The organism is Streptomyces sp. RG80, assembly GCF_040446465.1.
In the GTDB taxonomy this organism is placed as follows: Bacteria; Actinomycetota; Actinomycetes; order Streptomycetales; family Streptomycetaceae; genus Streptomyces.
Genome location: NZ_JBEAAJ010000006.1, coordinates 1 through 55,266, shown reverse-complemented (window position 1 = coordinate 55,266; position 55,266 = coordinate 1). Strand labels below are relative to the sequence as shown.

53 protein-coding genes and 1 riboswitch (1 of these 54 only partly in view) are annotated in these 55,266 nt (G+C 71.6%); of the genes, 31 read left to right on the top strand and 22 right to left on the bottom strand.

All coding sequences use genetic code 11. The annotated features are described in order from the left end of the window. Both ABKA17_RS21060 and ABKA17_RS21055 read left to right on the top strand, forming a co-directional pair. Nucleotides 1-178, top strand: the 3' portion of a protein-coding gene (locus tag ABKA17_RS21060) for an SAM-dependent methyltransferase (protein ID WP_353693694.1). It extends 641 nt beyond the left edge of the window; the window shows 178 of its 819 coding nt (coding positions 642-819); the start codon falls outside the window, past its left edge; it ends in the stop codon at nucleotides 176-178. A 97-nt stretch (nucleotides 179-275) separates the two neighbouring features. Continuing rightward, nucleotides 276-1,661: a S1 family peptidase gene (locus ABKA17_RS21055; protein ID WP_353693693.1), complete on the top strand. Its 1,386-nt coding sequence runs from the start codon at nucleotides 276-278 to the stop codon at nucleotides 1,659-1,661. Between the two features lie 90 nt (nucleotides 1,662-1,751). Here the strand turns inward: ABKA17_RS21055 and ABKA17_RS21050 are convergent, their stop codons facing one another. Next, nucleotides 1,752-1,916, bottom strand: a complete 165-nt coding sequence (locus tag ABKA17_RS21050; RefSeq protein WP_353694241.1) for a hypothetical protein — start codon at nucleotides 1,914-1,916, stop codon at nucleotides 1,752-1,754. A gap of 137 nt (nucleotides 1,917-2,053) precedes the next feature. Next, entirely contained in the window at nucleotides 2,054-3,217 is a 1,164-nt protein-coding gene (locus ABKA17_RS21045; protein ID WP_353693692.1) for an ROK family transcriptional regulator, read from the bottom strand. A gap of 170 nt (nucleotides 3,218-3,387) precedes the next feature. Here ABKA17_RS21045 and ABKA17_RS21040 point away from each other — a divergent pair, with 170 nt between their 5' ends. From ABKA17_RS21040 to ABKA17_RS21025, 4 genes are read left to right on the top strand one after another with little or no spacing between them, the layout of a single operon-like run. Further along, a complete protein-coding gene (locus ABKA17_RS21040; protein WP_353693691.1) occupies nucleotides 3,388-4,353 on the top strand; it encodes a carbohydrate ABC transporter permease in 966 nt (321 codons plus the stop codon). 28 nt (nucleotides 4,354-4,381) lie between these two features. Further along, nucleotides 4,382-5,314: a carbohydrate ABC transporter permease gene (locus ABKA17_RS21035; RefSeq protein WP_353694221.1), complete on the top strand. Its 933-nt coding sequence runs from the start codon at nucleotides 4,382-4,384 to the stop codon at nucleotides 5,312-5,314. A 10-nt stretch (nucleotides 5,315-5,324) separates the two neighbouring features. Continuing rightward, a complete protein-coding gene (locus tag ABKA17_RS21030) occupies nucleotides 5,325-6,668 on the top strand; it encodes an ABC transporter substrate-binding protein (protein WP_353693690.1) in 1,344 nt (447 codons plus the stop codon). A 14-nt stretch (nucleotides 6,669-6,682) separates the two neighbouring features. Further along, on the top strand, nucleotides 6,683-7,885 hold the full coding sequence (locus tag ABKA17_RS21025; protein ID WP_353693689.1) for a Gfo/Idh/MocA family protein: 1,203 nt from the start codon (nucleotides 6,683-6,685) through the stop codon (nucleotides 7,883-7,885). Nucleotides 7,886-7,901: 16 nt separating this feature from the next. On the opposite strand, the gene ABKA17_RS21020 is transcribed toward ABKA17_RS21025, so the two are convergent. Beyond that, a complete protein-coding gene (locus ABKA17_RS21020; RefSeq protein WP_353693688.1) occupies nucleotides 7,902-8,570 on the bottom strand; it encodes a response regulator in 669 nt (222 codons plus the stop codon). Between the two features lie 230 nt (nucleotides 8,571-8,800). Between ABKA17_RS21020 and ABKA17_RS21015 the strand changes: the two genes are divergently transcribed. Continuing rightward, nucleotides 8,801-9,487 carry a hypothetical protein gene (locus ABKA17_RS21015; protein ID WP_353693687.1) on the top strand — a complete coding sequence of 229 codons (687 nt, stop codon included), beginning with the start codon at nucleotides 8,801-8,803 and terminating at the stop codon, nucleotides 9,485-9,487. Nucleotides 9,488-9,552: 65 nt separating this feature from the next. Here ABKA17_RS21015 and ABKA17_RS21010 read toward each other — a convergent pair whose 3' ends face one another. Genes ABKA17_RS21010 through ABKA17_RS20995 form a run of 4 tightly spaced genes read right to left on the bottom strand, consistent with a single transcriptional unit; the run spans nucleotide 9,553 to nucleotide 16,170 of the window. After that, nucleotides 9,553-10,989, bottom strand: coding sequence for a S8 family serine peptidase (locus ABKA17_RS21010; protein WP_353693686.1), 1,437 nt, complete (start codon nucleotides 10,987-10,989; stop codon nucleotides 9,553-9,555). A gap of 5 nt (nucleotides 10,990-10,994) precedes the next feature. Continuing rightward, nucleotides 10,995-12,884, bottom strand: a complete 1,890-nt coding sequence (locus ABKA17_RS21005; RefSeq protein ID WP_353693685.1) for a RiPP maturation radical SAM C-methyltransferase — start codon at nucleotides 12,882-12,884, stop codon at nucleotides 10,995-10,997. 12 nt (nucleotides 12,885-12,896) lie between these two features. Beyond that, nucleotides 12,897-13,202, bottom strand: a complete 306-nt coding sequence (locus tag ABKA17_RS21000; protein ID WP_353693684.1) for a hypothetical protein — start codon at nucleotides 13,200-13,202, stop codon at nucleotides 12,897-12,899. 58 nt (nucleotides 13,203-13,260) lie between these two features. After that, entirely contained in the window at nucleotides 13,261-16,170 is a 2,910-nt protein-coding gene (locus ABKA17_RS20995) for an AfsR/SARP family transcriptional regulator (protein ID WP_353693683.1), read from the bottom strand. Between the two features lie 192 nt (nucleotides 16,171-16,362). Here ABKA17_RS20995 and ABKA17_RS20990 point away from each other — a divergent pair, with 192 nt between their 5' ends. The 3 genes from ABKA17_RS20990 (at nucleotide 16,363) to ABKA17_RS20980 (ending at nucleotide 18,109) form a co-directional block, all read left to right on the top strand. Then, nucleotides 16,363-16,734, top strand: a complete 372-nt coding sequence (locus tag ABKA17_RS20990) for a hypothetical protein (RefSeq protein WP_353693682.1) — start codon at nucleotides 16,363-16,365, stop codon at nucleotides 16,732-16,734. Nucleotides 16,735-16,748: 14 nt separating this feature from the next. Further along, nucleotides 16,749-17,519, top strand: a complete 771-nt coding sequence (locus ABKA17_RS20985; protein WP_353693681.1) for a sensor histidine kinase — start codon at nucleotides 16,749-16,751, stop codon at nucleotides 17,517-17,519. A gap of 170 nt (nucleotides 17,520-17,689) precedes the next feature. Then, nucleotides 17,690-18,109 (top strand): hypothetical protein, encoded by a 420-nt coding sequence (locus ABKA17_RS20980; protein ID WP_353693680.1) that lies wholly within the window; start codon nucleotides 17,690-17,692, stop codon nucleotides 18,107-18,109. A gap of 66 nt (nucleotides 18,110-18,175) precedes the next feature. On the opposite strand, the gene ABKA17_RS20975 is transcribed toward ABKA17_RS20980, so the two are convergent. After that, entirely contained in the window at nucleotides 18,176-18,874 is a 699-nt protein-coding gene (locus ABKA17_RS20975; protein ID WP_353693679.1) for a L,D-transpeptidase family protein, read from the bottom strand. Between the two features lie 95 nt (nucleotides 18,875-18,969). Further along, entirely contained in the window at nucleotides 18,970-20,367 is a 1,398-nt protein-coding gene (locus ABKA17_RS20970) for an aminotransferase-like domain-containing protein (RefSeq protein ID WP_353693678.1), read from the bottom strand. Between the two features lie 62 nt (nucleotides 20,368-20,429). Here ABKA17_RS20970 and ABKA17_RS20965 point away from each other — a divergent pair, with 62 nt between their 5' ends. Beyond that, nucleotides 20,430-21,815 carry a pyridoxal phosphate-dependent decarboxylase family protein gene (locus tag ABKA17_RS20965; RefSeq protein WP_353693677.1) on the top strand — a complete coding sequence of 462 codons (1,386 nt, stop codon included), beginning with the start codon at nucleotides 20,430-20,432 and terminating at the stop codon, nucleotides 21,813-21,815. Here ABKA17_RS20965 and ABKA17_RS20960 read toward each other — a convergent pair. Next, nucleotides 21,787-23,049, bottom strand: coding sequence for an MFS transporter (locus ABKA17_RS20960; RefSeq protein WP_502994320.1), 1,263 nt, complete (start codon nucleotides 23,047-23,049; stop codon nucleotides 21,787-21,789). The two genes, ABKA17_RS20965 and ABKA17_RS20960, sit on opposite strands and share 29 nt — an antisense overlap. 58 nt (nucleotides 23,050-23,107) lie before the next feature. Then, the gene (locus ABKA17_RS20955) at nucleotides 23,108-23,899 is read right to left on the bottom strand and encodes an SDR family NAD(P)-dependent oxidoreductase (RefSeq protein WP_353693675.1); all 792 of its coding nucleotides are present in this window, start codon (nucleotides 23,897-23,899) and stop codon (nucleotides 23,108-23,110) included. Between the two features lie 51 nt (nucleotides 23,900-23,950). Between ABKA17_RS20955 and ABKA17_RS20950 the strand changes: the two genes are divergently transcribed. Continuing rightward, on the top strand, nucleotides 23,951-24,487 hold the full coding sequence (locus tag ABKA17_RS20950; RefSeq protein ID WP_353693674.1) for a hypothetical protein: 537 nt from the start codon (nucleotides 23,951-23,953) through the stop codon (nucleotides 24,485-24,487). 2 nt (nucleotides 24,488-24,489) lie between these two features. Here ABKA17_RS20950 and ABKA17_RS20945 read toward each other — a convergent pair whose 3' ends face one another. From ABKA17_RS20945 to ABKA17_RS20925, 5 genes are all read right to left on the bottom strand, one after another. Further along, nucleotides 24,490-25,404 (bottom strand): SDR family oxidoreductase, encoded by a 915-nt coding sequence (locus tag ABKA17_RS20945; RefSeq protein ID WP_353693673.1) that lies wholly within the window; start codon nucleotides 25,402-25,404, stop codon nucleotides 24,490-24,492. Nucleotides 25,405-25,524: 120 nt separating this feature from the next. After that, a complete protein-coding gene (locus ABKA17_RS20940) occupies nucleotides 25,525-25,899 on the bottom strand; it encodes a DUF4180 domain-containing protein (RefSeq protein ID WP_353693672.1) in 375 nt (124 codons plus the stop codon). After that, nucleotides 25,889-26,518: an MBL fold metallo-hydrolase gene (locus ABKA17_RS20935; RefSeq protein ID WP_353693671.1), complete on the bottom strand. Its 630-nt coding sequence runs from the start codon at nucleotides 26,516-26,518 to the stop codon at nucleotides 25,889-25,891. Before ABKA17_RS20935 ends, ABKA17_RS20940 begins: the two co-directional genes overlap by 11 nt. Further along, complete coding sequence (locus ABKA17_RS20930) at nucleotides 26,518-27,606, bottom strand: S-(hydroxymethyl)mycothiol dehydrogenase (protein WP_353693670.1); 1,089 nt, start codon at nucleotides 27,604-27,606, stop codon at nucleotides 26,518-26,520. Before ABKA17_RS20930 ends, ABKA17_RS20935 begins: the two co-directional genes overlap by 1 nt. Before the next feature lie 82 nt (nucleotides 27,607-27,688). Continuing rightward, on the bottom strand, nucleotides 27,689-28,297 hold the full coding sequence (locus ABKA17_RS20925; RefSeq protein WP_353693669.1) for a transketolase: 609 nt from the start codon (nucleotides 28,295-28,297) through the stop codon (nucleotides 27,689-27,691). 258 nt (nucleotides 28,298-28,555) lie between these two features. On the opposite strand from ABKA17_RS20925, the gene ABKA17_RS20920 reads away from it, so the two are divergent. The 6 genes from ABKA17_RS20920 to ABKA17_RS20895 all read left to right on the top strand — a co-directional run bounded on the left by ABKA17_RS20920 (nucleotide 28,556) and on the right by ABKA17_RS20895 (nucleotide 36,195). Then, nucleotides 28,556-29,329, top strand: coding sequence for an isopentenyl transferase family protein (locus ABKA17_RS20920; RefSeq protein WP_353693668.1), 774 nt, complete (start codon nucleotides 28,556-28,558; stop codon nucleotides 29,327-29,329). Continuing rightward, complete coding sequence (locus ABKA17_RS20915) at nucleotides 29,326-30,657, top strand: FAD-binding protein (protein ID WP_353693667.1); 1,332 nt, start codon at nucleotides 29,326-29,328, stop codon at nucleotides 30,655-30,657. The genes ABKA17_RS20920 and ABKA17_RS20915 overlap by 4 nt, the downstream gene beginning before the upstream one ends. After that, on the top strand, nucleotides 30,654-32,156 hold the full coding sequence (locus ABKA17_RS20910; protein ID WP_353693666.1) for a TIGR00730 family Rossman fold protein: 1,503 nt from the start codon (nucleotides 30,654-30,656) through the stop codon (nucleotides 32,154-32,156). The genes ABKA17_RS20915 and ABKA17_RS20910 overlap by 4 nt, the downstream gene beginning before the upstream one ends. A gap of 27 nt (nucleotides 32,157-32,183) precedes the next feature. Continuing rightward, nucleotides 32,184-33,938 (top strand): ABC transporter ATP-binding protein, encoded by a 1,755-nt coding sequence (locus ABKA17_RS20905; protein ID WP_353693665.1) that lies wholly within the window; start codon nucleotides 32,184-32,186, stop codon nucleotides 33,936-33,938. A 30-nt stretch (nucleotides 33,939-33,968) separates the two neighbouring features. Next, a complete protein-coding gene (locus ABKA17_RS20900; RefSeq protein WP_353693664.1) occupies nucleotides 33,969-34,697 on the top strand; it encodes an HAD family hydrolase in 729 nt (242 codons plus the stop codon). 79 nt (nucleotides 34,698-34,776) lie between these two features. Continuing rightward, complete coding sequence (locus ABKA17_RS20895; RefSeq protein WP_353693663.1) at nucleotides 34,777-36,195, top strand: hypothetical protein; 1,419 nt, start codon at nucleotides 34,777-34,779, stop codon at nucleotides 36,193-36,195. Here ABKA17_RS20895 and ABKA17_RS20890 read toward each other — a convergent pair. Further along, entirely contained in the window at nucleotides 36,190-37,026 is an 837-nt protein-coding gene (locus tag ABKA17_RS20890; RefSeq protein WP_353693662.1) for a (2Fe-2S)-binding protein, read from the bottom strand. The genes ABKA17_RS20895 and ABKA17_RS20890 overlap by 6 nt on opposite strands. A 197-nt stretch (nucleotides 37,027-37,223) precedes the next feature. Between ABKA17_RS20890 and ABKA17_RS20885 the strand changes: the two genes are divergently transcribed. From ABKA17_RS20885 to ABKA17_RS20845, 9 genes are all read left to right on the top strand, one after another. Beyond that, nucleotides 37,224-38,219 (top strand): FecCD family ABC transporter permease, encoded by a 996-nt coding sequence (locus tag ABKA17_RS20885; RefSeq protein WP_353694220.1) that lies wholly within the window; start codon nucleotides 37,224-37,226, stop codon nucleotides 38,217-38,219. Continuing rightward, on the top strand, nucleotides 38,216-39,229 hold the full coding sequence (locus ABKA17_RS20880) for a FecCD family ABC transporter permease (RefSeq protein ID WP_353693661.1): 1,014 nt from the start codon (nucleotides 38,216-38,218) through the stop codon (nucleotides 39,227-39,229). The genes ABKA17_RS20885 and ABKA17_RS20880 overlap by 4 nt, the downstream gene beginning before the upstream one ends. After that, complete coding sequence (locus tag ABKA17_RS20875) at nucleotides 39,226-40,086, top strand: ABC transporter ATP-binding protein (RefSeq protein WP_353693660.1); 861 nt, start codon at nucleotides 39,226-39,228, stop codon at nucleotides 40,084-40,086. Before ABKA17_RS20880 ends, ABKA17_RS20875 begins: the two co-directional genes overlap by 4 nt. 128 nt (nucleotides 40,087-40,214) lie before the next feature. Further along, entirely contained in the window at nucleotides 40,215-41,234 is a 1,020-nt protein-coding gene (locus ABKA17_RS20870; protein ID WP_353693659.1) for an ABC transporter substrate-binding protein, read from the top strand. Nucleotides 41,235-41,319: 85 nt separating this feature from the next. Beyond that, nucleotides 41,320-42,492 (top strand): ATP-grasp domain-containing protein, encoded by a 1,173-nt coding sequence (locus ABKA17_RS20865; RefSeq protein ID WP_353693658.1) that lies wholly within the window; start codon nucleotides 41,320-41,322, stop codon nucleotides 42,490-42,492. After that, the gene (locus tag ABKA17_RS20860) at nucleotides 42,489-44,174 is read left to right on the top strand and encodes an IucA/IucC family protein (protein WP_353693657.1); all 1,686 of its coding nucleotides are present in this window, start codon (nucleotides 42,489-42,491) and stop codon (nucleotides 44,172-44,174) included. Before ABKA17_RS20865 ends, ABKA17_RS20860 begins: the two co-directional genes overlap by 4 nt. Then, nucleotides 44,171-45,364 (top strand): MFS transporter, encoded by a 1,194-nt coding sequence (locus ABKA17_RS20855; protein WP_353693656.1) that lies wholly within the window; start codon nucleotides 44,171-44,173, stop codon nucleotides 45,362-45,364. Before ABKA17_RS20860 ends, ABKA17_RS20855 begins: the two co-directional genes overlap by 4 nt. Then, nucleotides 45,364-47,070 carry an IucA/IucC family protein gene (locus tag ABKA17_RS20850; protein WP_353693655.1) on the top strand — a complete coding sequence of 569 codons (1,707 nt, stop codon included), beginning with the start codon at nucleotides 45,364-45,366 and terminating at the stop codon, nucleotides 47,068-47,070. Before ABKA17_RS20855 ends, ABKA17_RS20850 begins: the two co-directional genes overlap by 1 nt. After that, nucleotides 47,067-48,263, top strand: coding sequence for a type III PLP-dependent enzyme (locus tag ABKA17_RS20845; RefSeq protein WP_353693654.1), 1,197 nt, complete (start codon nucleotides 47,067-47,069; stop codon nucleotides 48,261-48,263). The genes ABKA17_RS20850 and ABKA17_RS20845 overlap by 4 nt, the downstream gene beginning before the upstream one ends. A gap of 10 nt (nucleotides 48,264-48,273) precedes the next feature. Here ABKA17_RS20845 and ABKA17_RS20840 read toward each other — a convergent pair whose 3' ends face one another. Further along, entirely contained in the window at nucleotides 48,274-49,734 is a 1,461-nt protein-coding gene (locus tag ABKA17_RS20840) for an aldehyde dehydrogenase family protein (RefSeq protein ID WP_353694219.1), read from the bottom strand. Between the two features lie 144 nt (nucleotides 49,735-49,878). Then, nucleotides 49,879-50,175, bottom strand: coding sequence for a hypothetical protein (locus ABKA17_RS20835; protein ID WP_353693653.1), 297 nt, complete (start codon nucleotides 50,173-50,175; stop codon nucleotides 49,879-49,881). 166 nt (nucleotides 50,176-50,341) lie between these two features. On the opposite strand from ABKA17_RS20835, the gene ABKA17_RS20830 reads away from it, so the two are divergent. Further along, nucleotides 50,342-50,695 carry a nuclear transport factor 2 family protein gene (locus ABKA17_RS20830; protein WP_353693652.1) on the top strand — a complete coding sequence of 118 codons (354 nt, stop codon included), beginning with the start codon at nucleotides 50,342-50,344 and terminating at the stop codon, nucleotides 50,693-50,695. A 24-nt stretch (nucleotides 50,696-50,719) separates the two neighbouring features. Here ABKA17_RS20830 and ABKA17_RS20825 read toward each other — a convergent pair whose 3' ends face one another. After that, complete coding sequence (locus ABKA17_RS20825; protein WP_353693651.1) at nucleotides 50,720-51,253, bottom strand: MarR family winged helix-turn-helix transcriptional regulator; 534 nt, start codon at nucleotides 51,251-51,253, stop codon at nucleotides 50,720-50,722. Between the two features lie 61 nt (nucleotides 51,254-51,314). Between ABKA17_RS20825 and ABKA17_RS20820 the strand changes: the two genes are divergently transcribed. Together ABKA17_RS20820 and ABKA17_RS20815 are read left to right on the top strand one after the other, a co-directional pair. Next, the gene (locus tag ABKA17_RS20820) at nucleotides 51,315-52,139 is read left to right on the top strand and encodes a hypothetical protein (RefSeq protein ID WP_353693650.1); all 825 of its coding nucleotides are present in this window, start codon (nucleotides 51,315-51,317) and stop codon (nucleotides 52,137-52,139) included. Nucleotides 52,140-52,143: 4 nt separating this feature from the next. Beyond that, nucleotides 52,144-52,228: riboswitch (ZMP/ZTP riboswitch) on the top strand. A 21-nt stretch (nucleotides 52,229-52,249) separates the two neighbouring features. Further along, nucleotides 52,250-53,098: a bifunctional 5,10-methylenetetrahydrofolate dehydrogenase/5,10-methenyltetrahydrofolate cyclohydrolase gene (locus ABKA17_RS20815; RefSeq protein ID WP_353693649.1), complete on the top strand. Its 849-nt coding sequence runs from the start codon at nucleotides 52,250-52,252 to the stop codon at nucleotides 53,096-53,098. Nucleotide 53,099: 1 nt separating this feature from the next. Here the strand turns inward: ABKA17_RS20815 and ABKA17_RS20810 are convergent, their stop codons facing one another. Both ABKA17_RS20810 and ABKA17_RS20805 read right to left on the bottom strand, forming a co-directional pair. Then, nucleotides 53,100-53,990 (bottom strand): CU044_5270 family protein, encoded by an 891-nt coding sequence (locus ABKA17_RS20810; protein ID WP_353693648.1) that lies wholly within the window; start codon nucleotides 53,988-53,990, stop codon nucleotides 53,100-53,102. After that, entirely contained in the window at nucleotides 53,983-54,522 is a 540-nt protein-coding gene (locus ABKA17_RS20805) for an RNA polymerase sigma factor (RefSeq protein WP_353693647.1), read from the bottom strand. The genes ABKA17_RS20810 and ABKA17_RS20805 overlap by 8 nt, the downstream gene beginning before the upstream one ends. A gap of 105 nt (nucleotides 54,523-54,627) precedes the next feature. Here ABKA17_RS20805 and ABKA17_RS20800 point away from each other — a divergent pair. After that, on the top strand, nucleotides 54,628-55,266 hold a 639-nt coding region (locus tag ABKA17_RS20800), incomplete at its 3' end, for a cytochrome c oxidase subunit I (protein WP_353693646.1).

Sequence of the window (55,266 nt, the reverse complement as noted above, 5' to 3'; positions counted from 1 at the left end):
CGCGCACGGCACGCCCCGGCTGACCCAGCGCACGCCCGAGGCGGTGGCCCGATTCTTCGACGGACTCGATCTCCTGGAGCCGGGGGTGGTGTCGTGTTCGCGCTGGCGTCCGGAGTGCGGAAGCGGCGCCGAGCCGCAGCAGGTGGCCCTCTACGGCGGTGTGGGGCGCAAGAGGTGAACAAAGGCGCGCCTGGCCCCGTATGACAGGGGGGTGCTCGACTACGGGAGTGCCACGCGGTGTTGACGCCGTGCTGTTCGGGGTTCGGGAGCCATGCATGAGGCACGCACGACGACGGGTGGTCCGGCGAGTGACACGGCTGGCCGCGGTCGGCGGACTCCTTCTGGGCGGGACGATGGTCACGCGTGCCGTGGCGAGCGAACCCGCGACTCCCTCGGCCCTGCCGCGTACGACCGCGCAGTCGACGGCCTCGGACCCCGGCTCCGACCTGGTGTCACAGCTGGGCTCGTCCCGTACGGCGGGCTCCTGGATCGACTCGGCCGGGCGGCCGGTCGTCGCGGTCACGGACGAGAAGGCGGCCGCCGAGGTGCGCCGGGCGGGGGCCACCGCGAAGGTGGTCCAGCACAGCATGAAGGAGCTCAAGTCGGCGGCGGGGACGCTGCGTTCGGCGCCGCGGGTGGCCGGCACGTCCTGGGCCATGGACTACCGGACCAACGAGGTGGTGGTGCGGGCGGACAGCACCGTGTCGGCCGCCGACTGGTCCCGGCTGACCGAACTGGCCGACGGCATCGGCGGTTTCGTCCGCATGGAGCGCACCGAGGGCACCTTCACGACCCGGATCAACGGGGCGGAGCCGATCCTGTCGACGGGCGGGCGCTGCTCGGCGGGGTTCAACGTGACCAACGGGCAGAGCGACTTCATCCTCACCGCCGGGCACTGCGGTCCCACGGGTTCGGTCTGGTTCGCGGACAACCGGGGCCGCACGCAGGTCGGCAAGACGATCGAGCAGAACTTCCCCGGCGCCGACTTCTCCCTCGTCCAGTACGACGGCGGGCGGGCCGGTGACGGGGCCGACGTGGTGGCCATCGGCGACGGCAAGGGTGTACGGATCACGGGCGTCGCCGATCCGACCGTGGGGCAGCGGGTGTTCCGCAGCGGTAGTACGAGCGGGCTGCGCGACGGTACGGTCACGGCGCTCAACGCCACGGTGAACTATCCCGAGGGGACGGTCACCGGGCTGATCGAGACGAATGTGTGCGCGGAGCCGGGGGACAGCGGTGGGCCGATGTTCTCCGAGGGGATCGCGCTCGGAGTGACCTCCGGCGGCAGCGGTGACTGCAAGACGGGCGGGACGACGTTCTTCCAGCCGGTGACGAAGGCGATGACGCAGCTCGGCGTCCAGATGATCGTCTCGCAGCAGCAGGCGGGGGCCGGTCAGCAGGGCGCCTCGGCGGCGCCGTCCGCGTCGGCCACACAGGGCGCCGGCGCCCCGGGCGCGGCCTCGCCGGGCTCCTCCGCTCCGGCGACGAGTGTCGGCACGACCGCGCAGACGCTGCTGACCCGGCTCACGGACACCCGGAACATCGGGCCGGGGCTGCTGGTGATCGGGGGCAGTCTGATCGCGCTGGTGGCGACGCGGTACATCCGTGCGGAGCAGGACCGCAAGGCGTATCAGCGGTACTACTCGGCCACCTGGGGGTGAGGGAGGCCGAGGGAGGCCGAGGGAGGCCGGGGCATGAAAAAGGCACCCGTAGGAGCGGGTGCCGTCGGTGGAGCTTCGAGGTGAGGGGCGTCAGGCTTCCTGCGGGGCCGCGGCGGCCCACTCCAGGACGAGCCGCTGGTACTCCTCGCGCTGCTCGACGCTCAGTGTCCCGCCCGACCGGAACCACAGGGCCCGGATCTCATCGTTGACCTCGTCAGCCGTCCTATCGAAGGCGGTTTCAACAGTGGTGGACATGGTGTGAAGCATATGACGACAGAGGTGAAGGCAGCGTGAGTAAGTACGAGTAATTCGGGCATTTCGGACCGTGTTACTGATCACGTCCATCTGTCAAGGCAGGTCGGGCAGTTCGGGCACCCCGACCGTGGCGTAACTCACGCTTCCGCTGTGCCCAGCACCAGCACCTGGATCGCCAGGACGGCCGCTCCACGGGCCCAGTCGTGAAAGTCGGACACCTTGGTCTCCAGGTCGACGGGGGCGGCCAGCGGGTGCCTCCCGGCCCGGACGGTCTCGGCCACGGTCTCTCCGGCGACGTCCATCAGACCGACGCCTTCACCGGCGAGCAGGATCTTCTGCGGCATCACGAAGTTGGAGATCTGGGCGACCAGGGTGCCCAGAGCGCGCGCGGCCTCGTCGACGACCCGGGCGGACATCGGCTCGCCCGCGGCGGCCAGCGCGAGGATCTCCTCGTAGCCGTGGTCGCGGCCACTGGCGGCGTTCACCTGGTAGCGGATGTTGGGGATGGTCAGGAACGAGACGGCGCTGCCACGTTCTCCCTCGGGGGTGAGCGGGCCGTTGGGATCGACGATCCAGTGCCGGCCGAAGCCGCGGTCCTCCTCGGCGCAGGACACCCGGTGCCCGCCCAGCACCAGGCCGTAGCCCAGGCCCGCGCCGATGGTGAGGACGACGAAGCGGTCGAGTCCGCGACCGGCGCCGAACCAGGTCTCGGCCTCGACGAGTGCGGCCACGTCGTTCTCCAGGACGACCGGCAACCCCGTGCGCTCCTCGACCAGTTCGGCCAGCGGGACGTCCTTCCAGTGCAGGAACGGGGACTCCCCCACCACGGCCCGCCCCCGGACCAGGCCGCCCACCCCGATGCCGATACCGGCCAGCCGTGAGCCGTGGGCCCGGGCGAGTTCGGCCGCCATCTCCGCGAGCAGGTCGGCGACCTCGGCCGGGTCATGGGTGGTCAGAGGGCGGTCGTGGCGGGCGACGATGTCGCTCCTGAGGGTGGTGACGACGCCGTAGACCATGTCGTCGGTGATCTTGAAGCCGATGAAGGAGCGGGACTCGGCGACGACGTCGAGGGGCTGTGAGGGGCGGCCGGTGCGCACCTCGGCGGGGGCGCCCGCCTCGGGGACCTCGATCAGCAGGCCCGACTCGATGAGCGGTTTCGTCAGCCGGGTGAGGCTGCCCGCGGACAGATCCAGCCGGCGGGCGAGTTCGGTGCGCGAGAGCGGTCCGTTGACGAGCACCTCGATCGCCACCGAACGCTCACCGGGGCTCAGTGGGTGCCAGCTGGCGGCTACTGCGGTCATGCAGGTCAGTCTCCCCCATCAGGTTTCTTTCGCGATGAAAGCAACATGACCATCCTAAGGCGGTGGAGGTGGCCTGGAAAAGATGTTTACCCACCCCTTGACGTCTGGATTCTTTCGCCGCAAAAGTAAGTGGCTCGAGGACGAGCCGCCGCAGACGAGGGAGTCTCCCGATGACCATCGCCTCCAGCAGCCCTCCGTCGCGTCTGCCCCTGGGCGGCGCCGCGGGGGCCGCGACGAAACCCAGGACGCGGAAGGCGCGGACCCGCGAGAGCGGCGGCGACGGGAAACTCGCCGCGGTGTTCATCGCACCGGCCCTGCTGGGCTTCCTGGTCTTCCTGCTCTGGCCGACGCTGCGGGGCATCTATCTGAGCTTCACCCGCTTCAATCTGCTGACGCCGGCGGAGTGGGTGGGCCTCGACAACTACACGCGGATGGTCCACGACCCCATCTTCTGGGACTCGCTGAAGGTGACCGTCGAGTACGTGTTCATCAACATCGGCATCCAGACGGTCTCGGCGCTCGCGATAGCCGTCCTGCTGCAACGGCTGACGCAGTCGGCGGTGCTGCGCGGGATCGTGCTCACGCCGTATCTGATGTCCAACGTCGTCGCGGGCATCGTCTGGCTGTGGATCCTGGACACCCAGCTCGGCATCGGCAACGAGATCATCGCGGGGCTCGGTCTCGACCGCATCCCGTTCCTGGCCGACGAGACCTGGGCCATCCCCACGATCGCCCTGATCAATGTGTGGCGGCACGTCGGATACACCGCGCTGCTGCTGTTCGCGGGGCTCCAGGCCATTCCGAACGACATGTACGAGGCCGCGAAGGTGGACGGCGCGAGCGAGTGGCGGATGTTCTGGCGGATCACCATGCCGCTGCTGCGGCCGGTCCTGGCGGTCGTCCTGATCATGACGGTGATCGGTTCGTTCCAGGTGTTCGACACGGTCGCCGTGACGACCAACGGCGGTCCGGCGAACGCGACCAACGTGCTCCAGTTCTACATCTACGGCGCCGCGTTCGGCCGTTTCCAGTTCGGTTACGCCTCCGCGATGTCGGTGGCCCTGCTGATCGTCCTGAGCGCGATCACCTTCCTGCAGTACCGGCTCACCCGGGCCGGCCAGACGGATCTCGGCTGAGGAGAGGGGAGACACCGACATGACTGACATGGCTGTGGTGACCGCGCCCACCGCGCCCGCGGCGCCCCGGGTACGTCCGGTCCGACGCCGCCCGTCCCTCGGGCGGGTCGTGGCCTGGGTGGTGATGGCCGCGATCATGCTCGTCACCCTGTTGCCGTTCTACTGGATCCTGCGCACCGCGCTGTCCTCGAACGCCGCCCTCGCGGCCCATCCGGGCGACCCGCTGCCGGTGGACTTCACCACCGGCGGCTTCGAGCGGGCGCTGGGCCTCCAGTCGGCCGAGGAGGCGATCGCCCAGGGCGGTTCCGGCGGCGGACTGAAGTTCTGGCGCTATCTGATCAACTCGGTCGTCGTCTCGACCCTGATCACCGTCTGCCAGATCTTCTTCTCCGCCATGGCCGCCTACGCCTTCGCCCGGCTGCGGTGGCGCGGACGGGACAAGGTGTTCGGGCTGTTCCTGGCGGGCCTGATGGTCCCGGCCATCTTCACCCTGCTGCCGAACTTCGTGCTCATCAAGCAACTCGGCCTGGTCGACAACCTGTTGGGCATCGCACTGCCGACGATGTTCATGACGCCGTTCGCGGTGTTCTTCCTGCGCCAGTTCTTCATGAACGTGCCCCGGGAGGTCGAGGAGGCCGCCCTGCTCGACGGCGCCGGCAAGATCAGGATCTTCTTCCGGGTGATGCTGCCGATGGCGTCCACCCCGATCCTCACCCTCGGGGTGCTGACGTACATCACCTCCTGGAACGACTACTTCTGGCCGCTGATGGTGTCCTACAGCGACAGCTCACGCGTGCTCACCGTGGCGCTCGCCATCTTCCGGGCGCAGACCCCGCAGACCGGCTACGACTGGTCCGGCCTGATGGCGGCCACGCTCATCGCGGCCCTCCCGATGCTGGTCCTCTTCGGTGCCTTCGCGCGCCGCATCGTCAGCACCATCAGCTTCACCGGCGTCAAGTAAGGGGACCGGAATGCGAATTCGTACCGTAGTGGCGGCGACCGGAGCCCTGGCCCTGTCCCTGGTGTCCGGGTGCGCGCAGGGCGGCGCCGCCGGGTCGGGCGCGAACACGGTGACGTACTGGCTGTGGGACGCCAACCAGCTGCCCGCCTACCAGGCCTGCGCGAAGGGCTTCGAGAAGGAGAACCCGGGCCTGAACGTCAAGATCACGCAGATGGGCTGGGCCGACTACTGGACCAAGCTCACCGCGAGCTTCATCGCCGGCACCGAGCCGGACGTGTTCACCGACCACATCCAGAAGTTCGGCCAGTTCGCCGACCTCAAGGTGCTCGAACCGCTGGACGACCTCGGCATCGACGACTCCGCCTACCAGGCGGGACTGGGCGCCAACTGGAAGGGCCAGGACGGCCATCGCTACGGCGCCCCCAAGGACTGGGACACCGTGGCGCTCTTCTACAACCAGAAGATGGTCGAGGACGCCGGGCTCACGGCCGACGAACTCAACACCCTCGCCTGGAACCCGCGGGACGGCGGCACCTTCGAGAAGACCATCGCGCATCTGACCGTCGACAAGAACGGCAAGCGCGGCGACGAACCCGGCTTCGACAAGAACAACGTCAAGGTGTACGGCCTCGCCACCGGCGGCGCGGGCGACGGCGACGGGCAGACCACCTGGAGCCCGTTCGTGGAGTCGGCGGGCTGGCACTACACCGACAAGGCGCGCTGGGGCAGCAGGTACCAGTACGACAGCAAGACCTTCCAGTCGGTGATCGACTGGTACTTCGGCCTGGCGAAGAAGGGCTACCTCGCCCCCTTCACCGACTACACCGACGGCGCCAACCCGGCCAACGCCCAGGTCGCCTCGGGCAAGGCTGCGGCCTCCTTCGACGGGGCCTGGATGATCTCGACGTACTACGGCACCAAGGGCCTGAAGGTCGGCACCGCCCCCACGCCCACCGGCCCGAGCGGCAAGCGGGCCACGATGATGAACGGCCTCGCCGACTCGGTCACCAAGAACGCCCGCAACAAGGAGGGCGCGATGAAGTGGGTGAAGTACCTGGCCTCCGATGACTGCCAGAAGACCGTCGGCGGCTACGGAATCGTCTTCCCGGCCACTCCGTCGGGCACCGAGGCCGCCGTGGCCGCGTACGCGAAGAAGGGCATCGACGTGTCCGCCTTCACCGAACCGGTCACCGACAAGAAGGACTCCGCGACCTTCTCCTTCCCCATCACCGACTACGCGGCGGACGTCTACGCCCTCATGCGCCCGGCCATGCAGGACGTCTTCGCCAATGGGGCCCCCGTGAGCGGCCTGACCGAAACCAACGACCAGATCAACTACATCCTCGGCCAGTGAAAGGCACTTACTCCATGACGTTCTCCCTCGGCATCGTCGGCGCCGGGCAGTTCTCGGGACAGTTCGCGAAACTGTTCCTGGCCCATCCCGGCGTCAGCGACGTCTACGTCACCGATCTCCTCCCGGAAAGGGCCGAACAACTCTCCGCCGCCGAAGGCCTGTCGGGCACCTTCCCCTCCTACGAGGCGATGCTGGAGTCGAAGGCGGTCGACGCCGTCGCGATCTTCACCCAGCGCTGGACCCACGGCCCGCTCGTGGTCCAGGGCCTGAACGCCGGCAAGCACGTGTACTCCGCCGTCCCCATGGCGATCACCACCGAGGAGATCGCGGCGATCATCGACGCGGTCCGGGCGACCGGACTGACGTACATGATGGGCGAGACCAGCCAGTACAACCCGGCCACCGTGCACGCCCGCAACCAGATCGCGGAGGGGTCCTTCGGGCGGCTCTTCTACGCCGAGGGCGACTACGTCCACGACATGGACCTGGGGTTCTACGAGGCGTACCAGTACAGCGGCGGCGACAACTGGAAGGCGACCGCCAGCTATCCCCCGCTGCTCTACCCGACGCACTCGGTGGGCGGGGTGCTCGGCGCCTGGCAGACGCACGCGGTGAGCGTGTCGGCGATCGGTGTCGTGGACGACCGCGGCGACGGGGTCTTCGACAAGGAGGTCAGCCAGTTCGGCAACGACATCTCCAACGCCACCGCGCTGTTCGAGGTGGCGGGCGGCGGCTCGTTCCGTACCAACGAGTTCCGGCGGGTCGGTTACCCCTCCCACATCCGTGAGTCCCGTTTCCGGTTCTTCGGCACGGAGGGCAGCATGGAGCAGCTCGCCACCTTCGCGCTGTGGCAGGACAAGAACGGCGTGAAGGACATCAGCGAACTGCTGGAGCCCAAGCCCACCCTGTCCCCCGACGACCCGTCGCTCCGGCACATCGCGCCGGACCTGAGGGCCGCGTTCACCTCGGGCTCGGCCCCGGTGCACGACCGCTCGCGTCTGCCGCGGGAGTTCGACAACCTGCACAACGGGCACGAGGGCAGCCACCACTTCCTGGTGGACGACTTCGTCACCGCGGTCAACACGCGGTCGCTGCCCTCGGTGAACGCGTGGGTGGCCGCCCGGTACACCCTGCCGGGCATCGTCGCGCACGACTCCGCGCGGCAGGGCGGGGCGCGGCTGGAGATCCCGGACTTCGGGGACGCGCCGCAGGCGTGATCCGGAAGGGGTTCCGTCAGCCGGGCGGGGACGGTGGTCCGCCGATGCCCGCGTCGCGGGCCCGGGCCACCGCCGCCGCCCGGTCGGAGACATGGAGTTTGTCGAGGATGGCCGACACATGGTTGCGGACCGTCTTCTCGGCGAGGACCAGCCGGCCGGCGATCTGGTGGTTGCCCAGTCCGAGGGCCACCAGGTCCAGCACCTCCCGTTCCCGCGCGGTCAGTTGGGGGAAGACCTGTGCGGCGTAGTCCCGGTGGGCGCCGGTGAAGAAGTCGACGATCCGGCGCGCCACCGCCCCGCCGTACACCGCGTCCCCCGCGGCGACGGTGAGGACGGCGCGGACGATCTCCGTGGCGTCGGCGTCCTTCAGCAGATATCCGCGCGCCCCCGCGCGCAGCGCCCCGAACAGCGCCTGGTCGTCCTCGTGCATGGTCAGCACCAGCACGCCGAGCTCCGGGTGACGGGCCAGCAGGGCGCGGGTGGCCGTGGTGCCGTCGAGGCCGGGCATGGCCAGGTCGGTGACCACGACGTCGGGTGCGGTGCGGTCTACGGCCGCCAGCAGGTCGTCGCCGTTCGCGGCCTCGGCGACCACGTCGACGTGTCCGCTGGAACCCAGCATCGCGGCGAGGCCGTAGCGGTACATGGGGTGGTCGTCGGCGATGACGACCCGGGTGGTGGGGCTCATCGGTCCTCCCCCGGCTCACGCAGTGTCCCGGTCCGGGCGACCGAGCCTCCCGGACTCTTCGGGACCCTCGCCTCAGGACGGCAATTGGGTTCAGGGCGAGCATGGCGCCTACTCCGCACCTGGCCCAGTGCCCGAACCGAGGGAGCACCATGTCGACGAACCCGGCACCAGCCGCGGCCGCCCCAGGCTTCTCGACCGTTCTGCAGGCGGTCCCTCCCGTCCTGTCGGCCTTGATCTCGCTTCTCCTGCACACCGGCAACGCCGATCTGATCGCCCAGGTCGCCGCGTTCGTCGCGACCCTCGTCGCGTTCGGCTGGCCGTTCCTGCAGCGCTCGACCAGCGCCGACTGCCGGCGCGCCGCCGGTCCGCCCGGCCCTCCCGGCCAGGTGACGCGGCTGACAGGTCCCCGGCCCAGGGTCGAACCGAGCACCACCACCGTCGTGCTGACCGTGGCTCTGGGTGTCGCGGTGTTCTGGCTGCTCGACCTGCTCACCACCTGGATGGGCCTGGGCAGCCTGGGCTATTGGAGCGGCGAGTACCCGGACGACCCGTCGGAGATCTACCGGGCCGTGGTGCTGCGCAGCCTTCTGGTCCTGCTGCCCGGCATCCTCGTCGTCGCGGTCGCCATGGCGCACCGTCTGCACTCGGCCGCGGGGTCCGCGCTGTTCGTGACGTGCGTCCTCTACACCGTCGCGGTCCTGGCCACGAACCTGGTCCTGGTGCGGCACTGGGACGCCGAGCCGATGGCCGAGGACGTCTATGTGCCGCTCCTGCTCGGCGGGTCGGCCTGGCTGGTGTGTCTGATCGCCCGCCGGTTCGCGGCGCGTACGCAGGAGGTGTTCGATCTGACGCAGGCGGTGAAGCTGGAGATGCGCAGGGGCGCCCCGAGCGCGCGCTCGGAGGCCGGGACGGTCTGAACGCTGCGGATCGCGAGGGGTCTCCCGCACCGGTGGCGGGTGCGGGAGACCCCTCGCGGCGTGCTTCACGGCTTTCCGGTCCGGTTCCTGGTCCGCCCCACGAAGGCCAGCGCTTCGTCGGCGCGTACCAGGCCGTAGCCGGTGGAGTCGTCCCGTCCCTTCACCGCCAGGCCGCCCGTGACCGGGTTGCTCTTGCCCAGGTCCACGTCCAGAGCGCTGTTCTCCAGGGCGGAACGTACCTCCTGGGGTGTGAGGGAGGGATAGGCCTCCAGCAACAGGGCGCACACGCCGGCCACTTGGGGGGCGGCCGCCGAGGTGCCACTGGCGACGACCCAGCCGTCGTCGGGCCCGGTGCGGTCCATCGGCGCACGCCGCCTGTCGATGGCGGAGCCGGGCGGGGCGGGCAGCACGATGTAGGACGCGTTGGGTCGCATGCCCACCAGGCCGGACACGTCGGGGACGACGCGGTCGGGGTAGATGGCGCTGACGAAGCCACTGGCGTAGTCGGAGGCGCGCGCGTCCCCGTACTTGTCGATGTAGACGCCTCCCACCGAGATCACGTCGGGATGCTGGCCCGGGAACGCGTGGTGGCCGTTGCCCGCGGCGCACACGACCACGATGCCGCGTGCGACCGCGAGGGACACCGACACGGCCAGGACCTTGTCGGCGGCGGCGAGCGGCGGGTACTTGGCCTGATAGCCCAGGCTCATGCTGATGACGTGGGGCGGTTCCGCTCGGGCGACCGCCGCGTCGAAGGCGCCGAGCAGGTTGGTGAGGTTGGCCTTCACCATGGTGAACTCGATGCCGGGCGCCACCACGATCGCGTTCGCCGACTCGCAGGTGCCGTGTCCGTCCTCGTCGAGCTCCGGGTGGGCGGCGTCGGGTCCCAGTACGACGGTGACGTCCCGGTCGCCGAAGTACGGATGCCGTTGCCATCCGGTGTCGATCATGGTGAGCCGGACTCCGGAGCCGGTGAGCCCTTCCGTGTGCACGGCCCGCGCGCCCAGGCGTTCGGCGACCTCGTCGAGGGTCAGGTGCCAGTACTTCGGGTCGGGCGGATCTTCGGGGAGGGCCATCGTGGTGGCGGGCTGTTCGAGCGCCACGCCTTCCAGGTACGCGGCCGCCTCGCTGTCCTGGGTCGGAACGAGCCCGGGGAGGTCGGTGTCGACGCTGTCCAGGAAGGTCCGGGTGGTCCGCAGGTCCACCGCGCCCGGTTGGATGACCTCCCGTTCCTCCGTGACCAGGGTGGTCCGGAAGTACTCCTCGTAGAGTGCGGGCGGGCCGGCGATGTTGATGGTCGACGGCGAGCGTCCGAGGACGGTGAACCCGGCTTGCCGCAGCAGTTCTTCCGCCTGCTCGGCCGCCGTCTCCTGGGACACGAACTGTGCGGCGTTCTCCACCGTGATCCTGTCCGCCTCGAACAGGGACACGGATCCCACCGAGCGGGGTGACGCGTGGGCGTACACCAGGCCGGGCAGGCGATCGTCGATTGAGTAGGCCATGGGCTTCAACCCCCGATGAGTCGAGGCCGGACCGCGGGCACGGCCAGTGCCACGGTCAGCGGACCGTCCCGGAACACGAGACCGGCCTCAGCGAATTCCTTCAGGACACGCTCCACCTCTTCGACCGAGCCGCCGAGACCCGTTCGCTCGCTGAGGGCGGCCGTCGTGACGGGACGCTCGCAGCAGGCGAGATAGAGGTCGGCCGCCAGATCCTCCAAGAGGTAGGTGCCTTCTCTCCCCTTCCGTCGGCTGTCGTGGATCTGCACGTAGTGCGGCGCCTGCCAGTACTCGAGTACGGGCGGGCCCGCCGCGTCCCGCCAGGCGCCCTGCCAGTCCGCGACCGCCGCGCGCAGGGACGTGTACGCACTGTCCGGGAGCGCCCCTTCGATGTCGCAGCGGAAGAAGTAGGCGACGCGGTCGAGGTCCATGGCGGCGGGATAGATCTGCGCGTAACTGGGGTCGGGGCGCAGATCGCGCAGGATCCGCTCCCGGTCGTCGAAGAGCGGGCTGAAGCGTTCCATGGTGATCCGGCTCGCGCTGCCAGGTGGCTGGAGGTGCTCCAACTGCCACAGAATGCCCGCCTGGTCGGCGCAGTCCGCAGGAATCTCACCGGGAAATCCCCACAGGAGATTCCAGGACACCCGTATTCCGTAGTGCTGGGCCCAGCGCAGCAGGTTGACGTTCTGTGCGGCGGTGACGCCTTTCCGCATGAGCCGCAGCACGCGGGAGTTCAGGCTCTCTATTCCGGGCTGGATCTGCTGGACCCCGGCGTCGGCGAGAAGGCGGATCTGCTGCCTGGTGAGGTTCGCCTTGACCTCGTAGAAGATTTCGTAGCGTGCGCCGCTGTCCACCAGGGCCGGGAACAGGGTCTTGAAATAGCGCATGTCGAGGATGTTGTCGACCGCCTCGAAGCGGAAGCTGCGGTATCGGCGGGCCTGGTGGGCCAACTCGTCCAGGACCCGCCGCGCGGACTTGGAACGGAAGGACATCGTCTCGCCGTTGAGACCGCAGAAGGTGCAGTGGTGTTTCGTTCCCCACCAGCAGCCGCGGGCCGTCTCCAGGGGGATGTCCACCTGGCGGGGTGCGGTGCCGGGCAGCAGGCCGAGGCTCTCGGCACGGTGGAAGTACTCGTCGTAGTCCGGCATCGGGAGGTCGTCCAGGTCCTGGACGAGCGGTGTCCCGGGCCCGGTCACCACGCGTCCGTCCACCCTGCGCGCCAGCCCTGGGACGGTGCCGAGGTCACGGCCGTCGGCCAGGGCCGCCAGCAGCAGCGGGAACGCCGTGTCCGCCTCCCCGATGACCGCCGCGTCGACGCACTCGACGGTACGCACGAGTTCGGTACCCATGACGGAGTCGAAGTTGGCGCCGCCGAACAGGGTGAAGAGGTCCGGGTGCCGAGCCTTCAGCCGCCGTGCCAGGGCGATGGACGCCGTGTTCTGCTGGAACGTGGAGGTGAATCCGACGAGCCCGAACCGGTGCCACGGGTACGCCTCGACGAGCGCGTCCAGATAGGCGGGCACCTCGTGATGCCTGAGCTGAAGCAGGCTGTCCCGCAACGGCCCCGGGGCGGTGTCCTGAGCCCGCGCGATCTCCTCCAGGTACAGGTCGAGGAAGCGGTCGTCCGGGTCGGGCGCGGCGGCACCGAACGCCTCCAGGGAGAACAGCCAGTCACCGATCTGCCGGCCGCATCCGTCGGCCAGGAGGCGGTAGCGGTCCACGCCGATGCCCGCGGCGAAGTCCAGGTTGGCGTGGAGCGTCCGTGCCGGGAATCCTTGCGCCTCCGCGATCGCCCGCAGGAGCCCGATCTGGAGAGAGGGCCGACTGTCGTCCATGAACGGCATGCACACCAGGACGACGGGCCGGACGTCGCGCCGCGGTTCGCGTGCGCTCGGCATGGCGGGTCCCGGTCACTCCTTGGAGGACTTGAGATCGGGTGGCTCCGACTTCTTCGGCTCGCCCTTTTCAGGAAGCTCTGGATCCACTGGGAAAAGGCCCTCGATCTTGAAGGCTTCGCGATCCCTCTTTTTGCTCTTCCCCGGGACGAATTTCGCGTCGAACGGCAGGACGCCACTGTGAGGGGCGAGTTGATTCCCAGCCGCGTCGAACACCAGCGCCAACGCCGTCTTTTCCTCGTCGGTGAAGCTGGGACCCATCTTTCCCAGCTTCTTCCCGAGTCCCACGATCACTTGCCAGCGAACTTCACTCCCGCTCACGACGCCCCCCGACGCTCGATTGGAATGCGGCGGAGTCTGACGACACCCCCCGCTCTCGTCAAGTCGCCCCGTTTTCCTGAGGATTGGACTCCGCATCGGTGTCGAGCCGAGCCCGTACCTCGGCTGCCTTGCGGTGACCCAGGCCCTCGAGCAACACCACCGCACGCCGCCACGCCTCGCGTGCCGAACCGGCGTCGCCCGCGGCCAGGTGCAGGTCGCCCAGGGAGGAGAGGGTGTCGGCCTCGTTGTAGCGGTCGCCGATCTCCCGGTAGATCGACAAGGCCCGCCGGTAGCAGGCCATCGCCTGTTCGTGCTGGTCCAGACGGTGGTGCACCTGGCCCAGGCTGTCCCAGGTGTCGGCCTGGGCGAATCGGTCCTCCGCCTCCTGGTGCATCCGCAGGGCCCGCTCGCAGTGGACGAGAGCCTCCTGGTGGCGGCCCAGTCGGAAACAGAACCACCCGACCGCGTTGAGCGCCCGGGCCTGCCCGGTCCGGTGTCCCGCCTCCTCGAAGAAGGCGAGCGCCGCACGGGAGTGGTCAAGAGCCTCGCCGTACCGCTCTTTCTGGTCCCCCAGCCACGCCAACGTCCGATGGGCATGCGCCTGGCCGAGCGGGTCGTCGAGCGCCTTGTACAGGTCGAGTGCCTGCCGCATGTGGGTGTCGACGTCCTCATACCTGCTGAGCCGCATGTACGCATAGGCCAGGCAGCCGTGGCTCACCGCCTGGCCGTGGGTACTGGACTCGCGCCGAGCGGACTCCAGTGCCCGCCGGTACACGGTCACGGCGCTCCGCCAGTGGCCGCCACGGTCCAGGTAGGGGCGCAGGGCCCAGGCCAACTGCCAGGTGTGGGTGTCCAGTTCGCTGCCACGGGCCAGTTCCTGCACGGCGACGAGCACGGCGTGTTCCGTGCGGAACCAGGACAGCGCCGCGTCGTGGTCACCGAACTCCTCACCGGCGAACGGCACTCGCGCGGGTGCGAGGTCGATGGGATCGTCGCGGTTCGGGTTCAGGCACAGGCTCGCCCGGAAGGCGCTGTGCAGGTAGTGGTCGAGCAGTCCGCGCACGACGGCCTGCCGGTCGGCGGGCGGGTCGTGGATGAGGGCGAGTTCGGCGGCGTAGGCGCGCAGCAGGTCGTGGAACTCGTAGCGTTCCGGCTGGTGTCGGGTCAGCAGGTGGCTGTCCGTCAGCTCGGCCAGCAGCGGCCGGACCCGGCCCGGCGGCAGGCCGGTGAGCCCGGCGACGGCGGCGGTGCTGATGTCGGGACCGGGGTGCAGCCCGAGCATGCGGAACAGCCACGCGGCCGGCCGGGTCAGTCGGCGGTAGGACCAGGAGAAGACCTTACGGACGTCGGTCGCCGCGTCTCCCCCGTCGAGCAGGTCCAACGCGCCGCCGGAGGCGTGCAGTTCCTTGGCCACCGCGTCGAGCGGGAGTTGTGGGTGGGTGGCGGCGTACGCGGCCACGATGGCCAGGGCGAGCGGCAGGCGGGCGCAGGAGGAGATGATGGCGTGCAGCGCGTCGGGGGCGGCGGCGACGCGGTCCGCTCCGATGCGGCGTCCGAGCACGCCCTCTGCCTCGGTGCCGGACATCAGCCCGAGCCCCAGCGGCTGCGCCCCTTCCGTCACCATCAGGGCAGTGAGCTGGTTGCGGCTGGTGACGACGGTGAAGCAGTCCGGGGAGCCGGGGAGCAGGGGGCGTACCTGGTCGGCGCTCTGGGCGTTGTCGAGCACCAGCAGCATCCGTCGGTGGGCCAACAGACTGCGGTAGAGGCTCATTTGGCCGTCCAGGTCGACCGGGATGCGTCGGGGCGGTACGCCGAGGGCGTCCAGGAAGCCGCGGATCGCCTCGGCCGGGCGCATGGCGGGGCCGCTCGGGTCGAAGCCGCGCAGGTTGACGTAGAGCTGGCCGTCGGGGAAGCGGGCGCGGACGCGGTGGGCCCAGTGCACGGCGAGGGTGGTCTTGCCCACGCCGGCCGTGCCGCCGATGGCGGTGATGACGACGGTGCCGCCGTCGCCGTCCGTCCCGTCGTCGGAGAGGAGGGAGTCGAGCCGGGCCAGCGCCTCCTTGCGGCCGACGAAACCGTTGACGGGGTGGGGCAGTTGGGCCGGTGTGACGATCACCGGCGAGCCGGTGGCCGCTGGTGCGGCCCGGCCCGCCGTGGTCGGCGGGGGACGGTCCGGGCGGGCGTCGAGTCCGGGGTCGGCGGCCAGGATCCTCGCGTGCAGTCCGCGCAGCCGCTGCCCCGGCTCCACGCCGAGTTCGTCGCGGAGCAGACGGCGGGCCCGGTCGTAGGCGGTCAGGGCCTCCGCCTGGCGCCCGGTGCGGTGCAGGGCCAGCATGAGCAGGCCGTGGAGCCCTTCGCGCAGGGGGTGTTCGACGGTGAGCCGGCGTATCTCGCCCACGAGGTCGAAGTCGTCGCCGAGGGACAGGTCGACCTCGATGCGTTCCTCGAGCACGCTCAGGCGGCGTTCGGCGAGCCGGTCGCGTTCCGTGTCGAGCAGCGGGGAGGTCATGCCCTCGCAGAGACGGCCGTGCCAGAGGTCGAGTGCGGCGTGCAGGCCCCGCGCGGTGGCGGGCAGGTCGCCTTCGGCGCGCGCCGTGTGCGCCTCGTCGATGAGCCGCTCGAAGGTCCGCACATCGAGCTCCGCCGCCCCCGGCGTCAGCAGATAGCCCGCCTCGGTCCAGGCGAGCAGTCCGGACGGGGCCCGGGGCGGGCGTTCGGGTTCGAGGACCCGGCGGAGTCCGGAGGCGTGCCGTTGCAGGAGGTTGGCCGCGCGGGTCGGCACAGCTGGGCCCCATACGGCGTCCACGAGCTGGTCCCGGCTCATGGGGGCGTCGGCGTGCAGGAGCAGGACGGCGAGCACCACGCGTCGCTGCATCTGTCCCAGGTCCAGTTCGGTCGCGCCCCGCCATGCCCTGAGCGGTCCGAGCAGTTGGAAACGCAGTCCGGTGTACGGCTCCGGCCCAGTCATCACGGGCTCCCACCTCAAGCAGCGCCTGCCGTCCACGCTAGCGCCGAACCGGCCCGAGCTGCCCCCGTCCGGAGTGCAGCGGCTGGTGCAGCGGGGGCTGCAACCCCGGCCGACAGCATGGCCTCGGGCCGGGCGGGAGGTGATCCGCCCCTCCTCTCCGGCCCTTCCACTCGACGAACCCGGGGGAAGACCATGACCGACCCGACCATGACCGACCTGACGAGGACCCGTCCGACCCCGACCGGCGCGACGCCCGCCGATCCGCTCACCGCCGCCCGCGCCGAGGCACTGTTCAGCAGTGACCTGCTCACGGGTTCCGAACCGACCCGGGCGGAGATGGCCGCCGCGATCCGCCAGGCCATCCTGCGCGACGGCGGCAGTCGCGGCTGTGCCTGCGTCCTCGCCCGCGCCTACGGTGAGCGCCCGGAGACCGCCGTGCCTCGGATGCGCTGGGCGCTGCGCCTGGTGCTGACCGCCTATCCGCGGACGGTTCCGCACGGGACGCGGACGGTTCCGCACGGGACGGGCACGGTTCCGCACGGGACGCGGACGTACCCGGCGTGAGGGCGAAGGCTCCGGTGGCTGTCGTCGTACAGGTGTCGCTGGCGCTTCCGCTCGCCCTCGCCGGTCTCTTCCTGGAGCAGGTCCACTTGGCGCTCACCGGCTCAGGTATCGGCGCGCTGTCGGCCGTGCTCACCGCGGTGGCCCGCCCCTCGAAGCCGTCGGCCGACACGAGTGTCGAGCGGGCCGTCGACGTCGAACGGAACCGGCTGCGGCACGACCTCCACGACGGACTGGGCCCGCTGCTCTCCGGCATCGGTCTGTGTGCCCTGGCCCTGTCCGAACTGCTCGACGAGCGGGGCCTGGACCGGGAGCACGCGCTCCTCGACCGGATCAGGACCGAGGTGTCGCACGCGACGACGGAGGTGCGCCGTCTGATCGACGCGCTGCCGCCCGGCGCGGTCGCCGCGCTCGGGCTCGTCGGGGCGTTGCGGGATCACGCCCGGTTCGTTCCGCCGCCGACGGCCGTCGAGATCGTGGCGTGCGCGCTGCCCGTGCTGCCCCCGGCGGTGGAGGCGGCGGTGTACCGGATCGTGATGGAGGCGATGACCAATGTGGTGCGACACGCGGACGCCCGGCACGTCCGGGTGACCCTGGCCGGGGGGCGCCGCTCGCTGCTGGTCAGCGTCGCCGACGACGGGCGCGGGATCGTCCGCGCGCCGGCCGGGGTGGGGCTGACGTCGATACGGAACCGGGCCGAGGCCGCGGGCGGGACGCTGCGGGTGCGCACGGCTCCGGGTCGCGGTACCGAGGTGCGCGTACGACTCCCGTTGTCCCGCACGGCCTGACCGTATCGGCCCGACCGCGTCGGCCTGACCGTGTCCCGGGTCCTCCGGGACAGGTGCCCGTCGCGGTCAGGACTCCCGCCTCTGCTCGGGGCGAGCCGGGCGCCGCACCGTGGGAGGCGTCCTACACCGGCCGGTTCCGCACCGGCCAGTTCCCGACAAGGAGTCATCCCATGGCCTCTGGCACCTTCCAGTCCCTCCCGGTACCGACGACGGCACTCGACGGCCGTATCAGCGCCATCCTCCTGGACCCCGACGGCAACCCGGCCGACGTAGTCAACAAGGGCACGGCGGTCACCGTCCGGGTCGACTGGAACCTCACCGGCTTCCTCGTGCCGCTGCTCGCGGGCACCTGGAACCTGCACGTCAACGTCGACGAAATCGGTGGCACGCACGACTTCAAGGAGCCCCCGACGCCCGTCTCCGTCGCACTGAGCGGAGACCCCGACTACCGGCGCGACATCGTCCTGAGCTCACTTCAGGCCGGGCGCACCTACTCGCTCGTGGCCTCGCTGGCCTATCGCAATCCGGCCGGCGGCCCGGCGCCGCTCGGCGGCTATGTGAACGTCGGCACGGTGAACGTGCTGCTCTGACCACCTTCCCGGGGGAGTCCGCGTCCCGCCCTGCCACAACGGCCGGGCGGGACGCGGGCGTTCGGCTCAGGTGCCGGGCTTGCGGCCGTACACGTAGACGTCGTCGCCCTTCTTCAGCAGCGACCAGTACTTCTTGGCGTCCTTGGTGGTCATGTTGGTGCAGCCGTGCGAGCCGGGCGGGTTCCACATGCTGAGGTTGACCGAGTGGAAGGCCTGGCCGCCGTCGAAGAACTGGCTGTAGGGCATGGGGACGTCGTAGATGGACGACACGTGGTCGATGTCGCGCCAGTAGATCTTCTTCAGACCGGTGCGGGTCTCGTAGCCGTCGCGGCCGGTGCGGACCGGCACCGGGCCGTACACGAGGGTGTTGCCGTCCTGGATCCAGCTCAGCTGGAGGGTGAGGTTGACGCAGGCGATCCGGCCCTTGTTCGTCGGGCACTTGCCGTCCTTGTTCGGGTTGTTCCCGACGGCCTTCTGCTTGTTCATCAGGTCCATCACGCCCCAGGTGACGGCGCCCGCGTAGCCGGCGTTCGGCTTGATGCCGTGCTTGGTCTGGAAGGCCTGGATGGCCTTGCAGTCGGCGCTGGACTGCTTGCCGTCGACCGGGCGGCCGAGGAACTTCTCGACCTTCTTCTGGTACGGCCCGGTCTGCGTGGTGCAGGCGGTGGCCGCCTGAGCCGGCGCGGTGCCCAGGGCGAGCGTGAGCGGTGCGATCAGTCCGGTGATTCCGAGGGCGACGACCCCTCGTCTGCGTATGTCCCCCATGGCTGGCCCTTCCCCTGCGCGTGTCGTGTCCTGCGATCGGCTCCTGCGATCTGCCTGGCTAGACCGGTGCGCGGGGGCGTCGGTTGTATGCCGGATCAGGCTGTGACGAAACGGTGAACTTCCTGCTCGGCGGAGCGCCTCAGCAGCCCCACCGCACGGGTCAGTACGTCCGGTGTCGCCGTGAACGGAAGCCGCAGACGGTGGGTGAGCGTGGTGCGGTCGGCGGCGAAGTGCGGGCCGGGTGTCACCGCCAGGCCGAGGCGGGCGGCCCGGGCCGCGAGGTCCGTCGCCGAGGTGTCCGCGCCCAGGTGCGGCCACAGCGACAGACCGCCGTCCGGGATCGTGTACGTCCATCCGGTGCCCTCCAGGAGCCCTGCGAGGTGGTCGCGCTGGGCGCGCAGCCTCGTCCGGCGGTCCGCGAGCACCGCCTCCAGTCCGTCGCCGAGCAGTTCGACTGCGATGAGCTGTTCCAGGGGCGGTGGCGACAGTTGCGCCTGGAGGGGGCTCTGGCGCAGTCGTCGTACGAGATCGGCGGTGGCGCGGATCCAGCCGACCCGCAGTCCGCTCCACACGGTCTTGCTCGCCGAGCCGATCTGGATCACCCGGGGTCCGGACAGATGGGGCTCGGCGGTGGGCGGCGTTCTGAGGTCGAGGTCGCGCATCGTCTCATCGGCGATGACGGTGATCGCGAGGCGGGCGATCTCCGCGCGCACCGCCGGGGTCATGTGGGCGCCCGTGGGGTTGTGGAAGTCCGGGACGAGATAGGCGAGTTGTGGGGTACGGGTGCGTACGGCGGTCGCGAGGTGGTCGGTGTCCCAGCCGGCGTCGGAGGTCACGGGGACGGGCAGCAGCCGGGCTCGGCGAGCGCGCAGGACCGCCAGGGCGCCCGGGTAGCAGGGGCTCTCCACCGCGACCGGGCGCCCGCGGTCCGTGTGCAGGTGGTCGAGGAGCAGGGTGAGGGCGGCCTGGGCGCCGGAGGTGACGAGGATCTGTTCCGGGCGGGTCGCGAGGCCCGCGCGGGTGTACCGGTCGGCGAGGAGCTCCCGCAGCCGCGGCAGGCCGGCCGTGGCGATGCCGGAGTCGACGAGGAGGGCGGCGCTGCGTTCGGCGGCCCGGGCGAGGGCGGCGAGGTAGGCCTCGTGGGGTGCGGCCGTGAGGGCGAGGGTGAGGTCGAGGTCGGCGTCGCCCGCGCCGCCGCGGTCCAGGGACCAGGGCGTGGTGCGTTCGGTGAGGCGGGCGGGGAGGCGCACGAGGCTGCCGCTGCCGTGCCGGGTGTGCAGCCAGCCGTCGTCCCGCAGCAGGGTCAGGGCGGCGACGACGGTGCCGCGGCTGATGCCCAGGACGCGGGCGAGCTCCCGCTCGGAGGGCAGTCTGGTCCCGGCGGGCAGCCGGCCGTCGACGACCGCCTCGCGCACGGCCGCGGCCAGCGTCCGTGACAGGGGGCCGCGCTGCTCGCGCCAGGCGCCGAGGGCGGTGGCGAATCCCATGCTCATCGGTCCAGTTTGGCCCAAGTGGACCACGCCGTGACGGGCGGCCCTCTCCTACGCTGCGGCGCATGCACCGTACTCTCGCCGACGATCTCTCCCGGCTCCCCGACCTGCTCCAGTCCGCGCGCGATCTGGCCGCCCGTGAGCTGGCCGGGCTGTCCGAGCGGCCGGCCGTCCACCTCGACAAGGCACCCGACCGTGAAGAGCTGCCGGGTGCGGGCGCCGGGGCACAGGGTGCGCTGGCACGGTTCGCCGAGCGGTGGGCGCCCGGCTTCTCCGGCTCGGCCGGCCCCCGCTACCTCGGCTTCGTGACGGGCGGCGCGACGCCCGCCTCCGTCGCCGGGGACTGGCTGACCAGCGTCTACGACCAGAACGGCTCGGGTGCGGTGGGGTCCTGGGCGACCGCGCTGGAGCGGGAGACGGTGGGCTGGCTGCGCGAGCTGTTCGGGCTGGGCGAGGCGCACAGCGGGGCGTTCGTCACCGGGGCGACCGCGTCCAACACCGTGGGGCTCGCCGTCGCCCGCGAGTGGCTGGGCGAGCGGCTCGGTGTGTCGGTGTCGCGGGACGGGGCCGCGGCGCTCGGCGAGGTCCACGTGCTCTCCGGCAGCCCGCACTCCAGCATCGGCAAGGCCCTGTCGGTGCTCGGCGTCGGCCGGGACCGGCTGCGGTCGGTGCCGGTGCTGCCGGGCAACCGGGAGGCCGTGGACGTCGCCGCGCTCGACCGCGCGCTGTCGGCGCTGGGCGGCCGGCCGGCGATCGTGGTGGCGAACGCCGGCACCGTGAACACGGTCGACTTCGACGATCTGCGGGCGATCGCGGCGCTCCGGGAGCGGCACGACTTCTGGTTGCACGTGGACGCCGCGTTCGGCGGCTTCGCCGCGCTCTCCCCGTCGTACGCCGAACTCGTCGACGGTCTCGACGCCGCCGACTCCGTCTGTGTCGATCTGCACAAGTGGCTCAACGTGCCCTATGACGCGGCCGTCCAGTTCACCCGCCGCCGGGATCTTCAGGTGGCGGTGTTCCACAACGCCTCGCCGTATCTCGGACTGCCCGCCGGCGAGCCGGACTTCGTGCATCTGACACCGGAGAACTCCCGGCGGCTGCGCGCCCTCCCGGCGTGGTTCTCCCTCATGGCGTACGGCCGGGACGGGCATCGCGAGATCGTCGAACGGAACGTCGCGCTGGCCCGGGAGCTCGGCGAGCGCGTCGCCGCGACGGCCGGCCTGCGCCTGCTCGCCCCGGTCCGGCTGAACGTCGTCTGCTTCACCCTGGCCGACGAGCCGACGCAGGAGCGGGTCGACGCGCTGGCACGGGCGGTGGCGGCCACCGGCGAGACGTTTCTGACGCCGACCGTGTACGACGGGACGCCCGGGCTGCGGGCGGCGTTCAGCAACTGGCGTACGTCCGCGGCCGATGTGAAGCGGATCAGCGGGGCTGTGGCGCGGGCGCTGTGACCGGGGCGTGTTGCGGGAGTTCGCGTCGGGTGCGGACCGGGGAGAGGTAGACCGGCAGGAAGGCGGTCGTCATCAGCACTCCGCCGACCCACAACGTGGCGCGTACGCCGACCAGTTCGCCGAGCAGTCCGGCGACCGCGGCGCCGACGGCGAGCGCTCCGGTCAGGACGAAGCGGTAGGTGGCGTTCATGCGGCCCAGGAGGTCGTCCGAGGTCATGCGCTGTCGCAGGCTGACGCCGAGGACGTTGTCGGTGCCGGTCTTGAACAGGACCAGGATCCAGCCGGCGCCGGCGATCCACAGCCACGGTCCGCGGTCGATGAGGGGTACGAGGAGACCGGCGGGTGCCAGGACCGCGCCCGCGAGTCCGAGGGTACGGCCGTGGCCGAGGCGGGCGGCGAGGGGGCGTGCGCAGCGGGCGCCGAGCAGCAGGCCCAGACCGCCGGCCGCCCAGAACAGGCCCAACGCGCTTGCGGGCAGGTCGAGTTCGCGTACGAACAGGAGGGGCAGCATGGTGTTCACCGTCTGCATGCCCAGGTTGACCAGGGCGGCCGTGAGGGCGAGGGCTCGCAGTTCCGGATTGCCGAAGACGTGCCGGAGGCCTTCGGCGATCTCTGCCTTGAGCGAGGCCCGCCGCTTCCGGCCCGCGGGGGCCTCCTTGCCTCGGATCGCGATGAGCTGGAGGCCGGAGGCCAGGTAGGTCACCGCCGCGCACAGCAGGGCCACGGGGGCGGTGAGGAACTGGACCAGGGCGCCGCCCGCGCCACGTCCGGCGACGTTGCCGACCGCCTGGAGGCCGACCAGGGCGGCGTTCGCCGGGACCAGGGCATCGCGGCCGACCAGACGGGGCAGGGTGCTCTGGGAGGCGACGTCGAAGAACACGGTCGCGGCGCCGTTGAACAGGACGACGGCGTAGAGCTGGCCGAGGGTGAGGGTGTCCGTCCACCAGGCGAGCGGGACCGAGACGTACAGGGCCGCGCGGGCGAGGTCCGCCACGATCAGGACCCGGCGGTGCCGCATCCGGTCCACCCAGGCACCGGCGGGCAGCCCGATGAGCAGGAACGCCAGGGTGCTCAGGGTGGCGAGCGCGCCGACCTGTCCGGGACCGGCGTCCAGCGCGGTGACGGCGAGGAGGGGTACGGCGACGTAACTGACGTTCGTGCCGAGCTGGCTGAGGGTGCTCGCGGCGAACAGGACGCGGAAGTCGGCGGTACGCCAAGGGGATTCGGGCAACACAGGAGAACGCTGCCCGACGCCCTCGTCGCAGGACAAGTGAAAAGATCTACAGCGACTCTTAAGACTTGCTACGTCGATACTCCTGGAAGCCGGAGTTGACCGCGGTGATCCCGCCGTCGACGACGAGGGTCGTGCCCGTGATCCAGGACGCGTCCCGGGAGGCGAGGAACGTGATCGCCGCGGCGATGTCCTCGGGCTCGCCCACCCGGCCCAGCGGATAGAGGTCGCGCATGCTGTCGAGCTGTTCCTCGCGGCCCTCCCAGGCGGCGGTGCGGACGGTGCCGGGGACGACGAGGTTGACGCGGACGCCCCGGGCGGCGGCGTGTCCGGCGAGGGTGCGCGTCAGGGAGCCCAGGCCCGCCTTGGCGGCGCTGTAGGCGTGGTTGCCGAAGTCCGTCAGGCCGTTCACGGAACCGACGTTGACGACGGCACCGCGACCGGATTCGGCCAGGTGCGGGAGAGCGGCCCGGGCGCACCGGAAGGCGCCGGTCAGGGTGATGTCGAGGTCGGCGGCCCACTCGTCGTCCGTCTCGTCCTCGAAGAGCGGGGCGTCCGGGGTGCAGTGGCAGGCGTTGTTGACGAGGACGTCCAGCGAGCCGAACGCGTCGACGGCCCGCTGGACGGCTGCCGCCACGGAGGCCCGGTCCCCGACATCACACCCGAACGCCTCTGCCGTCAGGCCCAGTTCACGCAGACCGGCAGCCGCCTCCTCCGCCGCCGGCACGTCCACATCGGTCACCAGCACCCGCGCCCCCTCCTCGGCGAACCTCCGCGCGGTGGCGGCGCCGATGCCGCGGGCGGCGCCGGTGATGAGAACTCCGTACCCTGCGAAGCGTGTTGTGTCCGTCATGGGGACGCACGGTAGTGCCGGAGGGATCAACCAGGCAGATACCGTGCGCCCATGTCGGCTTTCATGCAGCAACTGCCCGCGCTGATCGGTGTCGTGATCGGCGCGCTCGGTTCGTACCTGGCGGTCGTCCGCAGCGACGGTGCCCGCTTCCGCCGTGAGCAGTCGGCACGTTGGGAGGAGCGGCGGCTCGCGGTGTACGCCGACTACGCGAGCACGCTGAAGAAGACCGTCACGCTGGCCTGCCGAGCGGCGTCCCACCTCGGCATCGACCCTCATCCGCATCCCCTCTCCGCCGAGGAGGCCGCACCTTTGCTGGCCGGGGCCACGCTCGCCCGGGACCCGGCCGGGGAGTCGCTGCTCATGCTGGGGAGCCCGGAGGTGGTGCACAAGGCGCGAGCCTGGGTCACCGTGGTGCTGGAGATGGAGCAGTTCCTGCGCGACGGGACGCGCGATGCGGCGGCATGGCGGGAGCTGGTGGAGCGGCATCGCCTCGGACGTGACGCCTACTACGCCGCCGTACGCGACGATCTGGCACTGCCACCGGGCCTCGTGGTGCGATGGCAGTTCCCGTCGGTGAACCAGCCCTGATCTCAGCGGTAACCGGTCGTGTCCGCCGGCTTCCCCGCGTCCTGTACCTCCACGATGTACCGCCACGCATCCGGGCGGCTGCCGTCCAGGTCGGTGAAGCCGTAGACCTGGGCGAGGCCGCCGCTGGAGAGGGACGTGCTGTTGAAGCGGGCCACCTCGGGGTCGGCGGCGAGGGCGGTGACGGCGCGGCCGACGTAGCGCGGGGTCTCGGAGATGGCGAAGTGGGGGACGCGGTCGAGGGCGTCGCGCCAGTTGTCCTCGCGCACTCCGTAGTGCTCCAGCATCATCTCCGACCGCAGCCAGCCCGGGGTGAGCGTGACGGCGGTGGCTCCGCGGGGGCCGAGTTCATGGCCGAGGGCGAAGCCCATGCGCAGGACGGACGTCTTGGCGAGGTCGTAGAAGAAGGTGTTGCGGTAGGTGGCGCCGTTGTACTCGGCGGTGCCGTCCGTCATCTCCACCACCAGTCCCCCGGGGTGACGCAGCAGCAGGGGCAGGGCGTGGTGGCTGGTGATGACATGGGTCTCGACCGCGAGCCGCAGCAGCCGCAGGCCGTTGTCGAGGTCGTGCTCCCAGACGGGGCTCTCCCACTCGAAGAGTTTCTCGCCGCCCCAGATGTTGTTGACGAGGACGTCGAGGCGGCCCTGTTCGTCCGCGATCCGGTCGACCAGCGCGCGGACCTGGGCGGGTTCGAGGTGGTCGGTGGGTACGGCGATGCCCTCGCCGCCGGCCTGGGTCACCAGGTCGGCGGTGTCCTCGATGGTCTCGGGGCGGTCGTACTCCGAGCGCCGGTCCCGGGTGCTGCGGCCCGTCGCGTAGACGGTGGCGCCGGCCGCCCCGAGTTCGACGGCGACCCCCCGTCCGGCTCCCCGGGTCGCCCCGGCGACCAGTGCGACCTTGCCCTTGAGCGGTTGTGACATGTGTCCGGCCTCCCGTGTCTTCGTGGTCGATTCCACGGTGCCGGGTAAGCCGGACATCTCCTGTCACCTTTTTCGAGGAGTCACCGGTTTTTCGAGGAGTCACCGGGTTCTCCTCCGATGTCACCCGGCCGCGCGGAGCCGGTCCTCCAGGGCGTCGAGGTCCGCGAGGATCCAGATGTGGCCGCCCTGGTTGGTCTCGTGGACGAAGTCGCGCAGCGCGTCGCTGCCGTCCAGGTGCCGGGACACGTCTCCTACGACGGCCAGGCGCACCCGGTAGTTCACGAACTTCTGCATGACCGCCCCGGCCACCCCCGACCGCAGCCGGAAGAACTCGGCGTCGACCCGTTCGGCGGGCACCGCGACGAGTTCCGCGCCGAGCCCCATGGCGTCGCCGATGAGGTCCAGCGCGGCGCGCTCGCCGTCCAGCGGCGGGCCGTCGGGAGCGCAGCGCAGCACGTTCACCCCGTGCAGCTTCACGATCTCGTCAGTGGCCACGCGCGATCCATTCCTGAAGGTGCGGGGCCTCGGCGCCGATGGTCGTGCTGTCGCCGTGGCCGGTGAGCACCTTGGTCTCGGGCGGCAGAGCGAGCAGCCGGTCGCGGATCGAGTCGACGATCGTCGGGAAGTGGGAGAAGGAGCGGCCGGTGGCGCCGGGGCCGCCCTGGAAGAGGGTGTCGCCGGTGAACACCGTGGCGAGGGCGGGGTCGTAGAGGCAGACCGCGCCGGGCGCGTGGCCGGGGGTGTGCAGCACCCGCAGGTCGGCGCCGGCCGCCTCGATCACCTGGCCGTCCTGGAGGTGGGCGTCGGGGTCGCGGTCGGGGTGGGTCTGCTTCCACAGGGGTAGGTCGTCCGGGTGCAGCCAGATCGTGGCGCCCGTGAGGTCGGCGAGTGCCGGGGCGGCGTCGATGTGGTCGTTGTGGGCGTGGGTGCACACGATCGCGGTCAGGCGCCGGTCGCCGACGGCTTCGGCGATCGCCGCGGCGTCGTGCGCCGCGTCGATGACGATCACCTCGTGGTCGTCGCCGACGATCCACACGTTGTTGTCGACGTCCCAGGTGCCGCCGTCGAGGCTGAACTGCCCGGACGTGACGAGGCGTTCGATGCGGGCGGTCATCAGAACACCACCACCGAACGGAGCACGTCGCCGCCGTGCATGCGCTCGAAGGCCTTCTCGACCTCGTCGAGTTGGATGGTCTCGGTCACGAACGCTCCCAGGTCCAGGCGGCCTTGCAGATGCAGGTCGATGAGCATCGGGAAGTCCCGGGAGGGCAGACAGTCGCCGTACCAGGAGGACTTGAGGGAGCCACCGCGACCGAAGACGTCCAGCAGGGGCAGTTCCAGCTTCATGTCCGGGGTGGGCACCCCGACCAGGACGACCGTGCCGGCCAGGTCACGGGCGTAGAAGGCCTGCTTGTACGTCTCCGGGCGGCCCACCGCCTCGATGACCACGTCCGCGCCGTGGCCGCCGGTCAGCTCACGGATCGCCTCCACCGGGTCGGTGTTCCTGGAGTTCACGGTGTGGGTGGCGCCCATCGAGCGGGCCTTGTCCAGCTTGCGGTCGTCGATGTCGACGGCGATGATCCGTGCCGCGCCCGCCAGGTTCGCCCCGGCGACGGCCGCGTCCCCGACCCCGCCGCAGCCGATGACGGCGACCGTGTCACCCCGGCCGACGTTGCCGGTGTTGATGGCCGCGCCGATACCGGCCATCACCCCGCAGCCCAGCAGCCCGGCCACCTGAGGCGCGACCGACGGGTCCACCTTGGTGCACTGCCCGGCGGCGACCAGCGTCTTCTCCGCGAACGCCCCGATCCCGAGGGCGGGCGAGAGCTCCTGGCCGGTCGCGGCGAGGGTCATCTTCTGCGAGGCGTTGTGGGTGTTGAAGCAGTACCAGGGCCGGCCCCGCAGACAGGCCCGGCAATTTCCGCACACCGCACGCCAGTTGAGGATCACGAAGTCACCGGGGGCGACGTCGGTGACGCCCTCGCCCACCGCCTCCACGATCCCCGCCGCCTCGTGCCCGAGCAGGAAGGGGAAGTCGTCCGAGATCCCGCCCTGCTTGTAGTGCAGATCGGTGTGGCACACCCCGCACGCCTGCACCTGTACGACCGCCTCGCCCGGGCCGGGGTCGGGCACCAGGATGGTCTCCACCCGGACCGGCTCGTCCTTGCCCGGTGCGATCACGCCGCGAACTTCCTGCGCCATGGTGGTGAGCCTTTCCTTCCGGCGGTGTCCGTCCCCTCGACCCTACGCGGAACTGATCAGTAACGGCACGGGAGCGGATCCGTCACCGCAGGAAGCCCCGGACGGCCCGGCCCAGCGCCTCCTCGTCCCGGACGTCCGTGCCGCCCAGGGCCAGCAGCCGGTGCGGCACATGGACCAGCGTCCGCGCGATCTGCGGGGCCGAGGTCCCCGGCAGGCCCGGCTCGACCAGCACCAGGTCCGCCTGGTCGGCGGCGAGGGCGGCCGTGCGCAGACCGACCTCGTCGAAGGGCCGGATGGTGGCCGCGTAGAGCACGGTCAGGTCCAGTCCCTCGGTGGCGCGCAGGATTGGGTCGAGGGTGGCGCCGACCGCGAGCACCACGCCGTCCAGGCCCTCCCGGACGAGCGCGAACCCTTCCGTGCCTCCATGCGGCTCGGCGTTGGAATCGGCGGAGACATGGACGTACGCCCGTTCGCCGCTCGCCACCGCGGCCAGGACGATGCCGCGCACTTCGACGGGGTGGCCGGGGGCATGTACCGTCCAGCCGGGCGTGGCGGCGAACCTGGTCAGTTCTTCGACGGCTCCGTAGCCGACGAGGACGGTTCCGCCCGACGTGGACCGCGGAGCCCCGGAGCACGGAGTCATGGACTGCGGAAGGGACTCGGCGGCCGCGATCAGCATGTCGGATTGCACGGAATGACCTCCTGGTGAGGATTCTCTTCGGACGCGTCAAGAAAACGTTGGGAAACAAACTCGACGGCCTCTCATACGACCCTGGATTCCCCGCACTTGAGCCCCTCACCCCAGGAAATTGAACCTTTAACAGGCACACAGGAATGTGGACGTCTCTTTGCCCGCTCCAGATACCCGCCTGGTTCTTCACGGCGGTGCGCCGCGTTTACCTTGTCATTCATCTCACCCTGAAGATGAAGCGGAAGGGGACATCCCGCCATGGCCCAGAGCGAAACGCGTCCGGCGTCCGGCCCGTTGGTCCATCTCATCGCCGGGCCGACCGGGGTCGGAAAGAGCGCGGCGGCCACGCGGCTGGCCCGGGCGACCGGCGCCCCGATCGTGGTCGCCGACCGTCTCCAGTGCTTCACCGACCTCGCCACCACGAGCGCCCGCGCGGGTGCCGACGTACCCGGGGTGTGCCGGCACTGGCTCGGGGACCGCACCTTCGCCGACGGCGACCTGTGCGCGGCGAAGGCGACGGATGCCCTGGTCGCGCTGGTGGAGCGACTGGGCGCCGGGCACCGGTTCGTGATCGTCGAAGGCGGCTCGATCTCCCTGTTGCGGGAGCTGATGGCCCGGCGGTCCGAACTGTCCTGGCACCTGACAGTCCGCCTCCTGCCCCCGCCCGGCCGGGACGAGTACGTCGCGGCCCTGGACCGCCGGGCCCGCGGGATGCTCGCCCCGGAGGCACCCGGTGGACACAGCCTCCTGGCGGAACTCGCCGCGCTCTGGCGCGACCCCCGCCGCCGGTTGCTCGCGGCCTCCGTCAACGGCTTCGAAGCCGTCCTCGAATGCTGCGCCAAGTACACGCTGGAGGTGGAGTCGGTCGACACCCAGCCCCTTTCCGAGCACGTTCTGGAACGGATGGCCGCGCTGATCGCCGAACGCCACGCGGAACACGGATTTCTCCAGCATCGCGTGTTCTCCGAAATTTTCGACAGTCGAATTTCCGAGCCCGGATTCGACACCGACCTCCTGGAGCGTGTGGCGTGAATGCGACCCGGCAGGATCCGGCCCTCGCCTCGCACGATTTCGGCCACCTCGTGGAATCCCGCCCCCTCGGTTTCCTCACGGCGCACTCCTGTGCCGAGGTCCGCGAACTCGTCTCCTGCGCCGGGCCGCGCGGAATCCCGGTGTCGGCCCGTGGCTGCGGGCACGCCCCGTACGGACAGGGTCAGGCGCACGGCGGATACGTCGTCGACATGGGCGCGCTCGACGAGGTGCGCTGTGTGCCGGGCGACCGGACGCTGGTCGCCGGGGCCGGTACGACGTGGGGCGCGGTGGTGCGGGCCGCGCTCGCCGAGGGGCTGGTGCCGCCGGTGCTCCCCGACCATCTGGGGGCCAGTGTCGGCGGGGTGCTGAGCACCGGCGGATTCGGCGGGTCGAGCCATCGGCGCGGACTGGTCGCCGACTGGGTGCGGGAGCTGGAGGTGGTCACCGGCACCGGCGAGCAACTGGTGTGCTCGCCCGAGCGGCATCCGGAGCTCTTCCGGGCGGTCCTGGCGGGCCTCGGCCAGTGCGCTCTGATCGTCCGCGCCACCCTCGGGCTGGTGCCCGCCCCACGGCGCGTCCGCCGCTACCGCCTCTACCACGAGGGACCCGCCACCTTCTTCGCGGACCAACGCAGGCTGGCCCGCGACGCCCGCTTCAGCCATGTCGCGGGCCAGGCCCGCCCGGCCCTCGGCGGCACCTGGCGCTACATGATCGAGGCGGTGACCCCGTACGACGGTCAACTCCCCTGCTTCGACGACGTGTTGACCGACGACCTGTTGATCGGGGACCTGGACCACGACCGGGAGACCGAGGAGATCGAGGACCTGTCGTACGCGGAGTATCTGCACCGGCCGGCCCGCGACGAACGGCTGCTGCGCGCCACCGGTGAGTGGGAGCGTCCGCACCCCTGGCTGACCCTGCTGCTCCCGGAGGAGGTGGCCGAGGCCTTCGTCCCGGCCGTGCTGGCCGAGGCCGAACAGCAGGACCTGCGGTTCTGCGGCGAGGTGCGGCTGCGGCCGCTGTCGGCCCGGGCCCTGCGGGCGCCGCTGCTGCGCAGGCCGCACGGTGAACTCCTGTGCCTGCTCTCCCTGATGCGCACCGCACCGCCCACCGATCCGGTCACCGCCCGCCGCATGGTCGACGCCAACCGCGCCCTGTACGAACGGGCCAGGGCCGTCGGCGGGGTCCTGTACCCGGTGAGCGCGCTGCCGATGACGCCGGAGGACTGGCGGGCCCACTTCGGTCCCGCCTGGACCGCTCTGGCGCGCGCCAAGGACCACTACGACCCGCGGCACATCCTGACCAGGGGGTACGGACTGTGGGCGTGAGCGCCGTCACCGTCTTCTGCGGCGCGTCCGCCGGGCACCGCCCCGGCCCGCTGCACGCCGCCACCGACCTGGGCCGCGCCCTGGCCGGCGCCGGGATACGCCTGGTCTACGGCGGCGCCCGCACCGGTCTGATGGGCGCCGTCGCGGACGGGGCGCTGACTGCCGGGGGCTCGGTGACCGGGGTCGTGCCGCGCGCGATGCTGCCGTACGAGATCACCCACACCGGGCTCACCGAACTCGAGGTGGTCGCCGATCTGCACGAGCGCAAGGCGCGGATGGCCGAGGCGGGTGAGGCGTTCGTGGCGCTGCCGGGCGGTCTGGGCACCGCGGAGGAGCTGCTGGAGGCGCTCACCTGGGCCCAGTTGGGCCTGCACCGCAAACCGTGTCTGCTGCTCGACCCGGCCGGCTTCTACCGTCCGCTGCTGTCCTTCCTGGAACACGCCCGCGACGAGGGCTTCCTGCATCCCGGGGACCTGGAGCGGATCGTGGTGTGCCGGTCGGCCGAGGAGGTCCTCGCCCGGCTGGCGGACCCACCGGCCGCCGAGGCTCCGGTGCGGGTGCCGAGGGGCCGGACCGCGTTCCTGTTCTCGGCGGCCGGTTCGCAGCAGCCGGGGATGGGGCGCGAACTCCACGCCACGTCACCGGTGTTCGCCGACACCCTCGACGAGGTGTGCGAGCTGCTCGCGCCCTACCTGGACCTGCCGCTGCGGGACGTGATGTTCGCCCCGGCCGGTTCGCGCACGGCGGTGCTGCTCGACCGGGTCGCCTACGGATTTCCGGCGATCTTCGCGCTCCAGGTGGCCCAGTACCGGCTGCTGGAGAGCCAGGGGCTGCGTCCCGACGTGCTGTTCGGCTACTCGGCCGGGCACATGGCGGCGGCGCACGCGGCGGGGGTGTTCTCGCTGCCCGACGCCTGTCGTGCGGTGGGCACGCTGTCACGGCTTATGCGGAACCTGCCGGCCGGTGGGTGCATGGCCGCGGTCGAGGCGGGGCCTCAGGAACTGCGTCTGGGGGCGGGCGCCGTGGTGGCGGCGGTCAACGGGCCCCGGTCCGTCGTCGTGTCCGGCGACCGTGAGGCGGTGACCGCGGTGTGCGCCGAGTGGGCGGCCCGCGGGCGCCGCACCCATGTGCTGCGCGTGGACGCGGCTCCCCACTCGCCGCGCTTCGAGCCCCTTCTAGCCGACTACCACCGGGTGCTGCGCACGATGGAGCTCCACGTCCCCCGTGTCCCGCTGCTGTGCGACACCACGGCCGAACCGGTCACCAAGGCGGCCACCGAACCCGGCCACTGGGTGAACGCCCTGCGCCGGCCCGTCCGTTTCGCGGACGCGGTCGCCCGGCTGCACGCCGAGGGCACGACCACCTACCTGGAGCTCGGCCCGGGCGAGGTCCTGACCGGCATCCTCGACGCCTGTCTCCCCCACGGTCCCGACCGGCCCCTGGTCCTGTCGGTGACACGGAACTGGCGAGCCCTGCGCAAGGCGGCGGACGTAGCCTGAAAGCTCCGCCCGACCGCGAGGAGCGCCGTGAGCATCGCCGCGACGGAGCAGGCCCCGCCCACCTGGCGCCTGCTCCTCGGATACGTCCGACCCCACCGCTGGGCCCTGCTCGTGGGCGCCCTGCTCTCCCTGGTCACGGGTGCCACGGGACTGCTGCTGCCGCTGGTGGCACGGGAGTTGATCGACGACCTCTCCCACGACCGCACCATCACGGGCGCGTTGCTCGTCATGTCGGGCCTGGTGGTGGCCAACGCGGCGCTGGGCGCGCTGGGTTCGTACGTGCTGCGGCGCACCGCCGAGTCGGTCGTGCTCGGCGCGCGGCGCTCACTGTCGTCGTATCTGCTGCGGCTGCGCATCACGGCCGTGGACCGCACCGAGCCGGGCGATCTGATGGCCCGCATCACCTCCGACACCACCCTGCTGCGCGAGGTCACCACCGACTCCCTCGTCGGCCTCGGCACCGGCGGGCTCACGCTGGTGGCGACGGTGGTCATGATGGGCCTGGTCGACCCGGTGCTGCTGGGCGTCACCCTGGCCGTCATCCTGGGCGCGGGCACGATCCTCGGTGTGATCGTGCCGCGTATCAACAAGGCCAGTCGGCAGGCGCAGGACGCGGTCGGTGTGATGGGGGCCTCGCTGGAGCGGACCCTCGGCGCGCTGCGCACGGTGAAGGCCTCGGGCGCGGAGCACCGGGAGGAGCGGGCGCTGCACGAGGCCGCCGAGGAGTCGTGGCGGCAGAGCGTGCGGGCCGCCAAGTGGACGGCGGCCGCGGGCAACACGGCCGGACTGGCGATGCAGATCGCCTTCATCACGGTCCTCGCGGTGGGCGGGGCGCGGGTGGCGACCGGGTCGATCGACGTGGGTACGCTGGTGGCGTTCCTGCTGTACGTCTTCTATCTGATGTCGCCGATCCAGCAGGTCGTCGGCGCGATCACCCAGTACCAGACGGGCTCGGCGGCCCTGGCCCGGATCCAGGAGGCCCTGCGGCTGCCCGCCGAACCGGCCGGTGCGCCCGCCCCGTTGCCCACGGCCGGCGCCGAACCCGCGACCCTCGCCTTCACCGACGTACGCTTCCGCTACGCCGACGACCTCCCCTACGTCCACCACGGCGTGACGTTCGCGGTGCCCGCCCAGGGCATGACGGCGTTCGTCGGGCCCTCCGGCGCGGGCAAGACCACCGTGTTCTCGCTCATCGAGCGCTTCTACGACCCCGAGTCCGGCACCATCAGCCTCGACGGACGCGACCTCGCCGACTGGGAGTTGCCCCGGCTGCGTTCGGCGATCGGCTACGTCGAGCAGGACGCCCCGGTGCTGTCGGGCTCGCTGCGCGACAACCTGCTCCTGGGCAACCCGGACGCGGACGACGCGGCGCTGGCGCGGGTCCTGAAGACGACCCGCCTGGACGGACTGGTCGCCCGGCTGCCCGGCGGCGTCGACACCCTCGTGGGCCATCGCGGCACCAAGCTCTCCGGCGGCGAACGCCAACGCGTCGCCATCGCCCGCGCCCTGCTGCGCCGCCCCCGTCTGCTCCTCCTCGACGAGGCCACCTCCCAGCTGGACGCGGTGAACGAGGCCGCGCTGCGCGACACGGTCGCCGACGTCGCGCGCACAACGACGGTCCTGGTCGTCGCGCACCGGCTGTCGACGGTGACCATGGCCGACCGGATCGTGGTCATGGACGCGGGGCGGGTACGGGCGGTGGGCACCCACCGGGAACTGGTGGCCGCGGATCCGCTGTACGCGGAGCTGGCGGCGACCCAGTTCCTGGCGACGGCGGAGTAAGGGTGCAGCGCGGTCTGGCAGGATCCCCGCATGATCAGGCGCCGTCCCACCCATCTCCTGTTCGACTTCTTCGGCACACTCGTCGACTACTCGCCCAGCCGCACGGAACAGGGCTACCGGCGTTCCCACGCCCTACTGCGCGATTTCGGGGGGCAGTTGGGATACGAGCGGTTCCTGGACGTCTGGTCCGCGACCTCCGCCCGCTTCGACCGGGCGAGCGCGCTCGACGACCGTGAGTTCTCCATGGCGGACGTCACGACCGAGTTCCTGGGCGCGGTGCTGCCCCGGCCCGCGACGCCGGAACAGGTGGACGCCTTCGTGGCGGCCTATCTCGCGGAGTGGAGCGCCGCCGTGCGCCACCCGGCCGGGATCGACGTCCTGCTCAAGGGGTTGGGCTCGGAGTTCCGGCTGGCGGTGGTGTCGAACACGCACAGTCCGACCATGGTGCCGGAGCAGCTCGCCGCGATGGGGGTGCTCGACGTCATGGACGCGGTCGTGCTCTCCGTGGAGGTGGGCAGGCGCAAGCCCCACGCGGACATCTACCGGGCGGCGCTCGACCGACTCGGGGTCCCGGCGCGGGACGTGTGGTTCATCGGCGACTCCTACGAAGCCGACTACACGGGCCCGCGCAGGTTGGGCATGGAGGCACTCCTGATCGATCCCCAAGGCACGGCCGACGTCCCGCCGCACGATCGGCTGGACTCGGTGTTCGATCTGCCGCATCGCCTGAACGCGGTGCGTCCGGGCCCGACGGCGTGAGGACGGCCCTTGCCCGGCGCGGGCCCGCCTGCGAAGATCACCTCATGATCAGACGAAAGGACACCCGGGCCGTCGTCCGGTGACCCGCTCCCATCTCCCCGAGCAGACGCCCCGGCCGAGCCGCCGCGCCAACGGGTCGAAGACCGCCGCGGCGCGTATCACCGCCGCCGCCACGCGTCTCACGAGTTCCACCGCCACGCTGCCTCCCCCGGTGCTTTCTGTCCTGGACAGACAGCTTCGGCGCATCGAGTGGCGTGACCACCAACGAGCCCTGGAATCGAGCCTCCAGGAACGAGCCCTACCGGCTGCCCGCGCACGCGAGTTGGGCCGGTGGTTCGCCCTGCGCGGTGAACACCCGAACGCGATCCGGTTCGGTCTCCTGCTGCTCTCCCTGGCCGGGACCGACGCGGACAGGGACCTCCTGACGAGCCTGGGCACGGCCTCGGCGTACTCGTCCGAGGCCTGTGCCGCCCTGGCGCGCTCCCAGTCCGACCCGTGCCGGGCCCTGTTCGAACTGGCCCGGCGGGCGGACGGCTGGGCTCGGGTCGACGCCGTCAAGCACCTCGCGGAAACGTCCGATCCCGACATCCGGGAGTGGTTGATCCGCGAGTCGTGCACGGGAGACGTACTGGACAGCTACTTCGCGCTGACCGCCGCGCGCGCCGGCGGCCTCGCCGAGGTCGTCTCCAGGCGATCACTGGACGACGAGATGCTGGACGGCGTCGGCAGGCTCCTCGAAGCGCTCACCGATGTCGACGGTCCCGGGGCGGCCCTGGGCTCCTACGCCGACGCGGTGGACGCGCTGACCGGCTACCTACGGCACGCCACAGCGGGAGGCGCCACGCTGCCACGGCTCTGGACCCTCCTGACGATCGACCGCTTCCTCGGCGACCCCCGGGCGAGCGCCCTGTGCGCGGAACACGAGGAGTGGCGGCGCGTCCGGGACCGGTTCAGGCAATCCGTCGCCGATCCGGCAGCCCGGCGTGTCGTACTCGCGGGCCTCGCCGACGAGGATCCGGCGACGCTCCGCCTCGCGGCGTGGGCGGCGACCCGGATGGCCATCCCGGTGCGTCCGACGCTGCTGCGGAGGGTGGAGTCTCACCCCTACGACAAGGCCGTCTGGTTCCTGCTCGTCGACGACTGTCCGAGCGACGAGATCGCGGCGGTCGTCGAGGCGGCTCGGCGCGTCCTCCCGCTCCAGGACCTGCGCACCGGTCCGACCACCGAACTGGGCCTCGGCAGGGAGTACGAGGTCGACGGCGTCCTCGACATCATCGTGAGCCGGCTGGACGCCCACCCCGGCCACGGCTGGGAGCTGGTGGAGACCGCCCTGCACAACCGGACGAGCAGAAACCGCCGAATGGCGCTCCGGGCGATCAGGACCTGGCCGGCCGAGGCCGTCCCGGCCGCGGCACGCCGGATCCTCCTCGACGCCGCGGCGCGCGAGCCCGTGCCCGAACTGCGCGCGGAGCTGGCACGGGCCGCCGGGCGGCTATGAGGTCTCCAGCCTCCGCAGCCGTTCCGCGTCACACGTGCGCGGGCAGGTGGAGCAGGCCTCCGCCGGGCGGATGGCGTAGAACATGCAGCAGCCGGTGCGGGTCCGGGTGGCGTGGCGGCTCCCGTCGTCGCCCACCAGGTAGCGGAAGTCGGCGCCGCTGGGGTACGGCGGCACGGGGATCGGCAGCACCTCGGTCGCGGCCCTGATCGCGGCGCCCTCCTCGCCCAGCATCCGGCCGAGGTACCAGAGTGCGGAGACCAGGTCGTCGGAGACCATGCCCCACAGGGCACGCGACCGGCGGCGCGCGACGGGGCCGATCGCGGCCAGCAGCGGGCGCATGTGCTCGGCGAGCGACATTCGCAACCGCGCGCGCAGCTGGTCCTCCTGAGGGAGCGTCAGCACTCCGGGAAGGGCGGCCACCGAGTCGCCGGGGAGGCAGGCGAGTTCGGTGCCGGGTGTGATTTCGAACGCCCCCGAGGCGAGGTCGAGGCGCAGGTCCTCGGGGCGGATGCGGGGCACCCGGCGTTCGAGGTACCAGGCGCCGCCCATCAGCACGCCGACGGACCAGGCGTAGTCGTGCAGGGCGCGGGAGGCGGCGACGTCCGGGCGTACGGCGACTCCGTAACGGCCCTGGATGCGGGCCGACTCGGCTTCGACGAAGGCGTCCAGCAGGTTCCGGTCGGACGCCAACTCGGCGGCCGTCACGCCGACTTGGCCGGTCGGCGCGACCCGCACGTCCAGCGCTTCACAGATGCCGGCCAGCCGCCGATAGACGTCACCGAGGGCTCGCGAGACGGCGCCGTCCGGTGTGGTCTTCAGGGCCAGGGACATCGGCGTGCTCCAGAGGGCAGACATTTTCAGCGGACACACAAGCAAGGTTCAATAGGCAAGCCTTACCTTAGCTTGATCAAGGGAGTCCCATGTCAACGCACCTCAAAGGAATCCCACAGTCAGTTGAAAAGTAAAGCAAGCCTCACCTAAGCTCACGCCTCGTGACTGCGACCCATCGGGGCGCACCCCCCACAGGTGTGCCCTTTCGTGCCTTCAGGCACATACCGCTCTTCCTGACCGGCCTCGCGGCCCTGACCCTCTGCACCGCCCTGAGCCTCGCCCTCGGCGCCCGCTCGGTACCCCTGTCCACCGTGGCCGACGCCCTGTTCGGCGACGCCCACGGCCGCGACGCCCTCGTCGTGACCGGACTGCGGCTGCCGCGCACCGTCATCGGCCTCGCCGTCGGCGCCGCGCTCGGCGTCGCCGGAGCCGTCGCCCAGGGCATCACCCGCAACCCGCTGGCGTCCCCCACGACGCTCGGCATCAACGCGGGCGCCGGTTTCGCGGTCGTCGTCGCGATCTTCGCGCTCAAGCTCAACGACCCTGTCGAGTACGTGTGGTTCGCGTTCGCCGGAGCCGCGGTCGCCGCCCTGTTCGCCCAGGCCCTGTCCCGTCGCGGCGGGGACATCGACCCCGTACGGCTCGCCCTCGGCGGCACCGTGCTCCAACTCGTGCTGCTGTCCTGGACGTCCGCGGTGATGCTGCTGAACCAGCGCACCCTCGACGAGGCCCGCTTCTGGCTCGCCGGCTCGCTGTCCGGACGCCCCCTAGACACGCTGTGGCCGGTCCTGCCGACCCTGCTGCTCGGCCTCGTGGTCGCCCTCGCCGTCTCCCCGGCGCTCAACGCCCTCGCCCTGGGCGACGATTCGGCGCAGGCCCTCGGTGTCCCGGTGGGCCGCATCCGGCTCGCCGGCGGCATCGCGGTCGTCCTGCTCGCCGGGTCGGCGGTCGCGGTCGCCGGCCCGATCGCCTTCATCGGCCTCGCCGCACCCCACCTCGTACGTCCGCTGCTCGGCGGCGACCACCGGCTGCTGGTGCCCGGCTGTCTCATCGCCGGCCCGCTGCTGCTGCTCTCGGCCGATGTGCTCGGCCGGCTGGTGCTGCGCCCCTCGGAACTGGAGGTCGGCATCGTGACGGCGTTCCTGGGCGCGCCCCTGCTCGCGCTGCTCGCCCGGAAGGTGGCGACCCGATGAACCGGGCCAAGACCCGTACCCGCGTCCTGCTCTTCGCCGCCGTCGCCCTCGCCGCACTGTTCGTGCTGCTCACCGTCTCCCTGACGACCGGCGAGATGCGGATCCCCGCGCCCACGGCACTGCGCGCCCTGGTCGGACTCGGCGACTCCGGTGACGTCCTGGTGGTGCAGCAGTTCCGGGCGCCCCGCTCGGTCGCGGCGATCGTCGGCGGTGCCGGGCTCGGCGTGGCGGGCTGTGTCCTCCAGCGGCTGTTCCGCAATCCCCTGGCGTCCCCCGACGTCATGGGCATCACCGGCGGCGCCTCGCTCGGCGCGGTCGCGCTGATCGCCGTCGGCGCCTCCCAGACGCTGGTTCCGCTCGGCGCGCTCGGCGGCGGACTCCTCGCGGCCCTGCTGCTGGGCGTGTTCGCCTGGGGCTCCGGGCTCGCCGTCACCCGGCTGGTGCTGACCGGGCTCGCCGTGCAGGCGGGACTCGCCGCCGCCGTCAACCTGATGATCGTGCGCTTCCCGGCCGAGCTGGCCGGATCGGCGCTCCAGTGGACCACGGGCTCGGTGTACGGGCGGACCTGGACGGAGGTGTGGGGAGCGGGCGGCGCCATGGTGCTCGCGCTCACCGCCGCCTTCGTACTGCACCGCCGGCTCGCCGTGCTCGACCTCGGCGACGACTCCGCGGGCGCCCTCGGTCTCAACACCGCCGCGACCCGCCTCCAACTCCTCGTCCTCGCCGTCGTCCTGGCCTCGCTGGCCGCCGCGCTCGCCGGTCCCGTGACGTTCGTGGCGCTCGCCGTTCCGCATGTCGTCCGGTTCCTCACCGGGCCGCCGACCGCCGCCTCGCTGGCGCTGGCCGGACTCACCGGGGCGGTCCTGCTGCTCGCCTCCGACCTGGTGGTGCAGCACCTGCTGCCGATCGAGGGGCTGCCGGTGGGCGCGGTCACCGCCACGCTCGGCGCGCCCTGGCTGCTGGTGCTGATGTTCCGGCAGAGCTCGCCCGTGCAGAGGAGCCACGCATGACCACCCGACCGGAGACCCGGATGAACACCCCCAACCAGCTCGCCACCGAGGGCCTCGACCTGCGCTACGGCGACCGTCTCGTCGTCGGCGGCCTCGACCTCACCCTCCCCGGCGGCGCCGTCACCGCGATCGTCGGCCCCAACGCCTGCGGCAAGTCGACGCTGCTGCGCGGCCTGAGCCGGCTCCTCGCCCCGGCCGCGGGCACCGTCACCCTGGACGGCTCCGACATCCACCGACTGCCGGCGAAGGCCCTCGCCCTGCGCATGGGGCTGCTGCCGCAGCAGCCGGTCACCCCGGAGGCAATCACCGTCGAGGCGCTCGTACGGCTGGGCCGCTACCCGCACCAGCGGCTGCTGAGCCCCTGGTCGGCCGCCGACCAGAAGGCGGTGGACGAGGCCCTGGAGCGCACCGGCACCACCGCCCTGCGCGACCAGCCGGTGGACCGGCTCTCCGGCGGTCAGCGCCAACGCGCCTGGATCGCGCTGGCCTTGGCCCAGGACACCGAGCTGCTCCTGCTCGACGAGCCCACCACCTTCCTCGATCTGCGCCACCAGCTCGACGTACTCGACCTGGTGGCCGCCCTGCACGCCGAGGCGGGCCGCACCGTGGTGATGGTGCTGCACGACCTCGGACAGGCCGCCCGCTACGCGGACCACATGGTGGTCCTCAAGGACGGCCGGCTCGCCGCCGCCGGAGCCCCGGCGGACGTCCTCGACGCGGAGCTGGTCAAGTCCGTGTTCGACGTGGACTGCCGAGTCATCCCCGACCCGGAGACCGGCACCCCGCTGGTCGTCCCACTGCGCAGGCGGGGCGCGTCGGTGTCGAGAGTCCGAGCGCGCGGAGGCCCGAAGGGCTGAGCACGGTCGGACTCTCGACACCGACACAGAGCGCCCCGTCTGCGCAGAGTCAGAGGGGCGCAGCGCTGTCCGGCATTCCGCCGCGACCGCCTGATCACCACCCGACGGAAAGAAAGAACCAACCCCCCATGCTCAAGCGATTCGCCATGCCCGGAATCGGGAAGATTCTGGCCTCCCTGCTCGCCGTGATCCTCGGAACGGCCGCCCTGACCGCCTGCGGCAGCGACTCCTCGTCCGAGGAGTCCACCGCGGCGAAGCCCGCCACCGACTCCGGCGCCTTCCCGCGCACCCTCAAGACCGCCATGGGCGATGTGAAGATCCCGTCCCAGCCGAAGCGGGTCGTCGTCCTCGACACCGGTGAGCTGGACGACGTGACGCTGCTCGGCATCGACCCGGTCGGCGCGGTCGCCCCGCACTTCAAGACCGAGGGCGGCTTCCCGACCTACCTCAAGGGCGAGTTGAAGGACACGGCCGACGTCGGCCCGCTCCTGGAACCCAACCTGGAGAAGATCGCCTCGCTGAAGCCCGATCTGATCCTGTCCTCCAAGGTCCGGCACGAGAAGGTCTACGACAAGCTCAGCGCCATCGCCCCGACCGTCTTCACGGAGACCACCGGCGGTGTCTGGAAGGAGAACCTGAAGGTCCACGCCGAGGCGCTGGGCCTGGAGAAGGAGGCCGCGGCCAAGCTGAACGAGTACGAGACGCAGGCCAAGGCCCTGGGTGAGGCCATCAAGAAGAAGGACGGCAACGCCATGCCGACCGCGTCCGTGGTCCGCTTCATCGCCGGTCCGACCCGTCTGTACCAGTCGAACTCCTACAGCGGTGTGGTCCTGAACGACATCGGCTTCAAGCGGCCCGCCTCGCAGGTCTCCGACGACCCCGAGGTCACGATGAAGGACGTCAGCCCGGAGCAGATCGACCAGGCCGACGCCGACCTGATCTTCGTCACCTCCGCGGACGTGGACGACAAGACGCAGAAGAAGCAGGTCACCTCGAACCCGGTGTGGAAGTCCCTGTCGGCCGTCAAGGACGGCAAGGTCTTCGAGGTTCCGGACGAGACGTGGATGTCCGGCATCGGTGTCCAGGCCGCCGAGCAGATGCTCGCGGACGTGGCGAAGGCCACCGGCGTACCGCTGCCCGCCAAGTAACTCCCGCTGAATCGGGGCGGGCCGCGACCACGGCCAAGGCCCGCCCCTTCAACCCCCCACCCGCTAGCGGAAGTTCTGCCTTTTCATGCGTCTGTACCTGCTCGCCCTGAACCCGACCGACTCCGTCACCGAGGGCTTCCTGCCCGCCGCCGCCCGGCTGGGTCTGGACGTCACCGTCCTGACCGACCAGCCCGACGCCCACCGCGCCGCATATCCGGACCTCGAGGTCCTGGAGTGCGACGTCCGTGACTTCCGGGCCGTCGTCACCCGCATCTCCACGCACCACCGGCCCGACGCGGTCTTCACCAACAGCGACCACCTCCAGACCCAGGCCGCCCTGGCCGCCGCCTACTTCGGGCTCCCCGGCAAGGACTGGCGGGCCACCCTGCGCTGCAAGGACAAGGCCGAGATGCGCCGCCGGCTCGCCGCGGCGGACGTCGACACGGTGTGGTCGACCGAGCTCACGGAACCGGCCGCGCTCGACGCGCCGTACCCGTGTGTGATCAAGCCGCGCGAAGGGGTGGCCAGCGAGGACGTCGTCCTCGTGGACAACGCCGAGGATCTGGTGACCCGCTCCAAGGAGATCTTCGAGCGGCGCCCCGGCACCGTCCTGGTCGTCGAGGAGTACCTCCCCGGCGAGCTGTACACCCTGGAGACCCTCGGCGACGGACGGACCCGTCATGTCCTGGGCGGCTTCCACACCGAGCTGTCGCCGCCGCCGTACTTCATCGAGGAGACCCTCACCTTCGTCCCGGCCCACCCCGAGCCGGTCGTCGAGCAGGTCCTCGCCCAACTGGACGCGCTCGGCGTCGGGTTCGGGGCCTGTCACACCGAGTTCGTGGTGCACGAGGGCCGGGCGCGGATCATCGAGGTCAACTACCGGGCCATCGGCGACCAGTGCGACCTGCTGCTGGCCCGGCTGCTGAAGATCCCGCTCTTCGAGCACATCCTGCGCACCCACCTCGGCGAGCCGCTCCCGGCCGACCTGGGCGCCCGCCAGGACGGCGCCGCCCGTCTGGAGTACCCGTGCGCCGAGCGCCCCGGCATCCTCACCGAGGCCCCGGCCGCGACGGAACTGAGCGTCGACGGCGTCCACCTGACGTACCGTCCGCTGCGCGCGGTCGGTGAGCGGCACGAGCTGTACGGCACCAACCGCGACTACCTCGGCGTGCTGCGCGCCACCGGCACCGACCAGCCGACGGTGGACCGGGTGTCGGCCGACTTCCTGGCCGGCCTGCGCTGGGAGATCCAGCCGTGACGGCCGCGACATCCCCGCAGGCCCCGACGACCGACACGTGCGCGCGGGAACTGCTCACCCGTGTCCTGAGCGCCTTCCTCCGCGAGGACGTGGTCGGACTGCGCACCGGCAGCACGCTCGTGCACCGCCCGGACGGCCCTTGGATGCGCCTGCCCACCGGGGACGACGCGCTGCTGCTGCCGGTCGCCGAGGACGGCTTCCAGTGCGAGTACACCGCCCGGCTGCCGCTGCTCGTCCGCGAGTCGGACGGCGCCGAGCTGACCTCCTACGACACCGTGCTCGCCGAACTGCGGGCGCTCGCCGACCCCGTGGACCGCGGCGGCTACGACGCCTTCGCCGAGGAGTGCCGGCAGACGCTGGCCACCGTGCGGCTGCACGCGGCCACCCGCACCGACGTCATGAGCCGGCTCGGCGAGGACCCGGCCCACTGGCCCGCGCTGGCGTACGACACCCTCGCCGCCCGGCTGGACCATCCCGTGTATCCGACCGCGCGCGGCCGCTCAGGGCTGAGCGAGCTGCAACTCCAGGCGTACGCACCCGAGTTCCACCCCCGGTTCGCGTTGCGTTGGATCGCCCTGCGCCGCGAGAGCGTCACCCTGGCCGGCACGCTCCCCGCGTTCTGGCCGACGCCGGAACAGCTCGGTCTGGGCGAGGTGGCGGGCACCCATGTGGCGCTGCCGGTGCACCCGTTGACCGTCTACGCGCTGCGGGACGGCGGCCTGCCGGACGGGGCGGTGTTCGCGGACCGGGCGTACCTGGACGTCGTACCGACACTATCGATGCGCACCGTGGCCGTGGACGCGTCGACGCATCTCAAAGTCCCTCTGGCCACCGCGACGTTGGGCCTGCGCAACAAGCGCACCGTCAAGCCCGGCACCCTCGTGGACGGGGCGGCGGGGCAGCGACTGCTGGAGGCGGTGATCGCCCGTGAGCCGCGGTTCCGGGACACGATCCTGCACGCCGACGAGACCACGTACGCCCACGCCGGGCACGAGCTGCTGGCCGTCCTGTGCCGGCGCTTCCCGGCCGCCCTGGACGGCGCCGAGGTCGTACCGCTGGCCGCCCTGCTCGCCGAGGCGCCGGACGGGCGGCTGGTCCTCGACCAGCTGGCCGACCGCTATTACGGCGGCGAGCCGCTCGCCCTGCTGGACGCCTTCCTGACCCTGCTGTTCGACTGGCAGACCACCCTGTTCGGGTACGGCATCGCGCTGGAGTCGCATCAGCAGAACGTCTCGCTGGTGCTGCGACCCGGCAGCCTGCGACTGCTGTTCAAGGACAACGACGGGCCGCGTGTCAACGCCGAGCGGCTCGGCGCAGTGCTGCCCGGCCCATGGGGCTTCGATGACGCCCGGACCTATGTATCCGGTGACGGTCCGGTCGCCGACCTGTTCACCACCATCACCGTCCATCTGTGCGCGGGCGCCTACGCGTTCGGCCTCCCCCGACACCGCCGGGCCGTGCTCGACCTCGTACGGGAAAGGTTGGGCGAGGCGGTGGACCGGCTCGGCGGCGACGCGGCCGCCGTGCTGCGCGAGCGGGTGCTGGACGCGCCGCGGCTTCCGGTGAAGGCGATGGTCACGGCCGGCTCGCTGCTGTCCAAGGAGCGCTCCGGCGCGGCCGATGTCAACAAGCACTACACCACTGGCCCCAACTACCTGCTGCGGCAAGGGGGTTCGGCATGAGCGCCGGGGCACTGCGGATACCGCGGTCCGCGTTCGGTCGGGGTCATGTGCAGGCGGTCGCGGGCTGCTACTTCGTGGCGTCCTTCGCGGCCCTGGGGCTGCCGCCGTATCTCACCGAGATCCTGCCGGGGCTGGGCGACCGCGACGCCAGCTGGGCGGGGGTGCTCTATGTCGTCCCGACCGTGTTCGGTGGCATCGCGGCGCCTGTGTGGGGGCGGCTCGCCGACCGCTACGGCCGCAAACGGCTGCTGCTGCGCGCTCAGTTGGGGCTCGCGGTGGCCTTCGTGCTCGCCGGGTGGGCCGACTCGCTCGCCGGCTTCACCCTCGCGCTCGTCCTCCAGGGCATCCTCGGCGGCACCTTCGCCGCCTCCAACGGCTACCTGGGCGCGGCCCTTGAGGGCCCGGCCCTGTCCAAGGCGCTCACGCTGATGCAGGGCAGCGCCCGGGCCGCGCTGGTCTTCGCGCCGATCGTGGTCGGCGCCCTGTCCGGCTGGCTGTCGCCGCACCGCCAGTACGCGCTGCTCGCCGTCCTCCCGCTCACGGCCGCGCTGCTCCTCGCGGCGCTGCCCGAACCGGGCCCCACTCCGCGCAGCACGGCCGAGGCCGCCGTCACCGTGGCCGACACGCCCCCGGTGATGTCCCTCAGGGCGCTCTACGCGCTGGAGTTCGCCTTCGTCTTCTCCACCGTCATCTCCTTCCCCTATCTCATCGCCCTCGTCGACGACCGGCTGCCGGGCACCTCACCGACGCTGTCCGGGGTGCTCTTCGCCCTGCCCCACCTGTGCTATCTGGTGGCGGCGCTGGCCGTGCACTCCGCGTTCCGGGAGCGCCCCAGGACCGGGATGGTGCTCGGCTTCGTCCTCATCGCGCTCGGTCTCGCCGGGCACGGCCTGGTCGACTCGCTGCCCGCGCTGATCGCCGTGCGACTGCTGCTCGGCGCCGGTCTCACGCTCGGCCTGGTGTGTCTTCAGGTGCTGGCCGCGGACTGCGCCAAGGGCCGGGCGCCCGGCGGGCTGTTCGGTTCGCTGGAGTTCTTCTCCAAGGCCGGCGCGGTCGCCGCCGGTCTCGCGGCGGCCGCGGGCAGCGTCCGCTTCGGGCCCGCCGCCCCCGTGCTGACCGGTGCCGCCGCTGCCGCCGTCACCGCCGTGGCGACCCTCCTCCCCTCCATGACCCCCCGCTGGAGCCGCTGATGCCCTCGCTCGCCCTGCCCCAGACGCCGCCCGGGCGCACCGAACTGCCCACCGCCGACGAGGTGGTGGCCCACACCCTCCTCAACTGCCTGCTGCGCGAGGTGTCCGGCCCCGAGCACCAGAGCGTCGTCACCGACGGCCGGCTCCTGCTGCGCCTGCCCCGGCGCGGAGTACTGCTCCGCGTCGATCTGCGCCGGACCTCACTGCTCGGCGCCCACCGGTTCACCGGCCCGGTGTCCGAACAGCGCGGCGGCGAGTGGACGGAGCTGCACTGGCGCCGCCTCGCCGAGTACACGCACGACGAGCTGTCGCTGCGGACCGGGGTGCGCAACGAGGAGTTCCTGGAGCAGATCGCCTCCAGCCACGAGGCCGTGACGACCGCGCTCAGCGCCCCTCGCACCGAGCAGGCCGACCCCTACCTCGCCTCCGAGCAGTCCCTGCTGTTCGGCCACCGCTTCCACCCCACCCCCAAGGCCCGCACCGGTGACCCGCGCGCCTGGTCGGCGTACGCGCCGGAGGTGGGGGCCGCCTTCCCGCTGCGGCATCTCGCGGTCCGCGAGCACCTGATCGCCGAGGAGTGCGCCGAGCCGTCGACCGTCGCCGCCCTGGACCGGCTGCGGGCCGACGTCCCGGCCGGCTACCGCCTGCTGCCCGCCCACCCATGGCAGTACGACACGCTCCGCGAGCACCCCGCGCTGAGCACGGCGCTGGCGAACGGCGACGTGCTGGACCTCGGTCCGGGCGGCCGGCCCTTCGCCGCGACCGCGTCCGTGCGCACGCTGTACGACGGGGAGACCTTCCTGAAGTTCAGCCTGAACGTGCGGATCACCAACTGCCTGCGCAAGAACAGCAGTTACGAGCTGTCGGGCGCGGTCGCCCTGACCCGGGTGCTGGCCCCGGCGCTGGCCGATCTCGCCGAGCGCTTCCCCGGCAGCGCCGTGCTCCGCGAGCCCGCCTACCGCACCCTCGCCCTGCCGGGCCCCGACGGAACCCCGGACCAGGCGCTGTTCGAGGGCTTCGGCGTGATCGTCCGCGAGGGCCTGCCCCAGCGGCTCGCCCCCGGCACCACTCCCCTGCTGGCGGCCGCCGTCGCCGACGAGTACCCGAGCAGCGGCGCGCACATCTCCCGGCTGCTCGACGGGGCCGACGCCCGCGCGGCCCTCGACTGGTGGTCGGCCTACCTCGATCTGCTCGTCCCGCCGGTCCTGGCCGCCTACTTCGACCACGGCCTCGTCCTCGAACCACACCTCCAGAACGTCCTGGTCTGCGTGGACGACGACGGCATGCCCGCGCAGGTCCTCTTCCGCGACCTGGAGGGCACCAAGCTCGTCCCCGAGCACCACGCCCACACCCTCGCCGCGCTGCCGCCCGAGGTCGCGGGCCCGATGACGTACGACGCCCAGCGGGGCTGGGACCGGGTCGTCTACTGCCTGCTGGTCAACCACATCGCCGAGCTGCTCGCCGCCCTCGCCGATCTGCACCCGGAGACGGAGGCCGAGCTGTGGGGCCGGGTACGCGCGACGCTCCAGTCGTACGCCGACCGGCTCGGCTGCCCGCCCCGGCTCTCCGCCCTCCTCGCCGGCGTGCCGCTGCCCGCGAAGGCGAACCTGCTCACCCGCTGGGAGCGCAAGGCCGACCGCGAGGCCGGTTACGTCCGTCTGTCGTCCCCGCTCGCCGAGGACATCCTGACCGGGAGCACCCGATGACCCCCGCCGTCCACGCCCGCGCCCTGGCCCTCACGTCGGGCGAACTGCCCGCCTACCTCTACGACTTGACGGCACTGCGCGCCCACGCCGCCACCGTACGGGCCGCTTTGCCCGAGCGGGTCGAGCTGTACTACGCGGCCAAGGCGAACCCCGAGGCGGAGATCCTCGCCGCGCTCGGTCCCTACGTCGACGGATACGAGGTCTCCTCGGGCGGTGAACTCACCCATGGGGCCAAGGCGGTTCCGGGGCGCCCGATGGCCTTCGGCGGTCCCGGCAAGACGCCGGACGAGGTGAGCGCCGCGCTGGAGGCGGGGGTCGAGCGCTTCCATGTCGAGAGCGGGTACGAGCTGCGGATGCTGGCCGAGCTGGCGCGGCGGGCGGGGCGGCGGGTGGCGGTGCTGCCGCGCGTCAACCTGCCGCTGTCCGACGGTTCGCTGGCGGGCAGTTCGCTGGCGATGGGCGGGCGTCCGACGCCCTTCGGCATGGACCCCGCCGAGGCTGCCGAGGTCGTCCGAGCGCTCACGGACGGCACATATCCGCATCTCGAACTGCGGGGTGTGCACGCCCACTTGGCCAGTGGCCTGGAGGCTCCGGAGCAGCTCGCCGTGGCCGGGGCGATGGTGGACTGGGCCGCCGGACTCGGGGTGCCGCTCGCGGAGGTCAACGTCGGCGGCGGCATGCACGTCGACTACGCGGACCCCGAGCGCCGCTTCGACTGGGCCGCGTTCGGCGAGGGGCTCGACCGACTCGTGGCGGCGCACCCGGGGTTGACGCTGCGGATCGAGCCGGGGCGGGCACTGACGGCGTACTGCGGCTGGTACGCCACCGAGGTGCTGGACGTGAAGCACAGCCACGGCGAGGAGTTCGGCGTGGTCCGGGGCGGCACCCACCATCTGCGGACCCCGGCGACGAAGGGCCACGACCAGCCCTGCGTCGTACTGCGGGTGGCCGACTGGCCGCACCCGTGGCCGCGGCCGGCCGCCGAGGGCGAACACGTCACGCTGGCCGGGCAGTTGTGCACCCCGAAGGACGTCCTCGCCCGGCGGGTGGCCGCGCCCGGGCTGCGGGCCGGTGACCGGGTGGTGTTCGCGCTGGCGGGTGCCTACGCGTGGAACATCTCCCACCACGACTTCCTGATGCACCCCCGGCCCGGCTTCCACTTCCTGGACGCCGGACCGGAGGGGAGCTTCTAGGAGGGGTTCCCTAGAACGGGTAGTGCGCCTGCTGGGTGGCGATGGTCACCCAGCGGGTGTTGGAGAAGGCCTCCAGGCCCCAGCGTCCGCCGAAGCGGCCGTACCCGGAGGCCTTGAACCCGCCGAAGGGGGCCTGCGGTTCGTCGGCCACCGACTGATCGTTGATGTGCACGATGCCGGTGCGGATCCGGCGGGCGACGGCCAGGCCATGCGTGGCGTTCTCGGTGATGATGCCGCAGGTCAGACCGTTCTCGGTGTCGTTGGCGACGGCCACCGCGGTGTCGTCGTCGGAGAACGTCTCGACCACGCAGACCGGTCCGAACGCCTCGGCGTGGTACAACTCGGCGTCCTTCGGCACCTCGGTGAGGACGGTCGCCGGGTGCACCGCGCCGTCGGGCGTCCCGCCGCCGGTGAGGACCTTCGCGCCCTTGGCGACCGCGTCCTCGACCAGCCCGGCCACGCGCTGCGCTGCGGAGGCGGCGACCAGCGGCCCGACCACGGTGTGCGGGTCGTTCGGGTCGCCGGCCTGCAACGAGGCCGTCTTGGCGGTGAACTTCCGGGTGAACTCCTCGGCCAGCGACTCGTGGACGAGTATCCGGTCGCCGGACATGCAGATCTGCCCGGCGTTCATGAAGACGCTGAAGGTGACGGCGTCCACGGCGTAGTCGACGTCCGCGTCGGCCAGCACGATGACGGAGTTCTTGCCGCCCAACTCCAGCACGGCGGGCTTGAGATGGCGGGCCGCGTGCTCGCCGATGATCCGTCCCACGCCGGTGGAGCCGGTGAAGTTCACCGCCCGCACCCGCTCGTCGGCGATGAGCGCCTCGGCGATCTCGGCGGCGTCCTCGCGGGCGTTGGTGACGACGTTGAGCACGCCGTCGGGCAGTCCGGCCTCGCGCAGCACGTCGGCCACGAAGAGCGCGCAGGCGATCGGCGCGTCCTCGCTCGCCTTGACGACGACGGTGTTGCCGGCGGCGAGCGGCGCGGCGACCGCCCGTACGCCGAGGATGACCGGAGCGTTCCACGGCGCGAACGCCGCGACCACGCCGACCGGTTCACGGACCGCGAGGCCGAGCGCGCCCTGCTCCTGTGCGGTGAGGACCTCACCGCGCGGCGCCGTCACGGCGGCGGCCGCCTCCCGCAGCATGTTCGCCGCGAGGTAGACGTTGAAGTGCGCCCAGGGCCGGGTACCGCCGGCCTCGTGGGCCATCAGTTCGGCGACCTGGTCGCCCTTGCCGTCGAGCAGGTCGGCGGCCTTCAGCAGGATCGCGCGACGGGCGAACGGGGCCAGCTCGGCCCACGCGGGGAACGCCGCCTCGGCCGCGTCCACGGCCCGCGTCACGTCCTTCGGCCCCGCGGCCGCGACGGTCGCGTACACCTCGCCCGTGTAGGGGTTGACGTCCTCCGCCGTGCGGCCGGAGTCGGCGGGCACGTCCTTGCCGCCGATGAACAGTTCGCGGGTGATGGGCATGATGCGGACCTCTTTGTTCGCCACGTGAACCATGATTCATTTCTTGTCCGCATGCTCTGTTTACCGGACAACAATGTCAAGGGCCGCCCGGCTGTGCTTGGTTTTCGGCCGGGCGGCCCTCGGGGTGAACGTGACGCGGGTGGATCAGTACTGGATCCCCGGCAGCAGCTGGGTGACGGGGGCGGCCAGGTCGGTGACCTGGCTCAGCTGGTTGAGGTCGTTCAGCCGGTTGAGCTGCGCCAGCTGCGCGGAGGGGCGCGGAAGCTCGCCCTTGTACTCCGCCGGCATGTCCGTGACGGACAGCGAGTCGAGCGTGGCGATCGGGCTCAGCGCGGTCGTGTCGAGGCCGTCCAGCGGAGCCGCGCTCGCCATCGGGGCGGCGAGGCCGGTGACACCGGCGGCGAGGCCGACGACAGCGGCGATACGTCGAGTGGAGATCATGTTTCAGCAACGCCGACGGACCCTCCACGGACACGGGCAGCGGGCTCCGCTCACCCGTCAGGCTCAGTGCCGGTTGCGCTTGCCGAGCCCGGCGGGGCGGAGGAGTCTCTTAGAAGAGGCCCACGCAGCCCACTCCCCTCGGCCGCGGGCCTCGTCGGAGGTCATCATGGGCACCGCTTTCAACACCGAGACCCTGCGCCGCAGCATCGAGGGAAACACGGCGGCGAATCTGCTGTCGCTCTACGCGGACGACGCGGAACTGCGCGTCGTGGACCACAACACACAGCCCAGCAGCCCGAGGGTCCTGCACGGCCGGGACGAGATCGGCGCGCTCCTGGAGGACGTCTACAGCCGCGACATGACGCACAAGCTCGAACGCTGTGTCGTGGACGGCGACAACGCCGCGTTCAGCGAGAGCTGTCTGTACTCGGACGGGGTGCGGGTGCTCTCCGAGTCGATGATCACGCTGCGCGACGGGAAGATCGCCGAGCAGGTCATGATCCAGGCATGGGACGAATAGGGAGGCTGCTGCCGAAGGTCCAGATCACGTCCCGGTTGAGCTGGACCTTCTCGGTGCGGTCGGCACCGGTCCCGACTCCGCGGCCACGACCAGTTTCCGCAACAGGTCGGCCAGCGTCCGTTGCTCTGCTGCGGTCAGTACTGCGAGGAGCGCGACCTCGCCCGCTTCCTCCGACGCCGCGTGCTGTTCGAACGCGGCGTATCCGGCGTCGGTGAGCCGGACCCGTACCCGGCGGCGGTCGGCGCTCTCGTGGGTGCGGCCGATGAGGCCGGCCTCCTCCAGCGGCCCGAGGCGGGCGGAGAGCGCGCCCCGGGTCAGGCCCATCAGGTCGGCGAGGTGCGAGGGGCTCGTGGTGTACGGCGGACCGAGCCGGCGCAGGGTCAGCAGCACTTTGTACTGCCAGTGCGGCAGCCCGTCGGAGTCGAGGGTGTCGCGGCGGGCCTGCGAGGCGTGCCGGGCCAGGATGGCCAGCCGCGCGTAGACGGCCTCCTTGACCGGGTCCATCCAGTCGAGTTCCTTCGACCACACCTCGACGTGCCGGTCGACCGAGTCCTCCATTACCTGCCTCCCGCAATGGTTTTCTTGTGGATAGTTTTTCGCCTGACTACCTTCCCCGGTCATGACGACCACCACGAGCACAACCGTCGATTTCCCCGAACTCCTCGCGGCCGCCCGCGAGTTGTCGCTGGCGGGACGGTGGGACCGGGCGCTGCGCCTGCTGGACGCGACGACCCCGGCCACCTCCGAGGACCACGCACTCCACCGTCTCGCGGCGGCCGAAGCCGCCCTCCAGAGCGACTGGTTCGGCGGTACGGACCTGGCGGCCGAGCGCATCGCGGCCGTGCCCCGGGATTCCGGCTGGGACCTCGGCTTCCTGCGGCTGCGGCACGACTACTTCCGGCTGCTGCGCACCGACGGCACGTTCCGGCCCGGCCCCGCGGGCAAGGACCCCGAAGCCCTCGCGCGGATCCGGCGCGACGCGCTCGACCTGCGCGAAGGCGCCCCCGACAAGGTGCGCCGGGGCTGGGCCGCCATGTATCTCGGGCTGATCGCCGACAACCTCTTCGCCGAACGCACCGCGGCGCCCGCCCACTACGAGGCCGCCCTGCACGCCGGCGAGTCGGGCGGCGACGATCTGCTGGTCCGCGAGGCGCTGCGGCACCTCGGCGACCACGACCACGACGGCGGCGACCACGACAGCGCCCGGGCGCGCTGGCAGCGGGCCACGGCGCTCGGGGCGCGGGCGGGCATGGTCCCCGGCATGCTCACCCAGCTGATGCTGCTGGCGGTGCTCGCGAGGGACACGGGCGACGAGGCGGGGGCTCGGGCGCTGGCGACGGAGATCGCCCGCTGGGCCGGGGCGATCGGCGCAGGCCCCGTGCACGAGCAGGCGGCCGGCTTCCTGGCCGGGGCCGATCCGACGGCGCCTCCCTCGGAGGGTTAGGCTGTCGGCGGGCCGTGACTGGCGCTGAGGTGGAGCACCACCGGGGAGCGGCTCGCAGGATCCCGATGCCGTGCGCCTGGGCGAACCGACTACCAGCCCAGGAGTGGATCATGTCTCAGGCTCGTCTCATGGACGGCACCGCGCTCGCCGCGCGGATCGTGGCGGAGACCGGCAATCGCGCCGCCGACCTCACCGAACGCACCGGCACCACCCCGTGTCTCGCGACCGTACTGGTCGGCGCGGACCCCGCGTCCGTGACGTACGTCCGGATGAAGCAGAACCGCTGCCGCAAGGCCGGCATCGCCTCCCGGCACGTGGAGCTGCCCGCGGCGACGACCACCGAGGAACTGGTGGGCACGCTCAGAGCGCTCTCCGCCGACCCCGCCGTGCACGGCATTCTGCTCCAGCACCCGATGGGCGAACACATCGACGAGCGGGCCGCGTTCGAGGCGATCGCACCGGAGAAGGACGTCGACGGCGTCACCTTCGCCTCGTTCGCGACGATGAGCTTCGGCCTGCCGGGCTTCGTGTCCTGCACGCCCGGCGGCATCATGCGGCTGCTCGACGAGTACGACGTCGACCCGTCCGGCAAGCGGGCGGTGGTCGTCGGCCGCAGCGCGATCCTCGGCAAGCCGGCCGGCATGCTGCTGCTCGCCCGCGACGCCACGGTGACGTACTGCCACTCGCGTACGGCGGACCTGTCCGCGGCCGTCCGTGAGGCGGACATCGTGGTCGCCGCCGTGGGCCGGGCGCGGCTCATCAAGGGCCAGGACATCAAGCCCGGCGCCGTCGTGCTCGACGCCGGGTACAACGAGGGGAACGTCGGTGACGTCGACTTCGACTCCGCGGTGGAGCGGGCCTCGCTGATCACCCCGGTGCCGGGCGGCGTGGGTCCGATGACGATCGCCACACTGCTGGAGCAGACGGTGGACGCCGCCGCCCGGCAGCTCGGAGTCTGAGTCAGCGCGTCCAGGCCCGGTAGTCCATCACGTCACCGGCTTTGACGCCGTACTCGGGATCCGCCTCGGTGAAGGTGGTCTCCAGACCGAGTACGGCGCCGCCGGCCGGGTCCATGATCAGCATCCGGCGGGTGGCCGCCTGCTGGTACACATACGCCTGGCCGCGCCGCCCGAGCCGGTCGGTGACCTGTCCGACGGGCTTCAGCCCTTCGGCGTCGGCCAGCATCTCGGCCACCGTCGCGGACTCACGGGCGCCGAGGGTCCAGGTGTCGAGGAGGACCGCGACGCCGTCGAGAAGCCCGCCGGTGTCCAGCGCGGTGTCGGTGTGCGTGGCCTCCTGGAGGTAGGCGCGCAGCCGGGCGACGTCGTGCGGGGGCGGCGACTGCGGCGGGGCGTCGCTCCAACTCGGCGGATAGGTCCGTGTGGTGCGGTCGTGGCCGTCGTCGACGGTCACCGTGTGGCTGTCGTCGGCGTTCCACCGCACGACACGCTCCTCCGGGAACGTGATCGGCGGCTCGTCCTCGCTCATGCCGAGGCTCCACGACTTCACATGGGTGCCTTTGCGCAGCTCGAGCGAGCTGTCGACCGCTCGGGCCCGCTTCGCCAGGGTCGCCAGGGACACGGGGGTGGAGTCGGCGCGTACGACGAGCGGGCGGGGGGCGGCGGCCGCCGGCGTGGTGGTCTGGTCGGTGAGCAGCAGCGCCGCCACCAGCGCACCGACGACGGCCGTGGCCGCCAGCCCCCAGAGAAGTCGGGGGCGGCGGGATGTCCGTTGCCGCATCAGCCGGCTCAGCCGTCGCTCGGCGTGGTGGTCCAGGGGTCCGTCGCCGAAGTGCGGGCCGTCGGTGGGGACCGGGTTGGCTCGGCGCAGGAGTTCGAGTTCGTCAGCCATGGCCGTTCTCCTTCAGGGCGGCGGCGGTCTTGGGGCCCATGCGGTCGATCTCGGATCTCAGCCGGCGCCGCGCCCGGTGCAGCCGCATCGACGCGGCGCGGGTGCCGCAGCCGAGGGCGACCGCCACCTCCTCGACGCCGAGTTCCTCCCAGGCTGTCAGCCGCAGCACCTCCTGGTCGGCCGGGGAGAGCCGGGCCAGCGCCTCGTGCACCCAGGCCCCGGGGGCCTCCGTGTCGGGGCCCGCCTCGATGTGCCGCCCGTGGGCCGTGTCGTCGTTGCCCAGCCGGTCCACCAGCCGCCGCCGGCGCCCCTGTCCGCGTACCGCGTTGGCCAGGCATTTCCGTGCCACCCCGTACAGCCAGGGCAGCGGGGACTGCGGGAGGTCGGCCCGGCGGCGCCAGGCGACGGTGAACGCCTCCGCCACCACTTCCTCGACCTCGTTCATACGCCCGTCCAGTCGCCGCGCGACATAGCGGCTGACCGCCCAGTAGTGCTCGCGATAGGCAGCGGCGAAGTTGTCGTCGTCGCTCATGTTCCGTTCTTGTCCGGCACCCCGGGGATCGTCACACCCTCTTCCGTGATTCTCGTCGCGCCCCTGAAGTGTGACGTCCCGGGCGGGCGCGGACACAGGCGGGGCATGAGGCACCTCAAGTGGCTGACGACCACGGATCACAAGACGATCGGAACGCTGTATCTGGTCACGTCGTTCACGTTCTTCTGCATCGGTGGTCTGCTGGCGCTGTTCATGCGCGCCGAGCTGGCCCGGCCGGGTCTGCAGATCATGTCGAACGAGCAGTTCAACCAGGCGTTCACGATGCACGGCACGATCATGCTGCTGATGTTCGCGACGCCGCTGTTCGCCGGCTTCGCGAACTGGATCATGCCGCTCCAGATCGGCGCGCCGGACGTGGCCTTCCCGCGGCTGAACATGTTCGCCTACTGGCTGTACCTGTTCGGCTCGCTCATCGCGGTCGGTGGCTTCCTCACCCCGCAGGGCGCCGCCGACTTCGGCTGGTTCGCCTACAGCCCGCTCTCCGACGCGGTCCGCTCGCCCGGTATCGGCGCCGACCTGTGGATCATGGGTCTGGCCTTCTCCGGCTTCGGCACCATCCTCGGCTCGGTCAACTTCATCACCACCATCATCTGCATGCGCGCCCCCGGCATGACGATGTTCCGCATGCCGATCTTCGTGTGGAACGTGCTGCTGACCGCGGTGCTGGTGCTGCTCGCCTTCCCGGTCCTCGCGGCCGCGCTGTTCGCCCTGGAGGCGGACCGC

Excerpts from the sequence above, each read along its gene's own strand:
- ABKA17_RS20870 (WP_353693659.1), top strand. The coding sequence starts at position 40,215 with ATGCTCAAGCGATTCGCCATGCCCGGAATCGGGAAGATTCTGGCCTCC.
- ABKA17_RS21020 (WP_353693688.1), bottom strand. The coding sequence starts at position 8,570 with ATGAGCCCCACCACCCGGGTCGTCATCGCCGACGACCACCCCATGTAC.
- ABKA17_RS21040 (WP_353693691.1), top strand. The coding sequence starts at position 3,388 with ATGACCATCGCCTCCAGCAGCCCTCCGTCGCGTCTGCCCCTGGGCGGC.
- ABKA17_RS21035 (WP_353694221.1), top strand. The coding sequence starts at position 4,382 with ATGGCTGTGGTGACCGCGCCCACCGCGCCCGCGGCGCCCCGGGTACGT.
- ABKA17_RS20990 (WP_353693682.1), top strand. The coding sequence starts at position 16,363 with ATGACCGACCCGACCATGACCGACCTGACGAGGACCCGTCCGACCCCG.
- ABKA17_RS20970 (WP_353693678.1), bottom strand. The coding sequence starts at position 20,367 with ATGAGCATGGGATTCGCCACCGCCCTCGGCGCCTGGCGCGAGCAGCGC.
- ABKA17_RS20945 (WP_353693673.1), bottom strand. The coding sequence starts at position 25,404 with ATGTCACAACCGCTCAAGGGCAAGGTCGCACTGGTCGCCGGGGCGACC.
- ABKA17_RS20840 (WP_353694219.1), bottom strand. The coding sequence starts at position 49,734 with ATGCCCATCACCCGCGAACTGTTCATCGGCGGCAAGGACGTGCCCGCC.
- ABKA17_RS20850 (WP_353693655.1), top strand. The coding sequence starts at position 45,364 with ATGCCCTCGCTCGCCCTGCCCCAGACGCCGCCCGGGCGCACCGAACTG.
- ABKA17_RS21025 (WP_353693689.1), top strand. The coding sequence starts at position 6,683 with ATGACGTTCTCCCTCGGCATCGTCGGCGCCGGGCAGTTCTCGGGACAG.
- ABKA17_RS20810 (WP_353693648.1), bottom strand. The coding sequence starts at position 53,990 with ATGGCTGACGAACTCGAACTCCTGCGCCGAGCCAACCCGGTCCCCACC.
- ABKA17_RS20875 (WP_353693660.1), top strand. The coding sequence starts at position 39,226 with ATGACCACCCGACCGGAGACCCGGATGAACACCCCCAACCAGCTCGCC.
- ABKA17_RS20825 (WP_353693651.1), bottom strand. The coding sequence starts at position 51,253 with ATGGAGGACTCGGTCGACCGGCACGTCGAGGTGTGGTCGAAGGAACTC.
- ABKA17_RS20930 (WP_353693670.1), bottom strand. The coding sequence starts at position 27,606 with ATGGCGCAGGAAGTTCGCGGCGTGATCGCACCGGGCAAGGACGAGCCG.
- ABKA17_RS20845 (WP_353693654.1), top strand. The coding sequence starts at position 47,067 with ATGACCCCCGCCGTCCACGCCCGCGCCCTGGCCCTCACGTCGGGCGAA.
- ABKA17_RS20975 (WP_353693679.1), bottom strand. The coding sequence starts at position 18,874 with ATGGGGGACATACGCAGACGAGGGGTCGTCGCCCTCGGAATCACCGGA.
- ABKA17_RS21055 (WP_353693693.1), top strand. The coding sequence starts at position 276 with ATGAGGCACGCACGACGACGGGTGGTCCGGCGAGTGACACGGCTGGCC.
- ABKA17_RS20820 (WP_353693650.1), top strand. The coding sequence starts at position 51,315 with ATGACGACCACCACGAGCACAACCGTCGATTTCCCCGAACTCCTCGCG.
- ABKA17_RS20955 (WP_353693675.1), bottom strand. The coding sequence starts at position 23,899 with ATGACGGACACAACACGCTTCGCAGGGTACGGAGTTCTCATCACCGGC.
- ABKA17_RS20890 (WP_353693662.1), bottom strand. The coding sequence starts at position 37,026 with ATGTCCCTGGCCCTGAAGACCACACCGGACGGCGCCGTCTCGCGAGCC.
- ABKA17_RS21005 (WP_353693685.1), bottom strand. The coding sequence starts at position 12,884 with ATGCCGAGCGCACGCGAACCGCGGCGCGACGTCCGGCCCGTCGTCCTG.
- ABKA17_RS20935 (WP_353693671.1), bottom strand. The coding sequence starts at position 26,518 with ATGACCGCCCGCATCGAACGCCTCGTCACGTCCGGGCAGTTCAGCCTC.
- ABKA17_RS21030 (WP_353693690.1), top strand. The coding sequence starts at position 5,325 with ATGCGAATTCGTACCGTAGTGGCGGCGACCGGAGCCCTGGCCCTGTCC.
- ABKA17_RS20865 (WP_353693658.1), top strand. The coding sequence starts at position 41,320 with ATGCGTCTGTACCTGCTCGCCCTGAACCCGACCGACTCCGTCACCGAG.
- ABKA17_RS20830 (WP_353693652.1), top strand. The coding sequence starts at position 50,342 with ATGGGCACCGCTTTCAACACCGAGACCCTGCGCCGCAGCATCGAGGGA.
- ABKA17_RS20950 (WP_353693674.1), top strand. The coding sequence starts at position 23,951 with ATGTCGGCTTTCATGCAGCAACTGCCCGCGCTGATCGGTGTCGTGATC.
- ABKA17_RS20815 (WP_353693649.1), top strand. The coding sequence starts at position 52,250 with ATGTCTCAGGCTCGTCTCATGGACGGCACCGCGCTCGCCGCGCGGATC.
- ABKA17_RS20805 (WP_353693647.1), bottom strand. The coding sequence starts at position 54,522 with ATGAGCGACGACGACAACTTCGCCGCTGCCTATCGCGAGCACTACTGG.
- ABKA17_RS20920 (WP_353693668.1), top strand. The coding sequence starts at position 28,556 with ATGGCCCAGAGCGAAACGCGTCCGGCGTCCGGCCCGTTGGTCCATCTC.
- ABKA17_RS21050 (WP_353694241.1), bottom strand. The coding sequence starts at position 1,916 with ATGTCCACCACTGTTGAAACCGCCTTCGATAGGACGGCTGACGAGGTC.
- ABKA17_RS21045 (WP_353693692.1), bottom strand. The coding sequence starts at position 3,217 with ATGACCGCAGTAGCCGCCAGCTGGCACCCACTGAGCCCCGGTGAGCGT.
- ABKA17_RS20880 (WP_353693661.1), top strand. The coding sequence starts at position 38,216 with ATGAACCGGGCCAAGACCCGTACCCGCGTCCTGCTCTTCGCCGCCGTC.
- ABKA17_RS20900 (WP_353693664.1), top strand. The coding sequence starts at position 33,969 with ATGATCAGGCGCCGTCCCACCCATCTCCTGTTCGACTTCTTCGGCACA.
- ABKA17_RS20980 (WP_353693680.1), top strand. The coding sequence starts at position 17,690 with ATGGCCTCTGGCACCTTCCAGTCCCTCCCGGTACCGACGACGGCACTC.
- ABKA17_RS20995 (WP_353693683.1), bottom strand. The coding sequence starts at position 16,170 with ATGACTGGGCCGGAGCCGTACACCGGACTGCGTTTCCAACTGCTCGGA.
- ABKA17_RS20835 (WP_353693653.1), bottom strand. The coding sequence starts at position 50,175 with ATGATCTCCACTCGACGTATCGCCGCTGTCGTCGGCCTCGCCGCCGGT.
- ABKA17_RS20855 (WP_353693656.1), top strand. The coding sequence starts at position 44,171 with ATGAGCGCCGGGGCACTGCGGATACCGCGGTCCGCGTTCGGTCGGGGT.
- ABKA17_RS21010 (WP_353693686.1), bottom strand. The coding sequence starts at position 10,989 with ATGGCCTACTCAATCGACGATCGCCTGCCCGGCCTGGTGTACGCCCAC.
- ABKA17_RS20965 (WP_353693677.1), top strand. The coding sequence starts at position 20,430 with ATGCACCGTACTCTCGCCGACGATCTCTCCCGGCTCCCCGACCTGCTC.